Origin of the sequence: Leptospira gomenensis, from assembly GCF_004770155.1 — a bacterium.
Lineage (GTDB): Bacteria > Spirochaetota > Leptospiria > Leptospirales > Leptospiraceae > Leptospira > Leptospira gomenensis.
Genome location: NZ_RQFA01000073.1, coordinates 115,343 through 165,000 on the forward strand (window position 1 = coordinate 115,343; position 49,658 = coordinate 165,000).

43 protein-coding genes and 1 tRNA gene (2 of these 44 running past the window's edge) are annotated in these 49,658 nt (G+C 47.0%); 32 read left to right on the forward strand and 12 right to left on the reverse strand.

Features of this window, described 5'->3' with window-relative positions; all coding sequences use genetic code 11:
• The 6 genes from EHQ17_RS16820 to EHQ17_RS16845 form a co-directional block, all read left to right on the forward strand.
• Positions 1–1,371, forward strand: the 3' portion of a protein-coding gene (locus tag EHQ17_RS16820; RefSeq protein WP_135590312.1) for a PAS domain-containing sensor histidine kinase. It extends 1,317 nt beyond the left edge of the window; 1,371 of the gene's 2,688 nt are visible here — the last part of the coding sequence; the start codon falls outside the window, past its left edge; the stop codon is at positions 1,369–1,371.
• A 5-nt stretch (positions 1,372–1,376) separates the two neighbouring features.
• A complete protein-coding gene (locus EHQ17_RS16825) occupies positions 1,377–1,838 on the forward strand; it encodes a response regulator (protein ID WP_135590313.1) in 462 nt (153 codons plus the stop codon).
• Positions 1,828–3,372, forward strand: a complete 1,545-nt coding sequence (locus tag EHQ17_RS16830; RefSeq protein WP_135590314.1) for an ATP-binding protein — start codon at positions 1,828–1,830, stop codon at positions 3,370–3,372. Before EHQ17_RS16825 ends, EHQ17_RS16830 begins: the two co-directional genes overlap by 11 nt.
• Positions 3,373–3,383: 11 nt before the next feature.
• Positions 3,384–4,598, forward strand: a complete 1,215-nt coding sequence (locus EHQ17_RS16835) for an EAL domain-containing response regulator (protein ID WP_135590315.1) — start codon at positions 3,384–3,386, stop codon at positions 4,596–4,598.
• Positions 4,599–4,646: 48 nt separating this feature from the next.
• Positions 4,647–5,405, forward strand: a complete 759-nt coding sequence (locus EHQ17_RS16840) for a hypothetical protein (protein ID WP_135590316.1) — start codon at positions 4,647–4,649, stop codon at positions 5,403–5,405.
• 157 nt (positions 5,406–5,562) lie between these two features.
• A complete protein-coding gene (locus tag EHQ17_RS16845) occupies positions 5,563–5,961 on the forward strand; it encodes a MauE/DoxX family redox-associated membrane protein (protein WP_135590317.1) in 399 nt (132 codons plus the stop codon).
• Between the two features lie 354 nt (positions 5,962–6,315).
• Here EHQ17_RS16845 and EHQ17_RS16850 read toward each other — a convergent pair.
• Both EHQ17_RS16850 and EHQ17_RS16855 read right to left on the reverse strand, forming a co-directional pair.
• Positions 6,316–6,399: transfer RNA gene (locus EHQ17_RS16850), tRNA-Leu, on the reverse strand.
• 20 nt (positions 6,400–6,419) lie between these two features.
• Positions 6,420–6,824, reverse strand: coding sequence for a PaaI family thioesterase (locus EHQ17_RS16855; RefSeq protein WP_000648186.1), 405 nt, complete (start codon positions 6,822–6,824; stop codon positions 6,420–6,422).
• A 108-nt stretch (positions 6,825–6,932) separates the two neighbouring features.
• On the opposite strand from EHQ17_RS16855, the gene EHQ17_RS16860 reads away from it, so the two are divergent.
• Positions 6,933–9,212: a hypothetical protein gene (locus EHQ17_RS16860; protein WP_135590318.1), complete on the forward strand. Its 2,280-nt coding sequence runs from the start codon at positions 6,933–6,935 to the stop codon at positions 9,210–9,212.
• Between the two features lie 23 nt (positions 9,213–9,235).
• On the opposite strand, the gene EHQ17_RS16865 is transcribed toward EHQ17_RS16860, so the two are convergent.
• From EHQ17_RS16865 to EHQ17_RS16875, 3 genes are read right to left on the reverse strand one after another with little or no spacing between them, the layout of a single operon-like run.
• Entirely contained in the window at positions 9,236–10,312 is a 1,077-nt protein-coding gene (locus EHQ17_RS16865; RefSeq protein WP_135590319.1) for a DUF5777 family beta-barrel protein, read from the reverse strand.
• The gene (locus EHQ17_RS16870; RefSeq protein ID WP_135590320.1) at positions 10,309–10,884 is read right to left on the reverse strand and encodes a YceI family protein; all 576 of its coding nucleotides are present in this window, start codon (positions 10,882–10,884) and stop codon (positions 10,309–10,311) included. Before EHQ17_RS16870 ends, EHQ17_RS16865 begins: the two co-directional genes overlap by 4 nt.
• A complete protein-coding gene (locus tag EHQ17_RS16875) occupies positions 10,881–11,309 on the reverse strand; it encodes an LIC11213 family lipoprotein (RefSeq protein WP_135590321.1) in 429 nt (142 codons plus the stop codon). The genes EHQ17_RS16870 and EHQ17_RS16875 overlap by 4 nt, the downstream gene beginning before the upstream one ends.
• Positions 11,310–11,515: 206 nt before the next feature.
• On the opposite strand from EHQ17_RS16875, the gene EHQ17_RS16880 reads away from it, so the two are divergent.
• The 7 genes from EHQ17_RS16880 to EHQ17_RS16910 all read left to right on the forward strand — a co-directional run bounded on the left by EHQ17_RS16880 (position 11,516) and on the right by EHQ17_RS16910 (position 23,235).
• Positions 11,516–12,160, forward strand: a complete 645-nt coding sequence (locus EHQ17_RS16880; RefSeq protein ID WP_135590322.1) for a transglutaminase-like domain-containing protein — start codon at positions 11,516–11,518, stop codon at positions 12,158–12,160.
• A 444-nt stretch (positions 12,161–12,604) separates the two neighbouring features.
• Positions 12,605–14,329, forward strand: a complete 1,725-nt coding sequence (locus tag EHQ17_RS16885) for a methyl-accepting chemotaxis protein (protein WP_135590323.1) — start codon at positions 12,605–12,607, stop codon at positions 14,327–14,329.
• A gap of 142 nt (positions 14,330–14,471) precedes the next feature.
• On the forward strand, positions 14,472–15,356 hold the full coding sequence (locus EHQ17_RS16890; RefSeq protein ID WP_167881082.1) for a polysaccharide lyase family protein: 885 nt from the start codon (positions 14,472–14,474) through the stop codon (positions 15,354–15,356).
• 214 nt (positions 15,357–15,570) lie between these two features.
• Positions 15,571–16,152: a peroxiredoxin gene (locus EHQ17_RS16895; protein ID WP_135590325.1), complete on the forward strand. Its 582-nt coding sequence runs from the start codon at positions 15,571–15,573 to the stop codon at positions 16,150–16,152.
• A 470-nt stretch (positions 16,153–16,622) separates the two neighbouring features.
• Positions 16,623–18,038 (forward strand): Fe-S cluster assembly protein SufB, encoded by a 1,416-nt coding sequence (gene sufB / locus EHQ17_RS16900; RefSeq protein ID WP_135590326.1) that lies wholly within the window; start codon positions 16,623–16,625, stop codon positions 18,036–18,038.
• A gap of 205 nt (positions 18,039–18,243) precedes the next feature.
• A complete protein-coding gene (locus EHQ17_RS16905; RefSeq protein WP_135590327.1) occupies positions 18,244–22,215 on the forward strand; it encodes a PAS domain S-box protein in 3,972 nt (1,323 codons plus the stop codon).
• Between the two features lie 171 nt (positions 22,216–22,386).
• Positions 22,387–23,235 carry a tetratricopeptide repeat protein gene (locus EHQ17_RS16910; protein ID WP_135590328.1) on the forward strand — a complete coding sequence of 283 codons (849 nt, stop codon included), beginning with the start codon at positions 22,387–22,389 and terminating at the stop codon, positions 23,233–23,235.
• Here the strand turns inward: EHQ17_RS16910 and EHQ17_RS16915 are convergent.
• Positions 23,232–24,863 (reverse strand): DUF2079 domain-containing protein, encoded by a 1,632-nt coding sequence (locus tag EHQ17_RS16915; RefSeq protein WP_425460722.1) that lies wholly within the window; start codon positions 24,861–24,863, stop codon positions 23,232–23,234. The genes EHQ17_RS16910 and EHQ17_RS16915 overlap by 4 nt on opposite strands.
• 305 nt (positions 24,864–25,168) lie before the next feature.
• On the opposite strand from EHQ17_RS16915, the gene EHQ17_RS16920 reads away from it, so the two are divergent.
• From EHQ17_RS16920 to EHQ17_RS16940, 6 genes are all read left to right on the forward strand, one after another.
• The gene (locus tag EHQ17_RS16920; RefSeq protein ID WP_135590329.1) at positions 25,169–26,272 is read left to right on the forward strand and encodes a TMEM43 family protein; all 1,104 of its coding nucleotides are present in this window, start codon (positions 25,169–25,171) and stop codon (positions 26,270–26,272) included.
• 326 nt (positions 26,273–26,598) lie between these two features.
• Entirely contained in the window at positions 26,599–30,120 is a 3,522-nt protein-coding gene (locus EHQ17_RS16925; protein ID WP_135590330.1) for a hypothetical protein, read from the forward strand.
• Between the two features lie 24 nt (positions 30,121–30,144).
• Entirely contained in the window at positions 30,145–33,117 is a 2,973-nt protein-coding gene (locus EHQ17_RS16930) for an Ig-like domain-containing domain (RefSeq protein WP_135590331.1), read from the forward strand.
• 137 nt (positions 33,118–33,254) lie between these two features.
• Entirely contained in the window at positions 33,255–33,959 is a 705-nt protein-coding gene (locus EHQ17_RS16935) for a hypothetical protein (protein WP_135590332.1), read from the forward strand.
• Complete coding sequence (locus EHQ17_RS19855) at positions 33,956–34,093, forward strand: hypothetical protein (RefSeq protein WP_167881083.1); 138 nt, start codon at positions 33,956–33,958, stop codon at positions 34,091–34,093. Before EHQ17_RS16935 ends, EHQ17_RS19855 begins: the two co-directional genes overlap by 4 nt.
• Before the next feature lie 134 nt (positions 34,094–34,227).
• Positions 34,228–35,115 carry a hypothetical protein gene (locus EHQ17_RS16940; RefSeq protein ID WP_135590333.1) on the forward strand — a complete coding sequence of 296 codons (888 nt, stop codon included), beginning with the start codon at positions 34,228–34,230 and terminating at the stop codon, positions 35,113–35,115.
• A 118-nt stretch (positions 35,116–35,233) separates the two neighbouring features.
• Here EHQ17_RS16940 and EHQ17_RS16945 read toward each other — a convergent pair whose 3' ends face one another.
• The 3 genes from EHQ17_RS16945 to EHQ17_RS16955 all read right to left on the reverse strand — a co-directional run bounded on the left by EHQ17_RS16945 (position 35,234) and on the right by EHQ17_RS16955 (position 38,087).
• Entirely contained in the window at positions 35,234–35,674 is a 441-nt protein-coding gene (locus EHQ17_RS16945) for a DUF1761 domain-containing protein (RefSeq protein ID WP_135590334.1), read from the reverse strand.
• A gap of 194 nt (positions 35,675–35,868) precedes the next feature.
• Entirely contained in the window at positions 35,869–36,600 is a 732-nt protein-coding gene (locus EHQ17_RS16950; protein ID WP_135590335.1) for a FecR family protein, read from the reverse strand.
• Between the two features lie 14 nt (positions 36,601–36,614).
• Positions 36,615–38,087, reverse strand: coding sequence for a hypothetical protein (locus EHQ17_RS16955; protein ID WP_135590336.1), 1,473 nt, complete (start codon positions 38,085–38,087; stop codon positions 36,615–36,617).
• A gap of 229 nt (positions 38,088–38,316) precedes the next feature.
• On the opposite strand from EHQ17_RS16955, the gene EHQ17_RS16960 reads away from it, so the two are divergent.
• Positions 38,317–39,372, forward strand: coding sequence for a sensor histidine kinase (locus tag EHQ17_RS16960; RefSeq protein ID WP_135590337.1), 1,056 nt, complete (start codon positions 38,317–38,319; stop codon positions 39,370–39,372).
• A complete protein-coding gene (locus EHQ17_RS16965; protein ID WP_135590338.1) occupies positions 39,369–40,103 on the forward strand; it encodes a LytR/AlgR family response regulator transcription factor in 735 nt (244 codons plus the stop codon). Before EHQ17_RS16960 ends, EHQ17_RS16965 begins: the two co-directional genes overlap by 4 nt.
• A gap of 1 nt (position 40,104) precedes the next feature.
• Here EHQ17_RS16965 and corA read toward each other — a convergent pair whose 3' ends face one another.
• The 3 genes from corA to EHQ17_RS16980 all read right to left on the reverse strand — a co-directional run bounded on the left by corA (position 40,105) and on the right by EHQ17_RS16980 (position 43,271).
• Positions 40,105–41,124: a magnesium/cobalt transporter CorA gene (gene corA / locus EHQ17_RS16970; RefSeq protein ID WP_135590339.1), complete on the reverse strand. Its 1,020-nt coding sequence runs from the start codon at positions 41,122–41,124 to the stop codon at positions 40,105–40,107.
• A gap of 779 nt (positions 41,125–41,903) precedes the next feature.
• Positions 41,904–42,458, reverse strand: coding sequence for a TetR/AcrR family transcriptional regulator (locus EHQ17_RS16975; protein WP_135590340.1), 555 nt, complete (start codon positions 42,456–42,458; stop codon positions 41,904–41,906).
• Between the two features lie 9 nt (positions 42,459–42,467).
• Complete coding sequence (locus EHQ17_RS16980) at positions 42,468–43,271, reverse strand: HpcH/HpaI aldolase family protein (RefSeq protein WP_135590341.1); 804 nt, start codon at positions 43,269–43,271, stop codon at positions 42,468–42,470.
• An 86-nt stretch (positions 43,272–43,357) separates the two neighbouring features.
• Here EHQ17_RS16980 and lepB point away from each other — a divergent pair, with 86 nt between their 5' ends.
• From lepB to atpA, 10 genes are all read left to right on the forward strand, one after another.
• A complete protein-coding gene (lepB, locus tag EHQ17_RS16985; protein ID WP_135590342.1) occupies positions 43,358–44,359 on the forward strand; it encodes a signal peptidase I in 1,002 nt (333 codons plus the stop codon).
• 4 nt (positions 44,360–44,363) lie between these two features.
• A complete protein-coding gene (locus tag EHQ17_RS16990; RefSeq protein ID WP_135590343.1) occupies positions 44,364–44,621 on the forward strand; it encodes an AtpZ/AtpI family protein in 258 nt (85 codons plus the stop codon).
• A gap of 414 nt (positions 44,622–45,035) precedes the next feature.
• Positions 45,036–45,803: a TPR end-of-group domain-containing protein gene (locus EHQ17_RS16995; RefSeq protein ID WP_135590344.1), complete on the forward strand. Its 768-nt coding sequence runs from the start codon at positions 45,036–45,038 to the stop codon at positions 45,801–45,803.
• Positions 45,804–46,041: 238 nt separating this feature from the next.
• Positions 46,042–46,377: a hypothetical protein gene (locus tag EHQ17_RS17000; protein ID WP_135736215.1), complete on the forward strand. Its 336-nt coding sequence runs from the start codon at positions 46,042–46,044 to the stop codon at positions 46,375–46,377.
• A gap of 12 nt (positions 46,378–46,389) precedes the next feature.
• A complete protein-coding gene (locus tag EHQ17_RS17005) occupies positions 46,390–46,719 on the forward strand; it encodes a hypothetical protein (protein ID WP_135590345.1) in 330 nt (109 codons plus the stop codon).
• Positions 46,720–46,817: 98 nt separating this feature from the next.
• Entirely contained in the window at positions 46,818–47,990 is a 1,173-nt protein-coding gene (atpB, locus tag EHQ17_RS17010; RefSeq protein ID WP_135590346.1) for a F0F1 ATP synthase subunit A, read from the forward strand.
• A 40-nt stretch (positions 47,991–48,030) separates the two neighbouring features.
• Complete coding sequence (locus EHQ17_RS17015) at positions 48,031–48,330, forward strand: ATP synthase F0 subunit C (RefSeq protein WP_135590347.1); 300 nt, start codon at positions 48,031–48,033, stop codon at positions 48,328–48,330.
• 3 nt (positions 48,331–48,333) lie between these two features.
• Positions 48,334–48,855: a F0F1 ATP synthase subunit B gene (locus EHQ17_RS17020; RefSeq protein WP_135590348.1), complete on the forward strand. Its 522-nt coding sequence runs from the start codon at positions 48,334–48,336 to the stop codon at positions 48,853–48,855.
• 4 nt (positions 48,856–48,859) lie between these two features.
• Positions 48,860–49,420 carry an ATP synthase F1 subunit delta gene (atpH, locus tag EHQ17_RS17025; protein ID WP_135590349.1) on the forward strand — a complete coding sequence of 187 codons (561 nt, stop codon included), beginning with the start codon at positions 48,860–48,862 and terminating at the stop codon, positions 49,418–49,420.
• Positions 49,410–49,658, forward strand: the 5' portion of a protein-coding gene (gene atpA / locus EHQ17_RS17030) for a F0F1 ATP synthase subunit alpha (RefSeq protein WP_135590350.1). It continues 1,263 nt past the right edge of the window; only the first 249 of its 1,512 coding nucleotides appear in the window; the start codon lies at positions 49,410–49,412; the stop codon falls past the right edge of the window. Before atpH ends, atpA begins: the two co-directional genes overlap by 11 nt.

The window sequence follows — 49,658 nt, forward strand, 5'->3', positions numbered from 1 at the left end:
AGATTGGATTCTTTCGCCGTCCGTTTTCTTCCGGGTGAGGGGATGATCGGCCGTTCGTTCGATTCCGATCGGATCCTTTTTTTCAAGGACATCCGCGACGAGGATGAATTCAAACGGAAGGGAGCCGCTAAAAAGGCGGAAATCAGTTCTTGGATTTCGATCCCTTTCAAAACGGGACATGAAAGTTACGTTTTGGAATTCTGCACCCGCACGCAAATCGATTCAGGACATTATTATATTCAAATGTTTGAATTAATTGCGGATCAGGTGGAAAGCCTCTTTCGCAACAAGGAGAACGAAGACGAAAAAAATCAGTTTTTTAAATCCTCGGGAGATATGTTCCAGATTTCCAGATTGGACGGAACGGTTATCGAACGGAATTCCGCTTGGGAGACGGTCTTCGGTTATTCCGCGGATGAGCTGAAAGGTATGGATCTTTTGGATTTGGTTCATCCGGAAGACCGCGAGAAAATGTTGTTGGGTAGGGAAGGTTTTAAAAGAGAAAGAGCCAACGTTTCGGGTGTGTTGCGTTACGTAGCGAAAAACGGAGACGTGAAAAGTATTCTTTGGAAAGTCACTTTTTCTCCTGAATACGATCTTATCTACGCGACCGGAAAAGACATTACGGAAATTCAAAGAAACCAGGTTCAACTCGAAAATCTTACGCGCGAGTTGAAACGTTCGAACGCCGACCTAGAAGATTTCGCTTTCATCGCGTCGCACGATCTCCAAGAACCACTCCGTAAGATTATGGCTTTCGGAGATAGGTTGTTGAAAAAAACGTCCGCTTTGGATCCGGAATCCACGGATTATATTCAAAGGATGTCGGCGTCCGCGTTGAGGCTTTCCAATCTCATTGAAGGTCTTCTTTCTTATTCGCGGATCAAAAGTAGGTCCAAACCGTTTCAGTTCTGCGACCTTTCTAAAATTCTGAGAGAGACGATCGGAGATTTGGAAATTTATATCAAGGAAAGGAACGCAAAAGTGTTCGATGCGGAGATCGGTTTTGCCTGGTGTGATCCGGTTCAGATCGGTATGGTTTTTCAGAATTTGATCAAGAACGGAATCAAATTTAATAAAAACGAAGTTCCGGAAGTTGTAGTTCGATCCGTTCCGCATCCTACCGAGCCGAATCGGATTCGTATTACGTTTTTCGATAACGGAATCGGCTTTGACAAAAAACATGAAGAGAAGATATTTACGCTCTTTCAACGACTTCATTCCAGAGAAGATTACGAGGGTAACGGAATAGGTCTCGCGGTGTGTAAAAAGATCGTTGAACTTCACGGCGGTAGGATTTTTGCGGAAAGTGTTCCGGGAGTCAATTCAGTGTTTTACGTTGATATTCCGGGCTCCGTTACGGAGATTTAAATTTTATGAGCTTAGAGAACAAAAATCAAAATTCGATTCATATACTCGTAGCGGAGGACGATCCGGACGACAGGCTTTTGATGCGGGACGGTTTTCGCGAGAATAACCTGATCAATCCGCTGCATTTTGTCAAAGACGGGGAAGAGTTGATCGATTTTTTACTTAATAAAGGAGAATATTCTGATATTCTAAAATACCCTAAACCAGGCTTCATACTTTTGGATCTGAATATGCCTAAGATGGACGGTCGAGAAGTTCTCAGGACCTTAAAAGGAATTCCCGAGCTGAAAAAAATTCCAGTGATCGTTTTGACCACTTCCCGCGAGGAGGAGGATATGATCCAGACATACGATCTCGGGGCCAATTCCTTCATCCGAAAGCCGGTCGAATTTAGCGCATTTATCGATACGATTCGCACCCTCGGCGAATATTGGCTGGAAATCGTGGAGCTTCCCCTTGTCCGTTAATCGGCATTTTCCGGATTCGGTTTCGCTGCTTTTGGCGGAGGACGACGAGGAGGATTTTCTTCTCTTCCGGGAATATGCGGAAGATATTCCGTTTCCTAAATATACGATCACAAGAGCGAAGTCCGCTGAAGAAGCTCTTTCCGTCGTCTCAAAGGAGCCTTCCGGATTCGATATCTTCGTCATCGATCATTTTTTAGGCGCGTCCAACGGAACGGATTTGTTAAACGAATTGCGTTCCGCGATCGGACCAGTTTCGGCGGTTTTGTTTTCCGGTTTGTCCAGAGAGGAAATAGCAGATACCGCGACGTCGGCGGGTTTCACTGAATATCTGGAAAAAAACGGTTTGTCTTCCGCTTCGATTTCTAAGGCTCTTTTAAACGCGCAAAAAAAAGGCGCCGATTTCATTCTTCCCGAGCCGGAAAAAAGGACGAACGGGTTCGATCCTTTGGATTTTAGAATGGAGACGATCGGTAAGTTTTCCGGATCGATTGCACACGATTATAATAATATTCTAAATATCATCATCGCGAATCTGGATCTTATGGAGTTGCAGTGTAAGGATCATACCGATCTTCTGAACAGGATTCGCGCCGCCCAGAACGCCGTTTTACGCGCGGTAGATCTCAATAAAAAACTTTTGAATTTTTCAAGGAGGCAATCCCTACATCCCGAACTTTGTGATCCGAACGTCTTGATTTCCGAGTTTCTGAAGAATTCGAGGGAACATTTCCCGATCAACATCCACGTCGAATTCAATTCCTACGGAGAAGGGGATCTTTGTCTGCTTGACAAATCCGAGTTTTCAAACGCGTTCACGCAGTTGATGTCCAACGCGAAGGAAAGCCTCGCGGAGTCAGGTGGAGGAATTCTTATCGAGACTTCTTTTGTCGTATTAAATTCTAAATTTGGTATGCGAATCGGAGGTCTAAAGGACGGACCTTATTTCCTTTTGAGATTGAGCGATAACGGTATCGGCATCGAGCCGGGTGATCGGGAAAAAGTTTTCGAACCGTTTTATTCCACCAAACCAAAGGGTAAAAGTGCCGGCCTGGGGCTTCCTACGATTTACGGTTTCGTTCGTAGATCGGGAGGAAATATCTTTTTCGATTCTCGTCCGAAAATCGGGACCGATTTTTTCGTCTATCTCCCGATTCATAACGCAAAAACCGTTTTGCTGATTCCCGAATCGGTTTCCAGGCGCGCGATCTATTTCGGAGAGAAGTCCGCGACTGCGGATTGGTTGTCGCTTTATTTTCGTTCTGTCGGTTTTTCCTTCGAGTCTGTTTCAGATTTTTATCGTCTTCGTACTTTAGCGAATCGTTATTCTTCGGAAGATACGGTTTTTCTTTCGAACGTTTGGGAAAAAGGATTCGAAGAATGGCACGAGTTCGTTTCGGAACACGTTCGATCGAATCAAAATCGGGAAATTTTTTATTTTTCGCACTTGAACGACGGTTTAACTTCGGAAAATTCCCATATAATTGTCCGTCCCGTTTCAAAGAAATCACTTGAGAATCACTTTAAAGGAGTATAACTTTACTACTCATGAATTCGAGCGCATTACCTAATTTATTGATTCTCGACGACGAAGAGGAAATCGCGGGAATCCTGGGCGACCTCGCGAAACAATGCGGTTTCGAAGTCTCCATAACCCACAAAGCCGACGATTTTTTCGAAACGTTAGACGAATCCTTTCAATACATCATTCTGGATCTTATGATTCCCGGAGTGGACGGCGTGGACGTCCTTCGTATGTTGTCCGGAAAAAAATTGCCGGTTTCCGTAATTCTCATCAGCGGTGCGGACAGAAGAGTTTTGCACAGTGCGGAGTCGCTGGCCATTCAATACGGGCTAAAAATTTCCGGAGTTTTGGAAAAGCCCATCCGTATTAAAGAATATCAAAAAGTTCTAACGGGTTTGATTTCGGATAAAAAACAAGAAGCGTCCAATCCGGCGTTCGCAGGAAAACGGGCTTCGAAGGAATCCGATTCCGCGATTACGCCTGAGGAAATCGAACGGGCTATTCGAAACGACGAATTCCTTCTTTTTTATCAGCCTAAGATCAATTTCAAAACCGGCAAGGTGGCGGGTTTCGAATCCTTGGTTCGTTGGTCTCATCCAGATCGAGGTTTGGTTTTTCCGGATTCCTTTATCCCTACTTTGGAAGGTTTTCCCACGCTCATGGACGCGATGACGGAAAAACTGATTCTTCAGGCGCTCGGTCAATGTGCGGCTTGGAATCGTGAATTCCCCGGACTTGCGGTGGCGGTTAACGTTTCTCCTGTGAGTCTCAATAAGTTGATTCTTCCGGAGACGATTTCTAAGATGATCGAAAACTTCGGTTTAAAAAACGATCAACTCATCGTGGAAGTTACGGAAACTCAACTTTTGGAGAACATCACTTCCACTCTGGACATTCTTACCCGTATCCGTATCCGCGGAATCGGCCTTTCGGTGGACGACTTCGGCATCGGTTATTCCTCCTTAAAACAAATTCATCGTTATCCGTTTACGGAATTGAAGATCGATCGTTCCTTCGTCAGCGTCGCTCCTTTCGATACGGAAGCCTTGTTTATCTGCCAAGCGGCGATTGATCTCGGTCATAAACTCGGTATGACGGTGGTCGCGGAAGGGATCGAAACCTTGGAGGTGGCCGAGTTGATGAAGGCGGTGGGTTGTGACAAGGGGCAGGGTTACTTTTACAGCAAACCGATGCCCGCGGAAGCCGCGTATCAATTTCTTTCGTCTTTTAGAGGTTGAACGTTTTCTAGTTTACGCGCTCGATCCGGATTCGATTCTTCCGGTTATATGAAAAATCTTCTTCAAGATCCGGATTTTCCAGTTCTGATCCGAGCGTATCGTTCTTCGTTGGTTCGACGTTATTCTTCGTCCAACCTGGAACGTTATCCGGAATTTAATTCGATTCCGCGTTCTACGATCGACACTCTTCTCGATTATTTTTTAATTCTTCTTTATCCCGAATTCGAAGGTAGGGTCGTTTTGGACGGCGCCTTTCAATCCCTTTCCGGTTTCGTTCATAGTCCCGCGAAGGTGTTCGGTCTGATCGGTTCTCTGGGAGCCGCCGCGTTCAGTTTCGGTAAACATTTAGGCGCGGCGTTCAAGACAGGTTTCGCCGCGTTACACTCCTATCTTACGGCGCGTCGTTTCGAGACGTTGATGTTCGATTTCGCTAAGAAGGAGTTGGAGAAAGGAAACGACCCGGCGGATCCGAACGTTTTTCGTTCGATCATCGCGCAGGTTCCGAAAAAGGAAGCGGATCAGTTTAGGATCGATCTCGTCAAACTCTTCGAAACCTTATCCGATCGGGATCTGTTGGAGAAAATCGTGGTGATGATGCGCGCCATTGTGCGTAAAATGGAATCCAAACCAAAAACCTACACCAAGGAAGAAGTGGAAGGAATCCGTCTCGGTTTGTCCATTTTGGAAAAAGGGCGGGAGTTGTTCGAAGGGCTTTCCGAAAACGAGATGAAACTTATTTTGAAAGCGGTCGATCGGATAGAAACAGATTTTTTCGAGGACGCTTTGAAACGGAACGGAAAAATCTAATTCTTAGTCGCGTCCGTTCTTTAGAAATTACGAATATACTTTTCGTTTCGCCGGTCGGCCGGGCGAATTCGCTTTTTTGGATTCGTTTTTTTTAGCGGAATTATTCTTGCGGGCCTTTCCGAAACGGCTACAATATTCTGTCTTGTCGGAGGAACGTATGAAATCGAATCTTTTGGATTGGACCGTGCGAATCGTCGCGGTGTTGATTTTGATCCCCGCTTTCTACTTTAAGTTGTCCGGAGCCGATCGGTCGATTGCGACGTTTTCGGCTTTGGATGCGGAACCTTTCGGTCGTTACGCGGTCGGTTTTGCGGAATTGTTCGTCGTGGTTCTTCTTTTGATTCCTCGGACGAGCTGGTTGGGTGCGACGGCCGCCGTCGTGATTATGGTAGGAGCCGTAGGATCTCATATTTCCGTTTTGGGTTTTGCCGGAAATGCGGGTGTTTCGTTTGCGTCGGCGCTTGTAGTTTTGTTTTGTGCGATCGTGGAACTTTATGCGAGTCGTTCTCGAAACCCGGTTTTTACGAGAATTTTTTTGAATCGTGGTTCGGATTGAGGAGTTCCTACGGTCTGATTCCGGTTTAGCAAGAATGTTTCCGGATCTTGTGTGAGAGTTCCCACGCGGTTTGTCGGTCCAATCATCGATTTCTTGCGGCAGGGATCGATGCGGGGTCGCCCGCTGGGAAGAAAAAAGCGGATACGAAACAAAGCACGAGGCCAAGAACTACAGCCCAGAAATATAAGAGAACCAAGAGGAAGAGAAGGTGAATCGTTCGGGCGACCAGAGCGGAGAGCCCGGTCTGCCGATCTTCGGCGAGTTTTTCGTTTTCTGAGAAGTTTTCGGCAGAGCCGCCCGAAAAAATCCTCAAATAATTTTTTGTCGATGACGGGCGGAATTCCACTTCCAATTTGCCGATGGTCGGACTCGAACCGACACAGAGTTGCCTCCGGTGGATTTTGAATCCACTGCGTCTACCAGTTTCACCACATCGGCGGTTGATTGCGGAAGAAAGATCAGTCGTCTACTTCGATGTACTTTCCTTTTCCACGAGCTACGATTTTACCGATTTCGTTTTCGATTTCGGCGCGATTTTCGATCACTTTCTTGTTCTTTTTTACGAACCATCCACGTAAATGGAGCGGCTGATTCACAAAAGCAGGCTGCAGAAAACGAATCGTGAGTTCGCCCGTGGTTGTTTTGAAATTCATGGCTTCATTGATTTTCACCATGATTTCGTCTAAGATCGTAGATATAATCCCCGGGTGAATTACATCCGGTTGACCTTGAAACTTTTCCGGACAAGTGAAATCTCCGTATGCGGATTGCGTGTCCTCATCAAAGGTGATTTTCAATTGAAGTCCGTCCGGATTGTCTGGACTGGATCCAAAACTTAAGTTTGCCCGAACCGAAGCTTTCATAAGTCAGGAATATACTATACATACATGGCGTCAATTACAAAAAGAAGGCGGAACGGGTTCAAGATCCTTACCTGCGTTTGTCGATTTTAAGAACAGTAATCTCTCTTTATGACTACTCTCCTTTTATTTCTCTTCGGTCTTTTGTCCGCCGGCGCCGGCGCTTACACTCTTTTTAGGGAGAAGCCCGCGTCGAAGGATTCCGACTCATCTTCCGTTCCCGGAAAAGGAGGAATTCCAGGGAGCGACCCCGGTTCGGGGAAGGGAAGTTTTTCGCGGGAAGATCGAGGCAAGGAAATTCCCGTTTCTCCGGGTTCTCCCGTGGGAACTCCCCCTTCTTCGAGCGCGGGAGGGGAAGGAGGAGCTTCCGTCGGTGGCGGATACGGTGTTCCGACCGGGGAGCGAAGACCGGAGTCGAAGCTCGATTCTACAGATACAAAATCCCACAAAGATCAATTTCCCGGTCTTCGGAAAAAACCCAAACTCGATCTCAAGCATAAGGTTGACGATATCATTCGGACGAATTCTAAATTCGCCAATCATAGGCGTCCCTTGATCAACGCGGAAGCGCTGGTTGATAAGGAAAGTTACAACGGCGCATTAGAAATTTATAAAAGAACAAAGGCAAGGGTTCCGGATCAAGAGATTCAGGAGAAGATCCAAGAGAATATCGACCAAATCCAAGCTCATCTGGAAAACGACGAAGAGGAAGTTTATCGGCCGGAAAATTATGACGGACCTCCGATTCCTCTGGGTGATTTAGTTCGAGCGATCAAAGACATCAGCGAATCGTTAGGAGACACCATCTCGAAAGGTTTTGGGAATCCGATTTCCCTTCCAGGTTCGCCGTTTGATCCTGGAGCGATTCCCGGTCCTCCGACATCTTCGGGGAGTTTTCCCTCCGGTCCGGTTTCCTATCATGTTTTTAGTCCTGGTCCTGCTTTCCCTCCGGGGAGTATTCCTCCGACAGGGGCAGGCTCCGGCGCGGGTTCGGGGGGCGGCGGGGATGTCGGACCTGTCTCTTTTCTTCCCTCGTTCCCGGGTGCGGGAGGAGGGGCTTCCGGCGGGGGAGCAAGTGGAGCCGGTGGTGTAGGATCTCCTTCTTCCGATCCTTTCGGAGGGGACGGCTTTCCCAGTGATGATTTTTCCGGAGGAGATGCGGGAACTCCGTCTTCTCGCGGATCCGCCGGCGGCTTTTCCGGGGCGGGAACTCCCGGAAGCGCTTCCGGAGGTGGTGGCCCGCGCGGTGGGAGCCCTGGTCCCGGCGGAAGTGGCGGTGTAGGATCTCCTTTCGATGATGGATCGGGCGGCGTCGATGCGGGAACTCCCCCGCGGAACGATTTTCGAGAATACCTGGATCCGAACGCAATGGATCTTCCGGAAGATACGTTTTTTTCGGAAGAGTGGGACAAATTCAAAGACCTTCCTCTGGTCGATCGCAGAACCGGAGAAAGCCGTCGATCCGGAGGAGAGCGACGAGGTCAGGATCCCAATCGAAACGATCGTCGAAAAGGGGACGATCGCCGCAAAGAGGATCTCTTTCAACTCAGGGACGATTACCTCAAACAAAAGGAAGAACAGAAAAAACGGGAAAGAGCGGAGGCTCCTCCCGAACCGCAGCAGACCCTCGAACCGGCGGATATGGATTGGCCGGAAACTCCTCCGCGGGACGACTTGCCCCCTTTTCTGGCTCCGGTCGTTCCGAAAATCGAACTCGTACCGATCCGTCTTCCGGATCCTGAGGATAAAACCGTTCGTCCTGAAACGGAACCTCCCCCTCCCACCTCAGCGCCGTTAGGCGAACTCAAGCTGGAAACTGCGGCCCCGGCCGACGGGGCGACGAAGGACGTTACTCCGGTAGAACTTCCTAAAATAGGACTTCCTGATCCAGTCTATCAGAAAACCGACGAAGCCGTACCGGAAATTCCGCACCTGGCTTCGCCCGGAGCCGGAGAGGACGAAGCTCCCGAAATAGAGTTGGTCGAAGGGGGTTTGGAGCCGTTCGGAGAGGAACAAGAGGATTCGGGAGAAGAATCCGGCACAGGACCGAAGGAAGAGGAGCCCCGTATGATCCACGGGATCCTCGAACTCAAACCTCCGGAAGTGGACGACGCGCCCTTTTTGACATTGACGTACGACTTCGGAAAAATTCCTCACGCGTTTAAACTTTCGAAGAATTATAGTATTATGGAATACTCATACTATAAGTACAAACCGATGCTGGTCAAAGCGCAGGAATTCGCGCGCAGAAAAATGCTCAAAAACGCGCTCAACTATTACCGTGTGATCAAATCGCAGAACATTCCGCCCGAATTGAGAAAGATGATCAACCGCAACATCAAGGATATCACCGAATTTATGGAAAAATATCTGATGGCCAAGGGCGGTTGATCCGTCTTCCCGATTCCCCTTTTTTAGTATTTTGTAGAAAGATCCTTGCCGCTTTCCGGAGAACTTTCCAGGGAAAAATATCGATGGATGTTGAACCCGATCGTCCAATCCTTTTTGTCGTAGTCGTAGTCCGCACCACGCAATAACTGAGTGTGCGCTATCGTCCGACTGTTCGTGACGAAAAACTGAAACACGTGCCCTCCCGTCTCGAAATCCACTCCGAAACTCAAAGGAACGGACATGTATTCGACAGGTTTGGAAAGAAGGATATTGTTGATTACCGCATCGATCGTTCTTCCTCTTGCGATGAGGTCGTTTATCTCCGAGGAGGTGAATTCAGTTCCGTTGAGTTTTGTCTTTCTGTCCTCGGCTTCGTACGATTCCCCGATATAATCCCGTTTAGGCGAAAGGATCGTTCCGAAAGTGAAATCCAATCTCTTAAAGACGTGAATCCGGAACGAAACGTCCAAGCCGGCACGATCGTTAGAAAGACGGTCCTTTACAAAATTACGATGTACGAATATAGGAGACAGCTGCAAAGAGAACACGTCTCCGAAACGACGGGAAATCAAAAACGAAGCCAACATACTTTGACGATCCCGGTCGGTCAGTTCGTACGTGTTCCATTTTTTTTCCAATTCGGAATCCAAAACACCGGAACCCGTGGAGGGGCGAAGATAAGGACCGTAGAACCGTTTTTGTTCCTCCGTTTCCTGTCCGAAAACCCCGAAAAAACTCACCGTAACGGGAAAGGAGGAATCCTGGGTCAAAAGACGAACCTTGCCGCGGGCCTCGTATGTTTTCTGAAAGGAGGTTCTTGCGACTCCGACCGTGATCCGATCGGTGATTCCGTAATCCAAGGAAAGTTGCGTGTTGGCTCCGTTGTCCAAACCCAAAAAATCGTAGGAAGCGGCTTTGGCGTTTCCGAATCTGTGATTGATCCGAAAATCCAAACCTTGTTTTCCCACGTCTTCGGTGCTCGGCATATGAATCAAACTGCTTCCTAAAAATGCGGACTTTCTTTGTTCCTGCGCGGAAAGGCCGAAGACGTAAAAACACACGAATAGAAATACGACGATCGTTCTACACGACTTCTTCATTCTTTCCGAGTCCATAGGATCGAAGTTTCTATTTTGATCTTCTCGTTCAGTTTAAGAATTACGAGTTTCGGAATTTCTATTTTAAAATCGGTGAGAAGGATTTCGAAATCCGCGCGGACCAACAGATCCTTTTCCCGTTCCTCGAAACTTCCCTGAACTCGGAGATTCTTTTTGACGACGCCGTGTAACGTAAAATCTCCTTCCACTACGACCGTTTTGGAAGCTCGGTCGTAACGTACGATCGAACCGTGAAACGTCGCCGCGGGGAAACGATCCGTTTCCAGATAATTCTCGTGCATGTGCCCGTTCATCAGTTTGTTCGGAACGTTGAGGTCGTTTAGATCCGCGTTGACAAAGAATTTTTTGGTTTTTAGATCGGCTTTTCCTTCGGCTTTATGCAGGATTCCGCGGATCGTTTCCTGCGGAGCCTCGCTTAAAAAACGGATTTCTGCTTCTTTAACCGTCCATTCCTCCGCGTCTTTTTTTTGAGCGGAAAGATCCGCGGACGGAACCGTCCGCGTAAGAGAAACAAGAATTAGTAAAAAATAATATATAAATTTTCTAAAATTCAAGGATTGGCTCCTTTTTGGATCCAACAGAAAACAGCCTTGTTGATGTCGTTGTTGTTGAATACTCTCATCGAACCGGTGTTGATCTTCTGAAAGAGAAGGCTACTCTGCGGATTTCCGGCTACGACTCTGTTTAGAACCGCCGTATAAGAAGTGACGTCGAAACCGGCGTTCGCATTTCCCGGATTATGGCAATTGGAACAAGTTCCCGAAATCCCCGAAGCGCCTAACGTAGCAAAGGTGGGAGCCGGATCGGTGCAATCCGCGGCGGAAAGTTCCTTTAACGGAGTGGAACCTCCGAGAAGATAACCCAGGCTTTTCAGAGTTTCCTCTTCGTCCGAACTTTTTTTGTTCTGACAATCCTGAAACGAAACCGCGAAAAAAATCGCGAGTACGGCGACGAATACGAATTTTTGAACTGTTTGCATACTTTTCCTCGATATGTACCTTTCGGTGAATTTTACCTAAATCGAATTTACCAACTCCTGTAAAATCAAAAATAAACCGATTCCAATTCTTTGGTATCCGAACGAACTGCAACGAATCCGGAAGATTCACGTTTTTCAAAACAACAGGCGATCTCGGTGGACGAGGATTCCGCAGTTACGAATCTGTAACAAACCGGACTTCCGACATGTTACCCGAACTACAAACCACGTATTTTTTCGATCATCAATCCGAGGAGGTTCTTTCTTTCGTGCGTAGATTCACTTCGTCGGAAGGAACTCCTTTGGAAAATTTAAAAGCACTGTATTTGGGCGTTCGGGACGGGATCCGTTATAATCCGTACGATTTTACGGATCGGAAAGAGGCGTATCGTGCGAGCGCAATCGCCATCGGCAGACAAAATTATTGTATTCCTAAATCTCTTCTGTTCGCGGCCGGCGCGAGAACCTTGGGTTTTCCGTCTAAGATCGGTTTTGCGGACGTGGTCAATCATTTAGCGAGCGAACGTTTGGTGCGCTATTTGGGAACGTCCGTTTTTGCGTTCCACGGATATGCGGAAGTTTTGATCGACGGTGTTTGGATCAAAGCGACTCCGGTGTTCGATGCGGAGTTGTGTCTCCGGTTCGGGGTTCCACCTTTGGACTTCGACGGTTCCCAAGACAACGTATTTCATTCCTTCGATTCGAAAGGGCGGAAGTTTATGGAATACATCGCCTATCGCGGAGTATTCGACGACTTTCCGTTCGACTACGTGATCCGAGGAATCCAGGAGTATTATCCGAACGTGCAAGGTTTTTCAGGAGATCTGAGAAACGAAACCCCTCTCGTCTGAGCATTTCGGTTTAGTTTATTAAAGCGAACTGTATAGGCGGAGTTGTACGAGAGAGCAAAGAGTGCGAGATCCTCGTTCTCGTTTCGTCGGTTCTTCGAAAACAAATTCTAAGATGAGCGCTTCTTCACATTGTTTCCTCGGAAAGACTTTGTTTCCGTTCGTGTTCGTTTTCTTTTGGATCGTTCCATATTATAATCGTGATTCGTTTTTTATAGAATTTATCGTTTCTTAATTCCGGTTTTCCTTTAGAATCTATGTCATCGACGGAGGTTCATATCGGAATTCGAAACGAACCTCGATTCCGAACTTGATGCCTTTCGAATGAAAACGAGACAGAATTTGTTTATCATTCGAAAGCGTTCCGACTTGCTGAAAGGTTCATCATTTTGTTAAAAGACTTGACTGATTGCGAAAAAAAGTTACCGTTGAGTGCTTCAAAAATATATGAAACGTATCTACAGAATCATACAAAGGTTGGGAATTCGTAAGAAGCTGATGTTGCTTTTCGGTTCGGTGATCGTTCCGATCACCCTCTTGACCGCCTTGGCGTTGTCCAACGTCAAGGCTCGGATCAACGACATCGAGTCCATTTACCAGGATCGAGTTATTCCTTTAAAACAGCTGAAAAAAATCTCGGATCTTTATGCGATCTTTATCGTGGACTGCGTGCATAAAGTGAGAAGCGGTCAATTCACTCCAGAAGAAGGCGTTCAAAACTTGGATACGGCGACGCAGGGAATCGAGGCCGAGTGGAAGTCCTATTCCTCCACACGTCTCGTATCCGAAGAGGCGGAGATCATTCGACAATTGAATCCTCTCTTTCAGGCTTCCAACGAGGCCGTACAGGAGGCGAGGGATCTGATGCTTCGAAAAGATTACGAAGGGCTCGGAATTTTCGCGGAACGGAAATTGTATCCCCGGATCGATCCGGTGACTTCTAAGATCGAGGAGTTGATCCAGCTTCAATTGAAAATTACGGATTCGATTTATCTTCGTGCCGAAAAGGAATACAAAGCCGGCTGGTTCGTTTTTATTCTTCTTTCCGGGATCACGCTTACTTATATACTTTTCATTTCCATAATTTATTCGATCCGATTGGTGCGCGGTTTGAATTCGGTACGGGATTCCATCGTAAACGCGGACTTTTCGCATCCCATTTCGGTGGAAGAGGACGATCAGAAAAAGGACGAACTTTATCTTCTTCTGATTTCGTTCCGGAATTTCCAATCCAAACTCAAGACGATGCTCGAAACCATCCTGAATTTTTCCGAACATATCGTCGTTTCCTCCGAACAACTTTCCAAATCGGCGGATCACCTTTCTTCTAACGCACAATCGGAGTCGGCATCCATCGAGGAAATTTCCGCTTCGGTCGAGGAGATTTCCTCAGGGATGGAATACGTTAACCGAAACGCCGAATCGCAGTATTCCCTGATCTCGTCCTTCAGCGGAGAAATGCGCGAATTGGAAGGAATGATCAACACAGTCAGCGAAGCGGTTCAGATTTCACTCGAAAAAATTTCGGAGATGTATCGTAAGACCGATACCGGCAAAAAAACGATGGGAGATCTTTCCGAAAGTATGGGTAAGATCGAGGGAAGTTCCGTCGAAATGCAATCCATCACGGCGATCATCAAGGAAATTTCGGAAAAGGTTAACTTGTTGGCGCTCAACGCGGCGATCGAAGCGGCTAGGGCGGGCGAACATGGAAGAGGTTTTGCGGTCGTAGCGAGCGAGATTACGAGACTCGCGGAACAGACGGATTCGAGCGCCAAAACGATCGAGGAGTTGATCAAAACCAGCAACGCGGAAATCGAAACGGGCCGGGGAATCGTGGAAAATTCCGTTCGGGTCTACGCGGAAATTTTGGGTGGTTTGGAGCAGTTGAAGGATTCTTCCAATCAAATCGTGGCGACTATGGGCTTACAACAGGAGAAAAAAGAAACGATCCGTTCCGGCGTGGATCAAGTGGATTCCAAATCCGCGGAAATCAGGAACTCGGTTCAGGAACAGAAAATTGCGATCACCGAAACCGGTAGTGCGGTTTCCAATATTTCGGTCACGGTGCAGAATAGCGCGGCGAATTCGGAAGAAATCGCGGGAAGTGCGGTAAACCTTTTGCAGATCGCGAAAAATCTTCAAGAGACGGTCAGCTTTTTGAAGAGATGATTTTTGTTAAACGACATTATCGTTTCGAGATATAGTTTCTCGTTTTCGAGTTTGTCGTTACTTGAGTCTCGATTCGTTTCTCGTTTTTCCAAAAGAATACGGTTTATTCAAAAACGATCCCGCTCGGTTTGTTGGAATGGTTATGGGCTTTTGTTGGAAAAAAATTTCACTCCGAATCCTCCGACGGTTTGCGACGGCTTTTTTTTTGTCGGTTTCGTTTGCGGTTGTTAACTGCAAAACCGAAGATTCCCGGAGATTTACGGAAGATCTTTTGTTGTTCGGAGCCGCTTTCAATTCCGCTCAGTGTTCTCCTTCCGCCGACTCGGTTAGAACGGGACCCAAACGGAGCTTTGTTACTTCCTTCGAGTCCGTTTCCGATTTTTCGGACTTTTATATCGTTCCGCAGAATTACCACGGAAGTTGTTCCCACGATCTTTCTTCCGAACAGGTTCGGTCGGGGGCGAAGTCTCATAAAGGCTGGGTTTATTCTTCCTACGTTTCCGAAAATCCGTTTGTGAACAACAACCATCGCGGTTATCCGACCATTCAACTGGACAAGACTTCCGGCGGAAGATTTGTTACTCCCGTGCTGATTACGATGAACGTCTGGCTGGATATGAATCTTCGCGAAATGTCCCCCGAAAACGAGTGGTTCAGTTTTGCGACCATCACGGACGATTCCTCCGACGTTTGGAGCAGTCCGGTTCTTGTGAATTTGAGTTACGAAGGTTTTGTACATCTCATGCACGTTCCGTGGGCGGGCGGAAAACAAACCACGTTCCAAACAAGTACGCTTTTATTTCCAAAATCAGAATGGGTGGAATTGAAGATCTATCTGGATTTTTCCAATCCGGAAGGGGTCGTTCGGGTTTGGCAGAACGGAATCCTCGTTTCGGAAGCGAAGGTTTATTGTAGGAAAAATGCGATCTCCCAATTGCATTTCGGTTTATATGCGCCTCCTACGGTTTCTTCGGGAAGTATCTACAACGACGATTTGCGGATCGAGGAAGTGGACGGAACTCCGTAATACTATGATTTGTGGGAACTCCCCCGCAGAAGTTTCGTTTTCGAAACCGACTTTGCAGAAGCGGAACGTTTTTTTGTCTGAGGCCGGTCTTCCGACCTAATTTTTTAGAATTAAAAAAAAATTAGAATCATTCTAAAAAATATTTGCTTCCGAGGCTTCCGTGGATACCATGGAAGGGTCTAAGTTTCAAAACAATTCAACAAGGAGAAATAAAATGCCTCAGGTTACATCCCTCGCACCGGATTTTAAAGCGGAAGCAGTTCTTGGAAAAGAAATTAAGGAAATTAAACTTTCCGATTACAAAGGAAAGTGGGTGGTACTGTTTTTCTATCCTCTGGACTTTACCTTCGTTTGTCCTACTGAGATCATCGAATACGACAACAAACTTGCCGACTTTAAAAAACTCGGAGCGGAAGTGCTCGGGGTTTCGGTGGATTCCGCGTTCACGCACCTTGCTTGGAAAAACACACCGAAGAAGGAAGGCGGAATCGGGGACGTAAAGTATCCTCTGATCGCGGATTTGACGAAATCCATTTCGAGAGATTACAACGTTCTTACCGATGGCGGGGTGGCTCTGCGCGGAACCTTTATCATCGATCCTGCTGGAGTGATTCGGCAAGCTACGATCAACGATCTTCCCGTGGGACGTAATATCGACGAAGCGATCCGTTTGATCAAAGCGTTTCAATTCGTGGAAAAACACGGAGAAGTATGTCCTGCAAACTGGGACGAAGGAAAGAAAACGATGGTTGCGGATCCGCAAAAATCCAAAGACTATTTCTCCGCCGTGAACTAAATCACCGACTCGATCGATTTTTTTCCTGTCCGCAGACGCAAGTCTGCGGATTCTTGTAAATCGAGTATCCTTGTTCCTTAGGGAATGCCAACGTAGGTTGTGTTTTGATCCGAACTACACACCATTGTTTTGCAGAGAAACGTCTAATTCTACGGAAGTTCCTATGGGTCGGATTGGAAACTTAAGCAACGCTCCCTATGGGTCGGATTGGGAAACTTAAGCAACGCTCCCTATGGGTCGGATTGGGAAACTTAAGCAACGCTCCCTATGGGTCGGATTGGGAAACTTAAGCAACGCTCCCTATGGGTCGGATTGGGAAACTTAAGCAACGCTCCCTATGGGTCGGATTGGGAAACTTAAGCAACGCTCCCTATGGGTCGGATTGGGAAACTTAAGCAACGCTCCCTATGGGTCGCGATTGGGAAACTCAGCAAATCGCTCCCTATGGGTCGCGATTTAGGAGAAAAAAGATGGAACAAGTTATACAAACGGAATCTACCATCGAAGATCGTTATTATCGCGCCGATAATTTTCCGAAAGGACTTACGCGTAAAGTCGTCGAATCCATTTCTCATATCAAAAACGAGCCGGGCTGGCTGACGGAATTCCGACTCAAAGCCTTCGAAATCTACGAACAAAAACCGATGCCTACTTGGGGATTTTTTCCCAACTTCAACGTGGACATCGACTCTTATACTCATTATATCGGTTCCAATCAAACGAAGAAAAAATCCTGGGACGAGGTCGATCCGGAAGTTTTAAAGTCCTTCGAACGACTCGGAATCCCCGAACACGAACGCAAGTATCTCGCGGGAATCGAAGCGATGAACGATTCCGAAACCGTCTATGCAAACGTGAAAAAGGAACTCACGGAACTCGGGATTCTTTTCTGTGATATCGATACGGCCATCCGCGAATTTCCGGACATCGTTCGCAAATATCTCGGAACGGTCGTGAGCGTCGGAGACAATAAATTCTCCGCTCTCAATAGCTGCGTTTTCTCGGGAGGTTCCTTCGCCTACGTTCCCAAAGGAGTTAAAACTCCGATGCCTCTTCAGGCTTACTTCAAAGTAACCGCCGCGTCCTCCGGTCAATACGAAAGAACATTACTGATCGCTGATGAAGGAGCGGAGATCGAATACTCGGAAGGTTGTTCGTCCGTGCAGGACAAAGGCACGAACTTCCACACAGCCGTAGTCGAACTGATCGCCCACAAAAACGCGAAGATCTTTTACACGACCATCCAGAACTGGAAGAAGAACATGTACAACTGGACCGTCAAACGCGGGTTATGTTATGAACGCGGACATATTACCTGGACCGACGTGAATATCGGAGCCAATACGATCAAATATCCGGGAATTGTCCTGCAAGGAGATCATTCCACCGGAGACATTCTTTCCCTCGCGTTCGCGGGAGGAGGGCAGATCCAGGACACGGGCGCCAGGATCATCCACGTAGGCAAAAACACCCGGAGTAATATATTAGCAAAAGGTGTTTCTCTCGACGGTGGAATCAATTCCTACAGAGGGCTTGTCAAGTTTACCGGCGGTTCCGAAAATTCGTACTCTCACGTGAAGTGCGACGGTTTGATGATGGACAATCGTTCCCAATCACACGCGTATCCCTACAACGACGTCTCCGGTCAAAACGGAACCTTAAATTACGAAGCCACCGTTTCCCGTATCGACGAGGATCAATTGTTTTATCTTCAATCCAGGGGGCTTTCCGAAGACGACGCGAAACTTCTGATCATCAACGGATTCTGCGAAGGGGTCACCAAACACCTCAACGTGGAATACTCGGTGGAGATGACAAGACTCATCCGTATGATCCTAGAAGACGGACACGTGATCCAGGAAAACAACACCTCCGTAGTCGTTTGATCCGCCGTAATCGTGTCGGATCATCGACGGTGACTTCCTTCTCCACAGACCATTCCGCCTTGGCGTTCGGTTTCGAAGTTCGTCGGATCGATGTCGTACGATCGAGAGTCGGTTCGCAAAAAGATAATTCCCGTCAAAAGGATCCGTTTCCGTTTGGACCGGAGCGATTTTACACGTCTTTTATTGCAAGTAACCGTTTTTATCCATGACTCCGTTCGATCCGCAGATTCTCGATTCCGAATTCTTTCGAAGGATTTTCGAAACCAGCGGAGAAGGAATCGTCGTCGCGTATCCGGACGGAACTTTGTGGGAAACCAATCCTTCCTTTCGAACCCTCACCGGCTATTCCGTGACGGAATCGGACCGACTCCGTTTTTGGGATTTCCTTCCCGAGATTTGGTCCGAAATCCGCTCCTCCGTCTGGGAAACGGATCCGCTTCCCGAAGTGTTCCGCCGAGAAACGGAAACGGAATGGGTTCGTAAAGACGGCTCCAAAGTTTTTCTTTCCGTTCAGGTGCATCTCGTCCGGAACGATTCCCGAAAACCCGCCGCGTTCTGGGCCTTATTCCGTGACGTTTCCGAACGCAAACGCGCCGATCATATTCAAAAAAAGTTATATGATGAAGTCAAGGAAGGTTGGGAAGCGTTGAGGAGGATTTTTCTTCTCAATCCTTTTCCTATGGCGATCACCGAAATCGAGACCGGAAAACTTCTCGAAGCCAACCGTAAGTTCGCCGAACAGATTGAATACGATCTCGAAAGTCTGATCGGTAAAACGACTCTCGAACTCGGTGTTTGGTTTTCTCCTGAAATTCGGGAGACCGCTGTTTCGATCCTGAAACGGGACGGGTTTGTGGACGGAATCGAAATTCCATTCCGAACGACGAAAGGCAAGGAATTCTGGGGACTTTTTTCCGCGCAGCCCATCGAATACAAGGGGAAAACCGCCCTTCTTACGATTACCGTTCCCATGACCGACCGAATCAAAATGGAACGGGAAAAACAAAGGCTTTTGGACGAGGTAAAAGACAAAGAGGAAATTCTAAATCAGATTTTTAGAATGAACCCTTCCGCGATTACATTATCAAAATCTAATGGAACGTATCTAGACGTGAACGACCTTTTCCTGGAATATCTGGGTAAGACGAGGGAGGAGGTGATCGGCAAAACGCCCTCCGAACTCGGGGTTTATTACGACTCCGAAGACCGGAATCGGATTTTGGAAGCGCTCGGGAACGAAGGTATCGTGCGGAATCTGGAAGTGAAGATGCGAACCGCGGACGGTAAGGTTTCGACGATTCTTTTTTCGGCGAGAATGATCGAGTCCTTCGGCGAAAAAAAAATCCTCGCGATCGGTCACGATATTTCCGAGATCAAGGCTTCCGCTGAAGATACGGCCCGCCTCTCGAAGGAGTTGGAACACAATCAGGATTTATTCCGGAAGGTTTTCCAGTTGATCCCTTCCTCTCTCGTCGTCACCGATTTGGAGACGCGTAAGATCGTGGACGTCAACGAACGTTTCCTCGAACTCATTCAACTCGATCGCGAAGACGTGATCGGCAAAACCACACCCGAGATTCACGTCTGGGACAAGGCGGCCAATTTTAGAAGCCAAGTTTACGAGGCACTCTCCAAAACGGACGAAGTGAAAAACCTGGAATCGGTTTTTATGGCTTCGGACGGAACCACGATTCCCGTTTTGTATTACGCGAGGATCGTGGAATTGAACGGTAGAAAACGAGTGATCTCTCTCGCTACCGATATCACGGAAAAGAAAAAAGGAGAAGAGGAACGAAGACGCCTCGACGAGGAACTTAGACTGAGTAAGGATCTTTTCGAGAAGTTGTTCCAACTTACACCCGCCGCCGTTTCGCTTTCCGATCTGGAAACCGGAATCTATCGTCAAGTCAATCAGTCGTATTGCGATCTGATCGGTTATTCCAGAGAACAAATCATAGGTAAGTCTTCGACGGAATTGGGAATCTGGAAAACCCCTTTCGATCGCGCGAGACTGATAAAGGAATTGGAGGAGAAAGGTTGGACCGGAGGAATCGAAGCCACCATCCGAAGTTCGGACGGTACTTCGAAACACGTTCTCTCCGGAAACAGAGTATTCCCGTTGGAAGGAAGGCTTATGTTACTCGCCCTATTGATCGACGTTACTGATAAAAAAAAGATGGAAGCCGAGCGAGACGAATACTTGGCGCGTATGCGGGAAAGTAAGGATTTGTTCGAGATGATCTTCGAGATGAATCCCGACACGATCACTCTGAGCGATATGGAAAACGGGAAATATCTCAACGTAAACGAACACTTCTCCGAAATGTTACAATATTCTAAAGAAGAAACTATAGGCAAAACCGCGGCCGAGTTGCGAATTTGGAACGACCCGAACGATAAAGAGAAAGTGTTGGATACTTTACAAAAGGAAGGTTTACTCCGCGATCTTGAGGTTCAATTCAGAAAGAAGGACGGATCCCTAGTGGACACGTTATTCTCCGCGCGTTTGGTGAACATAGGAAATTCTCCGGGAGCGATCGCGATCACGAGAGACGTCACTCTTTTGAAAAACGCCTCCCGAGAAAGAGAGGAACAATCCAAACGAATCACGATATACGCGCAAGCGTTGATGGCTATGGCGACCGATTCCGAGTTCGCATCCGGTAACACGGAAGCCGGAGCGCAAAAGATAGTAGTGATGGCTTCGGAAATTCTGGATTGCGACCGGGCTTCGATTTGGATTTTCGATAAGGAGAATCCGGAGTTTTGTCACAGTATCGCGGGATGGGATCGTAGAATTCAAAAACAACTTCCGACCGATACCATCGACCTCGGAAACTATCCGGAATATTTCAACGCGATTCGTAAGGATCGATTCGTGGACGCGACGGAGGTCGCAGAGGATCCGAGGACGAAAAAATTCGCGGAAGATCGAGGCGCCGACGAAGGAGTTCGTTCTTTGTTGGACGCGCCTTTTTTTCTCCGAGGAAAAATCCGCGGATTTTTGCGCGCCGAACATTGTAACGGATCGAAACGATGGAAAGGATACGAAAAACAATTCATCGTCACGGTCGCGGAACAGGTTACCCAACTTCTTTTGAACGCGGAACGCAAAGAAGCCAAAGAGGAATTGGAAAAGGCGGTTGAGGAGCGAACCTCCGAGTTGGCCTCCGCTCTCGCAAATCTTCATAAGACGCAGGACCAGTTGATTCTTTCCGAAAAGATGGCGGCCTTGGGACAATTGGTCGCCGGTATCGCACACGAAATCAACAATCCGTTAGGCGCCATTTCCGCTCTCAGCGGGGAATTGCGGGCTTATATAGATTCCTCCTCGGAACGTCTGGAAAAATTAGGAGAAACGCTGTCGCTCGTGAATGCGGAGTTCGTGAAAAATCTTTCCCGGTTGATCCGCAAAGGGATCACAACGAACGACAACAATCTTTCTCGGCAAAATAGACGTTCCGCGCTTTCGGAGATTAAGAATCGTCTGTCCGCGTTAGGTTATCCGAACGCGCACGATCTCGCGGATCAACTCGTGGACAACGGGCTTTTGTCCGCATTGGACGAATTCGAGGAGTTATTCTCCGATTCGAAACATTATCCTTTGCTAAAGTTCGCTCTCGAAGAGATTCAAACTTATAAGAACATAGTTTTTATCCGACTTGCCGTCGATCGTACCTCTAAGATCGTATACGCTCTGAAAAATTACGCGCATATCGATACCGGTGAATCGGAAGGAAAGATCGAAACCGATCTTGCGGAAAACATCGAAACCGTTTTGACTATCTACCACAATAAAATCAAAGCGGGTGTGGATCTCGATCTGAATTTCGAGTTTCGTCCTTTGATCAAAGCCTACCCGGACGATCTCGTTCAAGTATGGACCAATCTGATTTATAACGCTCTGCAAGCGATGCGTTTTAAGGGGAAAATACGGATATCGACGAACGATTTGGGGGAAGAGGTTCTCGTTTCGATCGAGGATGACGGACCGGGAGTTCCCGAAAAACTAAAGGATAAGATTTTCGATCCGTTTTTTACTACCAAAGGACCGGGAGAAGGAAGCGGTTTAGGTTTGGATATTTCCAGACGGATCGTAAAAAAACACGACGGAAGGATCGAATTGGAATCGGCTCCCGGAAAAACGGTCTTCCGCGTTTACCTTCCAAAGAATTAATTCAACTTTTTGAATATATTTTTATCACGCAGATTCGAACCAACTTTTCCGGCGTATCCTGCATAAATTTCGTGTCCCTTTCGGGGTTCGTGTTAAAGGAAAGCGCGGAAAGTCGATTGGAATTCTTCAATAAAATGTTGAATTCCTATAAAAATTAATTTCCATTGCCTGATGGAAAATAAAATTCTAGGTTGGTTTTTGTTTTTAGGCTTTGCGATTTTTATTTCCGGGTTCTTCGTCTCTAAACCGGCTTCCGAGTCCGATAACTCCGCAAGTCCCTCCTTGATCTCCGGTTTCGTTTCGTTTTTAGGTGAACTCAAAACTTCGATGGAATCGTCTCAATCCTCCTCGGTTTCCACTACGAATCAGGAAGATTCCCGAGAGATTTTCAGCCGAGCCTATCAGGCGTATGAAAAAGGCGATTATCAGGAGGCGATCGAAACTTATTCGCGTTATATAGACGCGGTTTCGAACGATCCGGCCGCACATTACAACCGCGCTTTGGCGTATTACAATTCGAGTCGTTACCAAGAGGCTTTGACGGACTTAGATCGGGCGATCGAGCTGGATCCGAATAACGTAGATTATTATTTTTATAAGGCCTATTCGCTTGAATATTTGGACGATTGTGCGGAGGCCATCGCCGCCTTTCAGAAATATTTGGAACAAAAGGATGGAGACGTTTCCTTTTACGGACACAAGGCTCGCTGCGAAAATCAGGAAAAAAATTTCGAGCAGGGATTGAAAGACGCACTAAAGGCGCAGGCGTTGGATAAGAACGACGCCTATTCCCTTTTCGAAATCGCGTTCGCCCAATACGCTCTGGGGCGGTATTCCGATTCGGCGGATAGTTATACGAAGCTCTTGAAGATTCAACCTAAAAACCAAATAGCGCTCCGCAACCGCGGATTGTCGCTGATAATGACCAAAAAAACGGCCGCCGCGTGTAGGGATTTCAGAAAATCCGCTCAACTCGGATACGAGGAAGCAAAGGAAAGTATAAAAGAATATTGTAATTAACGTATGCTCTTTTCGCAGGACTTGTTCGCTTTATTCTCTGAACAATATAATACGAAATCCTCGGTGTCGGCGACGAGTTTTACCGCTCCCGATTGCAAATCTGGTTTCAGCCGATCGAGTATTTTTTCCGAGGAAACGTAGGGAGAGTTATACTTTCTATCGAAGACGATCCATTTCTTCCAACTTCTATCCTCCCTAATCGGAAACGTTTCGTTGTTTCCTGGAAGGAAGGGCGATACGTGAAATCCGGCCGAAACTTCATCGCCCGAGGGAATCAACCGCAATAGACTTTCCAGTTGCGAAACTTTATCCGGACGGACGGAAAGGCGGATCGGGTACGCGGAGTCCAACGAGTTCCGATACGAAGATAAAACGAACGCGCAAACGATCAAAACGGTCCGTTTGGTTTCTTTGTCGCGTAAAAAAAGGAAAGGTTTTTCCTTTCCAGAAACGAATCGTTCGATCGTTTGTGCACCCGTTTTTACGAACAGTAGTAGAAACGGCACGAGCGGATACACGTAGTAACTGTATAAGTCCCGCACCCAGGGATGAATAGACATTCGAAAAACGGAATATAGCCCTAAAAAAGGAAGAATTACCCAGCTTCCGGTCCAGTTCCAAAAACCCAGTTCTAAGCTGAGGTCACGGATCCCTTTCCAATATCGGGCCCTGTTTTCGGGATTTTGTACGTATTGAAAAACCCCTTGTATCGGCCGTTCGAAGGTAGTTCCCCAGTAATCGCTCCAGTTTCTTTCGGCGGTATTTCCCGCCAAATATCTCAAAGCAGGATGTAACAGAATAAAATAAAATACGCATATAATAAAAATGTAAAACCATTCTCGTTTTCTTTCCCGATCGTAAACGACCGCTCCCAGAGAAAGGGCCGCCATATAAACGGAAAGATCCTCCTTGATTCCCAGATAAATCGCGAGACCGGTAGTCCAAAGTAAAAAACTTCTTTTTCTAATTCCCAAATAAAGGATCAAAACGGCGACGGGGATAAGGATTTCAAAATGTAGGGAATGGGAAAGTCTGTAAAAACTCGACGAACCCGCCCAAAGTAAGGTTCCGGAAAGCGAAAGATCCTCCGACAGTCCGCTGTCACGAAGGAAACAATAAAGGAGAGGAAGTGTAAAAGAGGCGTAAAAAAACGAGGCGACCGCATAACTCGTGTTTGGCGGGAAAACAAGCGAAAACGGCGCCAAAAGTAGAGCCGAAGGAGTCATGTGATGCGATAAAAAATTCGCGTTCTCTCCCGCGCCGTAATATTGAGTTAGGAAAAAATCTCCGGAAAACGAAGCGCGTAACATTCTTTCCTGCGCGGTATAATCCAAGTCTCCGAGCAAAAATGAATTCAACGCGGTCTTCGAATAAAGGATTCCCTCCCCAAAGATAAAACAGGACCAATAAACGAGGAAGAAGTAGGATAGGACTCGTGCGTTTTTTAGAAATTTCCCGGGAAACTTTTTTTCGACCAGTAGTCTGAGCGGGTATCCGACTAACAGAAGAACTACGATCCAGGGAAGTCGTTCGTTTCCGGGAAGAATCAGAAACTGAATCGGAAGAAAAAGTATAAAGAACGGTAGCAGACCTGCGGTCTTCATCCCTGCCAAGATGTGGCGTTTCATCGGGAATTCCTCCTAAAATTTTCGAGGGTTTTGCGATTTTTTTTTACGTGAAATCCGCCGGGATCGCGCAAACAAATCGGAAAATGCGGATTTTTCCGATCTAAGTCCCGTCTCAGACACGAAACGGTGGGCTCCGGGCGGTTTATTTCCGCCGTCGTTCCTGGGAAACGAAAGAATCCGGGCAACGAACGACCGGTTTCCTTTCGGGAATAAGGTAAAAAATTATTTACAACTTCCGCGATTCTCGGAGACTTTCCCGGCTATTTATAAATCGAAGAATTTTTATAACGAGCAAGGAGTAATCGATGGCCTTTGAAAGCCCGGACGGAATGTCCTCAACGGAGAGTGTGGGTTTCCTTTCCCAGATGGGAAATTCATTCAAAAGTATTCTTACGGGAGTTGTTTTACTTCCCGTTTCGTTCATCATTATCTACAACGTGGAGACTTGCGAGCAGGCGAGCGCCGCTTTGAAAAACGCGGTTCCGGCGGGACAAGCAAAAGAAGGACAACCCTCGTATATTACGGGAACCTTAAAAGCGAGCCCTCTGGCGGGAACTTTCGTAAAAAGCGGACCTTACATTTCCTATTCGGTCAGTTCCGAAGTGTATGCCTGGGACGAAGAAGTAAAAACCGAAGGTTCGGGAAGTAATAAAAAAGAAGTAAGAAATTGTATCCTTGAATGGACGTCTTCTCCAAAAAATCCTTCCAACTTTAAACTCTCCGGATGTCGTACAAAAGCCTTTCATAGGAAATCGGTGAACGACCAATCCGAAGCAGCTAACGGCGGTTCGGTGACTGCCGAAGGAAAAACCTATTCGGTGGATTTGGGCGAAGTCGATTTCACTTCCCAGGTCGCCTCTCGGGACGCGAACGAAGACGAGGTTTTGACGAACGGTTTCGTTTATGGAGAAGGTTACCTTTTCAGCTCCAAGGCTTGCGCTGATCAGGAAAAAGAAGGTTGTGAACGGGTGAAGGTTTCCGTTACTCCGATTCCAGAAGGAGAAATGACTTTCATCGGTGACGTCAAAGGCAACAAAGTAGGTAAATTCACTTCTTCCGAGGGAAATAAATTCTTGAGCGCGAGCGTGGGAGGTTTTGCCGAAACGATGGCCGATATAAAATCGGATGACAATACGATGAAATGGATCGGCAGGTTTATCGGTTTTATCGCGATGTTCTCCAGCTTTACTCTGATGGCCGGTCCTCTCACTTCGCTTTTGAGTTTTATTCCGTTTCTCGGAGATTTGGGAGGAGGTTTGATCCGTATCGTTTTGGGAGTTGTCGCTTTCGTGATTACCGCAATTACGATTCTTTTGATCAAATTCTGGTATATCTGGCTTCTTCTACTTTTGGGGGGAATCGGATACGCCATTTATAAAAAGAGATCGGCGACTCCAAGCGGAGCGTAACAACTCGACCAGATATTCTTTTCACTTTTTTTGCAAGGTCGGCCCTTTTTCGAAGGGCGATCTTGCAAAATTTCCAATCTCAAAAATAAGCATTCCGACTTTCGCAAACCGCGGCAGCGCTTCTTTTCTTTAGATAATATAACACTCGTTTTATAATATGAAAACATGCCCATTTTCCTTGTAGCGGCCGATATAAAAATTGAACGCTTGCTATAAAAAAATATTTGCCTATAAATTCGAAATAACGAGAATTTAGCAAATATACAAAGCCTCGTAACGATCGTTACAGGCTCTTCTCCTGGGAAATCGACGAAGGGGATTTAGGGATGATTTTGAAAATAGAAGATCTGCGAAAACGGAAGTTGACCCTTCTCGGTTTGCGAAAACCGGTGAGGAGTGTTTGTACTTTATGGATTTTGCATATTCTTTTTTCGGTTTTTCTCGCTTGTAAACCTTCCTCACCCAAATACGACACGAAGATTTTTTTCGACAACATTGACTCATACGACGGACTTTCTCTTTTTACGATTTTGAACGGTTACCCCGTCCTAAAAAGTTTTTTCACCAGTCTGGATCCTGTGGATTTCAACAAGGCCCTCGGCGACAATCTCGCGAAGGCGACCCGGGAGGACAACCTCGGCACCTTGCGCGCCTCTCAATCCGCTTTGCTGGCCAGTCGAGTTCATATCCAAACGTTGAGCTGGGATTTTGCCGGTTTGATCGATAAGATGGAAAACGTCAATCCCGGTGCTTATAACGCGGTTCAGCCGCTTTTCGAAAAGATACGGACTTATCCGAAACGGGTTGTAAGAAATTTGGTTCCAATTTCGGCTAACGCGCTTCGTCAAGAATATATTTCCAAAACAAATGATCAGGTTACACAATCCATTTTCGATTTCGCCTCCGATTTGAAAAGCGCCGATACGTTGGAACTTCTCACCGAGATCGAAGACGTCGGTTACAAAGCCTTGGTCGCGAACGCGAATGTAAGGTCGGGCGTGGAAAGTATTTTAAACGGTTTTTTCGATCCGGTTCTTATCGCGGATCGCTCTCTTAAGGACGGTTTTATCTCCATTCTCTACGACTCGGGAGAGATGATGTTCAAACGAGCCGGATTCAACGATTTTAAAACGCCGAATACCGCAATGAAAGAACTCGTCTTCAATCTGGATAAATATTTCACCCTGGGCGGCGCGCAACATAACGCCGATTATAGCGACGTTCAACATCCCGCCGAATTGAAGTCCTTTCTGATGGAATCGTTTTTGATCCTTCGAAGTCTTTTGAATTCGGGGACGTTGACTGTCGCGCCGGTTAATCTTCTGGAAAAAACCGCGGAGAATCTTTATCTCCTCGGTTTTGCGGGCTCCCCGAAGAACGTAGGGGCTTCCCTTAAGGAACTCGTTCGGATCGACGTGAACGGAAAGGATCGTGCGTACGACGGTACGAGTCGGTCCATGTCGGCCCTCGAAACGTTATTCGTCGTTTTGACGATCGCGGACAACTACGGTTATACGTGGGATACTGCCAACACTTCCAACGACTGGATCCTCGGCGCCACGGGAGGGGAGTTGACCGTCGGCGACGCGATTCATTCCCTCAAATCCGTTATGGGTTCTCCTGATTCATTCAATTTTAAGAATATTACGAATTTAAGTAAGAACAGCGGTAAGGTCTATCGTTCGAATCCGCAGACGTCTCTGATGGAAACACATGCTTTCGATTTAAACTCGCGAGTGTTGTCGCTTTTGGAGGATAACGCGAGAGGGATCACGGCTCCCGTTTCCGATCCGAACGCCGCGAATTTCGACAGGGTTTACAACAAAACCCTTCCTTGGGCGCTCCACTGGGTCAAACGGGTGACATACGGAGGTTACGGCCCTTATTACAATAAAAATCGTAGGGACGGTGCGGGAAATTTTCTTTCCCCGGACGGGACGATCACCCGCAACAACGATCTTTCCGAAACGTTATTCCAACCGACTTGGCAAACCAGAAAATACGAGATACAACTCAATCTCCCGGCGCCTAATAATACTAAATACGTCGGCCTTCGAGGGAACGTTCAAAACGCAGCTAACGTTCCTAACACGCATTATACGATCACCGAAATTCCCAAAACCGACGAACAACGGGCAGTGGACAGCGACGAGGAAGCGTTCTACAAAAATCTGCAATGGCTTTTGTACGAAAAACGTTTCGTCGCGATTTTGCCGGTCCGCGCAAAACTTTCCGCTACGGTCGCTTTCGAAGAAGCCCTGTTTATCACGGCGATAGGAAACGGTTTGGTGGGAATGCTCAATCTTAAACCGAACTGCAATCCCAATTCCTGCGCACAGGACAACGGTCGATGGTCCATCGACAATTCGAATTACGTGAAGGCTTACGCCGCCGCGGGTGCCGATCTCGCATATCTTTCGAACATTCCCGGAGATTCGGTGATGCTCTTGGAAGGCTGGGGTTTCGGAGCGGACGGCCAACAGGCCTTTCAGGTTACGTTCGTTTATCCCGCGTTATGGTCCTTGATCGTTCCCAGTCCCGATCTGATCTACGGGATGCTGCCGCCGGTGATTTCGCTTAACGTTCCCGTTTTGGAGCGGCTCGGTTTCAGCACGTCCTCCAAAGTAATTCCCGAACAGGTTAACTCCTACTGGGATAAACGAAACACTTTGACTCCTCTTGTCGTCGCTTTGGCGAAGGCGATGGACGATCAGGTTTCCGCTCAACAGACTCCCGCATTCAAAAATCCTTATGTTCTTTTGACGAATTTGGCGGAATTGTTGTCGAGGCCGCTCGTCTTTTTCGGGCCGGACTCGACTGCGACCAGCCCCGCCAACCCGACGCCGCCTAACATTACGCAGGTGAGAACCATAGGTATGGCGGACGGCTTCCGAAATCCGATCGCTTCGACGATAGAATATTATCCTATGACCGCTTCCGGTGCGCAGGAATATAGGACTTTGGTCAGCGTCCTTTCCGAAAACACGCGACGATACCAGGACGGGGTGTTGAATCTGATCGGTAAAACGGAACTTCTGACCGGTTTGGTGAAATTTTTCGGCCGACTCGGAGAGCCGGCGAACGCGAACGTAAAGTCAAAAGTTTTCGGCGGAATAAAACTCGTGTTAGGCGAAGTTAGGATTTCCGCGGAAAATCCGACCGGATCGCAGTTCAATATCGAGGCGAAATTCGCGACGTGGAGGGACGAGGTCGCCAACTACCCGACGTTAAACGGGACGAACATATTCGATCCGCGTTGGAACGGCGTGGACGACGTGGTGGAACTTTTTCGCGATTATCTTTCCAGAAATTCGGGTTGGTCCGTCGTGGCCAGTTTGGATTTTTTATTCGACTTACTTTTGGATCTTTCTCCGAGTCCTTACGAAGTAAAACGACTTCTCGACCTCGTTTCCTCCTTTTTTTACAATCCGGACAATACGAGATCCTATACGATCACGAACATTCTCACCCAAAGCCTTCCACCCGTTTTGGAAGCCATGGCTCCGTACGGTAAGTCGTTGTACGGAACCGGATATTATCTCGCCACATCCGACGGAGGGTTCTTGTCCTATCTTGAGAACCGTATGTGTATGAATCCCGCGTTCAACGTTAAGGATCTTTTTTCCGATACGAAAAATTTTCTGAGATCGGACATCATTCAAAACAGAGGCGAGAACAATCATTCGTTCCTGTTTTCCGCCGGGATTCTGGTCCGACAAATCGCGGACGTGTATCAGTCGGGTAGAAAATTCTCGCCCGTAGGTTTTTACATGTACGACAATTGGAATACGGATCAACCTGCGTCCACGCTTTGGGATGATATGAACTTTTTGTTTTCGGTGCAATGAACTGGAAGGGATAAGGTGAAAGATATGAATCAGAGATATAAAGTCTTTGCGGGAATCCTGGCGGTTTCGATTTTTTTCGGAGCTTGTTCCTCCGATAAAAAAGACGGCTCCCCCCTTAATAGCGTCCTTTCCCTTTTCGGAATAGCGACCGAGACTTCGGTTTCGACTAACGTGGTCGCTCCTTACACGGAAACGGACACGCCGGTCAGTCTTCCCGCGGATTTCGGCCAAGCCGCTCCCGAGGCGATTCTATTTATCTCTTCTACGAGCGACGTGGACCGGTATAAAAGTATCGAAATCAGATTCTCCCAACCGATGAACAAGGCTTCTGTGGAAGCTGATTTTCTTTTGGCCCCGAGCGCCGGAACCCTTCCCGGTCCGGGCAAAGGAGGAACCTTCTACTGGGCCTCCAGCTCGCGTTTGGTTTTTGATCCGTATCGCGAATTCAAAACGAACGAACAATATACGTTCTCCCTTACGAACTCTTCCAAAACGGTGGACGGTCAGGATCTTACGAGTTATACGCAGAGTTTTACCACAGAGCCGGATTATTCGATGACGAACAAAATCAACACGACGAATACGTTAGGCGGAACAGGAGATATCACTTTTAATAAGGCGACCAACCCCGTGTTGACCCTAACTTCAACGTTCAACCAACCGGTAAACGGAACCAACTCGATCCAATCCGTCGTGCTCAAACATATGGGGGAAACGAGTTCCAGCGGAATCGATATCTGCTCCTCCCCTTGCGACATGACCGCGCCGATCACCACAAATCTCTCCGCTTCCGCCATTCCTCCCTTTATAGGCGGGAACGTTTACTTTTACGAAATCACGACCACAACCGGCAAAACCTTTAAGAGGTTTGCAACATTCAATTACGGTAATGTAAATTCTTCGCCTAACAATCCTATCGTAAACGGAGGATCGCTCATTCTGGATCAGGCTCAAGCGATGCCTTTTTTGTCCAAGGTATTGGAGCGTTTTACCGCGGGAAATTTCAAGGTGAACTCGAAGACGTTTAATCAGTTTGCGGATGCTCCGAAAACCTCGGCGAGGAGAAGCGGTTTCTGTATCGACTACAACGGGATCGGTTCCTTCTCCATGCCGCAGTACATCCGCAATTACGGGGATGCCGCCAGCGGTTTCGGAGACGGTTACTGCGGCGGAGCAGGCGACAATCCGGGCGGTTTCACGGAGGAAGGTTGTGCTACCGTCGTTTTCGTGACGGACTGTACCGATTTCGATATAGACGTTTATATCGTCGGGATCAACGTTTATACGAATGTCGCCGGTTTTCCCGGACTTAAAAACATAGGCGTTACGATGACGGCTAACGCGACGGGAGAACTCGGATTCAACTTCAAAGGAAAAACTCTCGCGGTGGATATGTTGATGGTCGCGAAGAGCAGAGGATCGTTGTTTCTCGTGATCGGGTCCGGCAACAGATTCGTATTTTCCACGACCGCATACTTGAATTATAACGACTCTCCTCCGTCGGATCGTTCCACGACCGGAAAAGCCAGTCTTACCGTTGACGGAAACGGAGACGCTTCGCTTAACATTTTTACCCCGATCACTAATTTAGCGAATTTTAATACTACTGAATGGTCGAATAATCTGACCGTTAAGGATAGGACGGGGCGGGTGAATTCCGTTTATCTGGAAGCGACGACGAGCGGTATCGCGGATTGGTTGTCCGGAACCACGGAAAGCGCCGCCAACGGTATGGTGCCTACGCTTACTCCTCTGATCACTCGTTCGATGCTCAGGAACTTTATCGAGGACGTGGCTCCTTCCGTTTTGAATTCGATCATCGGATCCTTGAAAAATCCGGGTGTGAACATCGCCTTACCTTCGTATCTTCCCGCTCCTCTCGCGAATTTCGCTTTGAACGTAAAGATACAGTTGGGAGCCGATTCGCAAGTGCGCGTCACCGGAGCCAATAAAGGTTTGGTTGGTTCGATCGATTTGGGAATTTCCGCGGCGAACCCGATCGGTTCTCCTAGAACGCATCAACTCGCGAACGGCTTTGTCGTAACCAAACCGGCGGGAGCGATGAGTAATACGTTTCAATTTTCGAAGAGCAGCGCCAATCCTGGGCTTTTACTTTCTCTTACCGCGGATAGTATCACACAAGCGGCGTATCATCTGTGGAAGAACAGAGCGTTGGATCTCAGCATCGATAAGAATTTCATCGATACGATCAAACAATACGCGGGAAGCGATCCGCTTTTTCAGTTGACCGAATCCTTGATCAAGGTTTCTCCGATCGTGAATATTCTCGCTCCCGGTAGATCTTCTTTGATTGGAATCGATCCAGTGACGAATTCGATCGTTCCGGCAATCAACGGAACCGACGACATAATCATACAAGTAAGTCCGATCCACGCGCCCAACGGAACCTTAAAGCCCGTTACAGGAACCGCCAAACCGAAGTTAGAGGTCAACTTCACCGATATTCAACTTTCGATCTTAGGCAAACGGGCGGACAATTCCACGTATTTGATCAGCACCGCGAGGGCGAGTTTGAAAGGAGTCGCCGATTTCGATTTCGTTACCTTTTCCAATCCTACGAATAACCCCGCTTATGCGAACTTGAACGCGTTGCAGATAAAAATATCCAACGGTTCCTCGCTTTCGTACACGTTGGATATTCTGGAAGGATCTTCCGGAGTCGGTGCGCCGAATCCTTTCGGATTGGATCCTAAGGGAATCTTATCCGTAGTGGATCCTTTGGTGCCATCGTTGATCGTTCCTCTCGTCAATAACATATTGAAGGAAGTTCCTCTTCCCGCCAGCATCGCATTGCCCGCGCTAACACATCCGGTCAACGGAACTTCTTGCGGAATCATTACCAAAACGACACATTCCTATCTTTATACGCTTCCCAGCTCGGATTCGGAGGCGTATCCGTACGTTTTCGGAGGGCTTCGTATGACCGTCGGCGGACCGGCCGAAGCCGATCCGGGTGTTCTGGTTACTTGTCCGTAGACGTATTTAGTCGATATGCGGTTAAACGGGCCAGCGTTTAAAATAATATCTTAATTTTGTCATATTTGGAAATATTTTATTGATTTGTATTTTTTCCGATGTAAAATCTGCGAAATCCAATTTCGAGAGGAGTTCATATGAACGATTTACGATCGGAGTTTTCCGAAAAACAAAAAATCGAATTGGAAAAACGTTTAGAGCTGAAAAATCTTTTCATCGATAAGATTTTTCTAGGACTCATCCTGACGGTTCTCGGAGGGTTGGGCGAAGTATATCTGGAAAAAATCAGGGAAGCGGATGCCGCAAATCAGAAGTGGTTGGAATATCACTATGAACTGATCAAAACGAACAAAAACCAATATTACGATTTAGACGCGGAATTGCAGGGAATTTTAAATTTGAATCGCCGATCGAATCCTGGTGAAAGAAAAATTAAACTTTCTGAATATAAGAAAAAAATAGATTCGTTCACGATTTCCGTAAATCAAAACCCGCTGACTGGAAGAGAGGAAGAAAAAACGATCCAGGCGATTCTAATCCTGCACAATCGTTATTATTTAGATCTTGCGATGGAATACGTCGATTATTGCAACGACGAAAACGTCGATCCCGATCTTCAGGGCCGATGTACCGCGCTTCGTTTGTTGCCGGGGGTTCTCGCCGATAACTTCAAAGCCGCCATAAAGAAGAGCGTAAAAATTAAAGAGGATCGAGACGGTTCCGAATTCAAGATCAGAGGGATCGACTACTTGATTTTCGCCGATCAAGAAAAAATTTCCGATTACGTTGAAACGACCGTCTCCGACTTTGCCGATTATCTAAAAAAAAGGAAACAAATATGAAACCGAAGATCCTGTATTTCGTAGTTGTACTCGTGTCCGTTTTGTTAAGCGAAACCTTATTTTCGCACGCGACCCAGTGTCATCCCTCCTGTGTTTGCGGATGTGTAGCCGCAGGATGTAAGCCGTGCGGTTGAAGAGGGCGTTTTTACGTATTTCGATTGCGATCATTACTTTTTTTTTCTCCGTATTCGTTTTCGGAAACGAAACAGAAATTCAGAAGAACCCGTCTCAGGGATCGGAGCCGGACCTTGAAACCCGCATCTATCGAATGATCGGAGAAGTATACCGACTCAACGATACCTCCGGCGCCAAGTTTTCGGAAGCAGCGTTGAAAAAACAAATCGTACTTTCCGCCAACGACGAAGTGTGTTTGGCGAGAATGGATTTCACGGGGGAAACGAGTCGTCTTGAATATCACGGAAAATTGGCCGCGTTAGACGACAACGCCTTGCGTCTGATCGTTTGGCACGAATACGCCCACGTATTCAATCGCAACAACGACTTGTTGGATCCGATGGCGATGGAGGATTTCGCGGACGATCAATCGATCAATTGGTTATTGAACTCCGATGTCTGGAAAATTTCCGGCGAAACAGAATTGCAAAAAGAATTGGATTTTATTTGGAGAATTTCCGGCGACATCGGTGAACGTTGTGTTTTGCCTAAATACAGAAAGGCTGCGATGTTGACGACTTGGAGGACGAATTCGGATCTCAAATCGGATTCGATGATGATCGTAAAAAAGATACGCGATCATTCGGCGATTCGACCCGGATATTTGGGTTACGTCGATTACGTACAAAAGTTGCCTCGAACCAAATTCGTTACCCACGTCGCTCAGTTCTCGAAACGCGGAGCCCAACTGGTCGAAAATACTTACTTTGCGGATTCCAAGAATAATCTCTTTTATTTCTGGAAAGGTGCGGTCGTCCAAGTGGGAAGGATCCTGCTCAAGGACGCGAAGCCGTTTAAGATCGTAGTTTTACAGAATTTACAGAACGTAACGTTCTCTTTGGTGCAAATATCCGGTCCGAACGGAAGCGTCCGATACGATATACAAAGTATCAACGGAACCGATGTCGGTTTATTGATTCCTCTCAAAGACAGGGAAACGTCCCGAACGAAATTTTTAGACTATGCTGCTTCGTTCCGGTGATATTAATAGTTTAATATATTATGAAATATGAATTCGATTAGAAAGTATGAACCGCCGCCTACCACCGATTGTTTCGGAGGAATTCAGCGGGGTTCGTTCTGGGTATAGTGTAACGTTTTTATCTCCAATAGGAAACGATCATCGATACCACTTGGAGAGAAACGAAATTGTAAGCCGCGTTGATTCCGAACAGTTTCCAAGTCTTTTTCTCGAAGGCCACGTTGTTTAAGAGAAGCGGAACGTAAAAGCCGATCCAAGTGTAAAATCCGGAAAAAAATCCGTATATCCAAGCCGGACGATCTTCGCCTACGTGCCACACGGACGCCCTCCATATATTGGTGGTATAGGAAAGAACGTAGGCAGTCAAAAAGGAACCGATCACCATCAATCCCATCGAGATGAACATTTCTTTCCGTTCCGGTTGGAAATCCTCTTTATAACCCATTTCATTAGCCCAGGCTTTTCCAAAAAGCGGACCGTACCATAAGAAACCGATGACGAAGTTTGCCACCACACCCGAGAGTATGGCCAGGTAGTTGGCGTGAATTTCCGGCTGCATAATTGACTCCTATTTAGTGAGAGAACTTTTGATAACCATACGACGGATCCGTGTCAAGCGATTCTAAAACCAGATATTCAAGGATCGTTACAAAACTCTTCTACGGTCGAGAACGAAGGGCATGTGAATGGCCTACGAAAAAAGCCCGGCTAAAAAACCGGGTTTCGTTCGAGACGTGTGCCTAAGTTAAGAAATTATTGCTTACCGTATGTCTCGTCTTTGAGAACGTCGTTAGGCGGAGTCCAACCCTCGGGTGTGTGGCAAGAAAGACAGTTTTTCAAGGAGACGTTCTTTTTTAATCTCGCCTCGAATCCGGAAAGGGATTTCAACTTTTTGATGACTCCCTCGTATTCCACTTTTTTCATTTCCGGATCCTTTCCAGAAATCATGGTTCCTTTTCCTTTTTCCTGAAGCACTTCTTTGCCTTCGGAATCGGATACCGCGACCTTTCCTTCGCAAGTGCAAAAAGATGCGTCTTTGGTTTTAGGATCGAATAGGACGGAGAAGGAAGTTCCTCTTACGCCTGCGGTAGAAGTCGCGGTCGCAACGTTGAATTGTCTTCCCTTTAATCCGACTATCTTAAACCAAGCGAAACCCTGATTCACCTCCACCTTTCCGTCCTTGGTTTCTCCGTGTAGGCTCGCGAGTTTGACTTTACTGTTTTGCTGAATTTTGAATTCGGAACCCTTATACAAAACGGTCAATCTGGAGCCGTTTCCGGTCGAGATCGTGTCTCCTTCGTCCACGAAGTCGTTCGCCTTTAAGTTTTCCCAGGCGGTTTTTCCCGCTTTTTGAACATGAGCTTTTCCTAATAAGAATCCTACCTTTGCATCCCCGGTCTTCGATTCCTGACTCAGGAGTACGATCGAACTTCCCGTCATCACGAGGGAAACGAGTATCGATACTATCTTCATCCTTTGGTTCATAATAATCTCCTAATTTAAAACTCTATTGTAGTCTTCAGAATGATCTGTCTATCCAGCGAAGAAAAGGAAACGATTCCCGGTCCTCCGACGTTAAACTGATTCATGTATTCCTTTTCCGTTCTTTCGTTTCCGTTTAGGTCTATATAAACGTTCTGTGCGATGCCGTTCGAATCGTAGTTTTTGTTTTCCACGTATCCCAGTGCCATTTTGAATTGTGGTATCACTATCCATTCCATAAAGACGCTGATTCTCCGGAACGAACTTTTACTCGAATAACCGCCGTTAGCCGTTTCTGGAAATGTGCTCCGGATCGGAGCGGGAATCGTTTCGTTCGAAATCGGCACACCCATTCCCGGGATGAACTCGTTTTGTTGAGTTTCGGTGGTTCCTACGATCCCGTTGCTTCCGGTGCCGCGTTCGATTCTACCGAGAAGGCTGAAATCTCCGATTCCCGCCGAAAACCACGCGTAGGCCCCTCTTCCGAAACGGTCCTTTCCATAAGCGAGTGGAGCCGAGACCGGTTGGAAACGGTCGCGCAATTCGGATCCGTACTGTCTTTTAAAGAAGGCGCCCAACCCGAAATTCCATTTGACGGTTCCGTTCCAGATGAAGTTGACCTCGGAGCCGGCCGTGTCGGATTGTAGGGAACGATTGCTTTTGTAGAGGCTCGTGTTCGGATTTAGATCGTTCGGTAAACAGTTTACCTTGCCTTCGAAACATTCGTTTTTTTTGGCTCCGAAAGCGTTTTCACTTCTATAAAAAAGGTGGAATCCGCCTTTCGCTTTTTCGCCTAACTCCGGTTCGACGGATAATCTCGAAGAGACGTCCATTCCCGCCGAATTGGTGTTTTGCGATTCCTTATATCCTTCGCCGTTGCTTGCCATAAGTTGCGCGCTTAGGATCGACCATTTTCCGGTGGCGCTGAGACCTATATCCGCGGGTTGCGGGGAAAATCCGAGCGCTTCGAGCGGGCCTCGGTCTATGTATCTCCATTTCCAGTAGTTACTCCATTGAGTATACGTATGCGGAAGTTCCTGCATTCCGAAGTTGAGGGTATAATTTCCGTACGAGGTTTCCCACGTTTTTTTAATACTAGCGCGGCGAATGCTGACGACGTAGGGATTCTGTTTCGTTCCTCCGTCCACTCGTGTATCCGCTGTTAGCTGAACGTTTCTGACCAATTCACCCCAAAGTTCGGTTTGAATCCCGGTTTCTTGAAACGTTTTAGAGATCATCAATAGGGTCCAGGGAGTGGAAAACCCCACCCGATCGTTGGGATTGAGATAGGGGTTGGCGCCGGTATTGGCCGTCCCCGTCGAATCGTTGTTCAACTTTTCACCGTAAGACGGGGAAATCACCCCTCGTATGTCCAGACCGTAGTATGCGTCGGGCTCGTCTTTCTTAGTAGTAACGATGGATTCAGCGTTCATGGTTTGGGCCAGAAATAAGGACAATAACGAAATGAATAATGTATTACTAGTTTTCATGTTTCCCCTGAACAGTTATTAGCGGGGAAAAAGTTATTTCCGTCAATTTTTTCTGCAAATTCCTCTCGCTTCTTTCCTCTTAAAAAAAAAGATCCAAGGCAATCCTTTTCCGTAAAAAGGAGCCTCTTAGGAAACAAACGTCCGTTTTTGGGGAATTAAAGCGACAAATCCTGAATGACGGATTTTAAAATACGAGTTCAATAGACATTATAAGTAGGTAAAATAGATCATGAATTCCGGTCGCCGCATCCGTTGGTTTAAACTATTCTTCTGGTTCTCCATCAATACAGTGATCGGAACGATGAATGCGTTGTTGATCGCCCATAATTCGAATTCCCCTTTTTGGAAAGTATTTCTCGCCACGCAGATCACGACTCATTCCGTTTGTGGAATCGTGGAGATGACCGTCGAATCTCTCAACTCCACGGGACAAAAACACGGTTTTATAAAGTCGGGTTTTATCCTTTTTTTGGCTTCGATTTTTGCCGCGATCGTCGGAGTCGCCGCCGGCGGGATTCTGCACGCGATCGCGCTTACGGGGGATTCTCCCGAACGACAGCACGGGGGTTCTTATAATATTCTGCTGAGTTCCTTGATCCTCGCCCTTTTTATCTCGGTGTTGGAGAAGTCGATGCAGATTCTGATCGAAAAGAAAAAAGAATCGGAGATCGCGCTTAAGGACCTTCATTACGCCGCTTTACAATCGCGGATGGATCCTCATTATCTATTCAATACTTTGAATACGATTCACGCGCTTTTGGAGACGGATCCTTCGGGCGCAGACAGGGCTTTACTACTTTTGTCCGATTCCTACCGCTTTTTAACGGAACGTCACTCCGAACGTCTCGTTTCGTTCCGCGAAGAATGGGAGTTTACGAAGAATTATCTCGAACTTCAGAAGATCCGCTTCGCCGACTTCATGGAGTTGAAGATGGAGAGTAGGGGGGATTTTTCCGGGATTTCGATTCCTCCCCTCTCCATTCAACCGTTGGTGGAAAATAGTTTTAAACATTCGGTGGGTTCGGAAAACGTTCTTAGGAAGATCAAGGTTAGCGCGGAAATCGTAAATCGAAAAATTAGGATCTGCGTGGAGGACAACGGAACCATCTCTACGATGAGAAGGGAATATTCTGGAATCAACGGCGCAGGTTTCGGCTTGCAGGCGATTCGGAGCACTCTCAGAAATATCCAGGCGAGATTGGATTATAATTTCGGGGACGCTATGTTGAAGTTGGAGGAAGGTGAATCGGGAGGGACCACGGTCCTTTTGGAATATTCTATATGATGGATTTAACATATTCAGTTTTAATCATAGAAGACGAAGTCCCCGCGCGCGAGCTTTTGCGTAAATATCTGGGCGATTGGCCCAGCTTCAAGATCGAGGCGGTCGCGGGAAACGGAAGGCAGGCCCTGGAAATCCTGGATCGGAAAAGTTTCGATCTCGTTTTTCTGGACGTAAATCTTCCCGAAAAAACGGGGATCCAGGTTTTGGAAGAAAAGGGAAAACCCGCTCCCGCCTTGGTTTTCACCACCGCATATCGAGATCATGCGTTACGCGCCTTTGAGGCCGGGGCTTTGGATTATCTTTTGAAACCGTATTCCAGGGAGCGTTTTCGAGAAGCGATGACGAGGGTCGAGGAATTTCTCTCAGTTCGTAAAAAGGGAAAAAACGGAGAAGCGTTCTTATTTTTTCGTGAGTCGGGTATTCTTCATAGGATTTCTCTTTCTAAACTCTTATATCTGACCGCTAACGGTAAAAAGTGTATTCTTCATAGTACCGAAAAGGATCACGAAACTCCTAAACTTCTCGGAGATATGGAAGCCGAACTACCCGCGGACCGTTTCGTGCGGATTCATAAAAAGTATATTCTAAATTTGGAATATATTTCGGGGATGAAGTCGAATGCCGGCGGCGGATACGAGGTCTTTTTGAACGACGACGACGAGACGGTTTTGCCCGTCGGTAGGGAATACGTTTCCAACTTGAAGGGTCGTTTTAGGGAAGGGGCGATCTGACTTAATCCTTGAACCAATGTTTTTTTCGGAACCAGTAGATCATTCCCGGAGGAATCAGGGACGCTATCGTGATCGTGGTCAAAAGGAAGGGTAGACTATCATACGGTATGGCGGTAAAGTTCATTCCGAAAAATCCGGTTAGGAACGTAAGCGGCATGAAAATCAAACTGATCAAGGTCAGACGTTTGACCACGTCGTTGGTCCTCTGAGAGATCACGGAAAAATACGCGTCCATCGTGTTCCCCAATAGATCACGGTCCATGTCGATCGTTTCGTACAATCGATTGAGGTGATCGTATACGTCCCTGAAATACAATTGGATCTTGGGGCTTAGATAATTTCCGTCCCTTCGTATGAGTATGTTTACGATTTCTCTTTGTGGAGACAACGTCCTTCTCATTCTCGTAAGGTTTCGTTTTAGATATAGGATCCCTGCGATCGTTTGTTGACTGTCTTGGTTGACGAGGATTTGAGTTTCCGTTTTTACGATCTCCTCGCTCATCTTATCCAGGATCGGGAAGTTGGAATCGACCGTGTGATCGAACAGAAGATAAAGTATTTGATCCGTTCCGCGAGAAAGCGGATTTCCCTGTGTCATACAACGTGCCCTTAGTTGCTCGATCAAGGGTTCCTCTTTTTGATGAACTGTTACGATGAATTTTTCGTTATAGAATAGGTGGATTTCGTTACTTCTTAGGATCTTTTTTTCGACGTCGTAGTTGAATCGATGTAAGACGATAAAGATATAGGATCCGTATTCGTCGAGTTTCGGTCTTTGGTTTTTGTTGATACAATCTTCGATGGCTAAGGGATGGAAATTACATTCTCGGGCAAGAAAGTCCAAGTCTTCTCCGTCGGTGGAATCGAGGTCGATCCAGACCAGTCCTTTGGAACAGAGCCATTCCAGTTCGGGAACACCGGGAGGTTTTTCTTCGATTTTGACGAAGTTTTGACAGGCGGCGGCTACAGATTTCTCCCGATCGTTTTCCGGAAAAATTTCCGTATATAGAATTCTTTTCAATCGATGCTCCGATCGTTGAAACTACGCGGGAAAGATTCTCTGGCAAGAAGTTTACCGATGAATCTTAGGCGGCTCCCGATGAATTTTGTCGGAGTCAATCGTTTTTGATCGACGGTTCGTAGGAATTCCTATCATGGAACGAGATCTGCGCGCCGCTCACACACCGCCGTGCTTTGTCGGTGAAACTTTCGTGGGAACTCACACGCCGCCGTGCTTTGTCGTTGAAACTTTCGTGGGAACTCACACGCTGCTGTGCTTTGTCGGTGAAACTTTCGTGGGAACTCACACGTCCGCTGTGTTTTGTCGTTGAAACTTTCGTGGGAACTCACACGCCGCTGTGTTTTGTCGGTAAAACTTTCGTGGGAACTCACACACCGCTGTGCTTTGTCGGACGGATCAGCCTTGTTTCGGGTCGCTCTTCTTGTCTTCGCCAAGAGTCAACGGCGACGCTCCGCTGCCTTTTGACTAACTCGCTCCCTACGGGTCGCTCTTCTTGTCTTCGCCAAGAGTCAACGGCGACGCTCCGCTGCCTTTTGACTAACTCGCTCCCTACGGGTCGCTCTTCTTGTCTTCGCCAAGAGTCAACGGCGACGCTCCGCTGCCTTTTGACTAACTCGCTCCCTACGGGTCGCTCTTCTTGTCTTCGCCAAGAGTCAACGGCGACGCTCCGCTGCCTTTTGACTAACTCGCTCCCTACGGGTCGCTCTTCTTGTCTTCGCCAAGAGTCAACGGCGACGCTCCGCTGCCTTTTGACTAACTCGCTCCCTACGGGTCGCTCGTTATGTATTTTTCAGAGTATAAACGAGGAAGTTTTTGAAGTCGTCCAGGGTGAATTCCTTTTTGTTCGTCAGGTAGTTGATCATATAACCGATCGTAGTCGAGGCGAGGTTTTTGATTTCGAATTCACCGTAGTTCGGTTTGATCACCCGGATCGTCTTTTTAGAAGTTTCAAAAAAGATCATATTCACCAAATGGATGTTTCTTCGTTTGAGCCTATGGATTTTAGGTTGGAGCATCAGATTCCAATAAAGGCGAAGGTAATCCTCGTTCTCCTTTACCAGAGAAATAATACTTTCGGAAACCAAGGTAATGAGGTCTTCGCGACTTCCCGGATTGGCCACTACTTCGTCGGGAATATAACGCTTTAGAATTTTATCATGTGATTCTATGATTCCCTCTAAAATGGATTCCTTAGAATCGAAATACCGATAGGCTAAACCGAGCGATAAACCCGCCTTAGACGCGATCTGACGCATCGTGGTCCCGTGATATCCCTGTTCCGAAAAAAGTTTGAGGGAAGTTTTAAGGATTAAATCCCTAGTGTCTTTCGCCATTCGTATCGATCAACGGATCGAATAGAGGACCTTTCTCGCTCCGATTCTCTCCCGATTGGTTTCGATCCTATTCTTATAAGAGAAGGCCTTTTCGGGTTTTAAAACGGAGAATAGATCGTAGAGTTCGATCTCGAAAAAGAGCATCGCCTCCGCCACTTCTTCCGGATTTTTTTTCATAGAATCGGCAACGTGAACGACTACGTGCCTCGAATTGATCAGATCGGGAGTGATCGATTCCGCGATTTTCCTAAAATTCGATTTTGTGATCGTTCCTCCGACCGAGGTGCGTTTTCCCCTTTCTCGGGAAAGATGAATGATATTTTTCGTCACCCGCATCACCTCGTCGTCGTCCGGAATCATTCCCATAGAAGAAGAAAGATCCGATCTTGCCGCTGTAACTTGGTCCAAATCCTCAAAAGGCCGTGAATCGGCGATTTCGATCAGATTTTTATAACCGGTGATCGTTTCCAAATTGATGGATTTGGAAATTTTTCCGTAGTGGACCGGGGTAAGCATACTTTTTAGAGTTTGGATAAAATTCTTCAGAGCGTAAGAAGATTCGATCATAGGGGCGCAGATCCCTTCGATTTCCTCTTTGACGAGCATTCGGATGTCCGTTCTCGCTTCCGGGCCTCCGATTTTGACCGTAACCGGAACGATGTCCTTTGCGGCCAAATGAAGAATCCGGATTTCATCCGCATCCATATCCTCCGTTTCGGTTCCGCCTTTCAATCCGCAAATCGGGTACTGGTCGGTCAGGGAAACGAGGGTTCTTCTGAGTTCGATTAGTTTACGGTCTATTTGCTCTTTCACCCTAGTAGTATCGACGGATTTGGAAAAAGCGATAGAAATTTTAAGGCTGGATTGACAGGGAATCGAAGATTCTTTTTGCTTTCCCTATGAATGTCGAACCCGAGGTAAAAACGAAGGATATTTCTTTTCGAGAGGAATCTCCCGTCAGCTCTACTTTATCCTTTCTTTTGATCGTAGTCCTGGTCTTTGCCTTTAAGTCTTCGGTTTTGGACGCGAATAACATTCCTTCCGGCTCGATGATTCCGACCTTAAAAATCGGGGACTTTCTTTTCGTTAATAAAATGCGTTATTCGATCCGGATGCCGTTTACCGAAGCGGAATTGTTCCGTATCGACGATCCGAAACGCGGTGATATCGTCACTTTTGCCCCGCCTCTTCGCGCGTTGAGCTTGGGCGACAGCAGAGACGGATTTTTCGCCAAACGATACGTAAAACGAGTCATTGGTTTACCGGGAGACACGATTCGAATCACTTCGAAATATATTTCCACCAAAAAAGGTCCCGTCAATTACTCCGTCATCGAGTACAAAGAAAAGGGATCGGCCTCATTTCAGAATTATTCCCCCGTGGAAGCGGAGGAAGGGGATCTACTCTCCGATTTGGACAATGTGTATGCTCCGACGCGGACTCTGTTCCGGGAAAAGAAACCCGGCTTCGAACATTCCGTTTTGGAAGGTTACGAGGAGGATCGCAAACGTATGGACGGTTACGAATGTAACTTTTCCATCGGGTGTGAAATTCCCGAAAACCAATATATGGTCGTCGGGGACAACCGCGATGATTCCCACGATTCCCGGGCTTGGGGTTTCGTCAAACGAGAGGATATTCTCGGGAAAGCGTTGGTCATCTATTTTTCGATCAACTGGAAGGACAACGTTTGCGAATACAAAAGTGGAAAAGAACTGGCTGAAAAAGGTCCGGACTTAGCCGAAAAATATCAGGGCGAAGAACTTGTGAAAAACTGTCATCCGACGGAGATCGGTTTTATTCGTGAGGAATCGAGGTTGGGTTGGCTGGAACGGACGGTCCGTTATCGGATTTGGAGAATGGAAATTCGCTGGAATCGGATCGGAACCGTTTTACGATAAATTTATGTCGGAGAAACGAATCGAACCGGAAGATTCCTCCGGATTTCAGAAAGATACGAAGCCGAAACCGAAGGAAGTTTCTCCGTGGGAATATGCAGGTTTAGGAATCGAGTTCGCAGTCATCGTGGTTGGGTCGGTATATTTGGGAAACTTTGTGGATGAAAAATTCCATTCCTCCCCGTTCGGGCTTTTGGTTTCTTGCCTTCTCGGGTTTTCCTACGGAATTTATTATATCATTTATCGTACGACTCTAAAACGCTGATCGACTTCTTTGAGGAGTTTTGTGTAGGAACTCATACTTGGTTGGCGAGACTTCGGTAGATACGTTTTGATCGGTTCGAACTTCCTCGTTTTCGGCCGGTGAGCGATCTTCGTGTGGGAACTCATACACGTCCGTGCGGTAAAACTTTCGTGGGAACTCACACGACTGTGTCTACGGAAGTGATCCAGACCCAGGCGATCGTTGCCGGTATGCCGAAGGTTGTAGAACTCTTGTCGAATATTCCGAAAGACGTGGGAACTCTCACACAGAAACGTATCCCAGAAGTTTCTCCGATCCGGGACAAAAAGAATGAACTAATGTTCAAAAGTGCCAAGGATCGTACGGAATCGATTTCTTCGATAAAAAAAAGGGAAAATATCGGAGTGAAACTTGTAGTAAGGATGCGATTCTTCCATGAAAAACCAAACGCTACGAATGTTTCCTACGCTTCTGCTTGGAATTTTATTTTTCTTTCATTGTTCCTTTCTACAAACGAGGGAACGGGCTGTAGAAGCATGGAGACAATCCGTTTCTCAAATAGAACGTTCCGGTGAATCTGGTTCTGCAAAACGAATCGAAGCGGAGCGAAATTTTCATTCCCAATTGGAATCGAACCGGAATTTGTCCGATGAAATCCAGGATTATCTGCGTACATTGATTCTTGTAGAGAGTTCCCGAAAGTTCAATTTTTACGTCGGTAAACAGAACTGGGAAAAAGCGGCTCTGATTGCCGAGTTGTTCGACTCATCCACAAACTATTTCGGAATTGGAGATGCGGTCGTGGAAGGCATCAAGACGGGAGTTTCCTATTCTGCTCGTGAATATTTTGCGGCGGATTTGATCGCTTACACGACACAATCCAAAGACACCCGTTTTTTACCTTTGATCGAACGTATGGTTCCGAATCCGATTAGCGATGCTCGTCTTGCGTTCAATCTTTCCTGTTTACACGCGTTGCACGGAAATAAAAAAGAAATGCTTCAGTATATGAAGATCGCGATCTTTTTGGGAAAGCCCACGGTCGATTTTGAAACCGATCAGGACTTTCATGGTTTTCGAAGTGATCCGGATTTTATTAGGACTCTTCTTTGGGGAGGCCCTGCTTTGGATCCGGCTCTGATTCCTCCAGCGACGGAAGTTCCGCGAGGGAACTCCCATCCAGGCTCGGTTCCGACACGATAACGGCGCGGCTGCGAGGTTCGATTTTTTTCGTCCTTGTTGCGCTCGAGGGAAGAGAATTCGAATCCGGAATGCGGGAACTCATACGAATTCGAAACGCGGTGGGAAACGGTCTTCTTTGATACTTTTGCGAAACCGTGGGAACTCTTACGCAGAGGACCCGACTTTCGGAGAACGAAATTCACCGATTCCTCTCCCTAAATCTTCGGCGTGGGAACTCACACACGTCCGTGCTTTGTCGGTGAAACTTTCGTGGGAACTCGCACACGTCCGTGCTTTGTCGGTAAAACTTTCGTGGGAACTCACACACGTCTGTGCTTTGACGGTGAAACTTTCGTGGGAACTCGCACACGTCCGTGCTTTGACGGTAAAACTTTCGTGGGAACTCACACGCGTCCGTGCTTTGTCGGTAAAACTTTCGTGGGAACTCACACAAAAATCCCGCTCTTCTTCAAAATCCGGACAAGAATTCCAAAATTTGAATTTTCGAATTCCCGGGAATCGAAGTTTCCTGCAAATCGTCGTAAAAAAAACGAACGCGCTTCGTAAGCCAAAAATCAAAACGGAAGCGGCGTAGGAACTCCACCCAGTGAGCATAAAAAAATATCTTTCCGGATTGGCCGTGCTGATCGTCGTGTTGGTCGGAATCGCAACCAACTATTACCCGGAAAGAAATTTCTTTCCGGGCGGAATCAGCGGGCTTCTATTGGTCGTACCGTTTTATCTTCTCAAGATCGGAGTGGTTCGAAAATTTCCCCAAAACGGAGTGAATTTTCAAATGGCCATAATTACCCTTTCGTTTATCGTAAATGGAATCGCACTTTGGAGCGCAGTTTCACAGAACGATAGTTCTGATTTTATAATTGGTTTTTTGATTGCCCATTTCAGCCATATTCTAATAGTTGTATTCGCGAGCTGAATCTTCCGGAATCGCACAAAAACAAAAGAAATCCGGAATATCCGCCAATTCTGTGCAAGCGGTTCGTAGTTCGACGATCTGCTTATTGACTCGAAAAAATGTATCTAAACCAGACTTCTTCTATGACAAAAAAGTTCATCTTCTTTGCGCTCTTAGTCGTAATTCTTCCGTTCCAAGTTTTCGCATCGGAAGAAGGTTCGCACGAGGCCTTCGATTTAAACGAGGTCATCGTTCATCACTTGATGGATAACGCGGAGTTTCCGTTTAACATCGGCGGCGTAAAAATCTACGAAGGGGAGCCAGGTTTTGCGTCCACTTCCACCGTCATTTCATCGCACGAACGGGAAATCTCGTGTGGAGAACGTCCTTGTTACGATCCTTCGACATCCGTGATTTTTACCGATCACGAAACCGGAAAGCGGTTTCACTACGTGGGCGGTTTCGATATGCACGTCACAAAACGGGTCACGATGATGTGGATCGTAGCCTTACTTCTTTTTCTCATATTTATACCTGCTGCAAAACTCATCGCAAAAGATCCTCTTCGTGTTCAGTCTCGTTTTGCGAATACGGTGGAAGTATTCGTCAACTTTCTTCGGAAAGACATTGTGGACGAGAGCATGCACGGACACGGTCACGGCTACTATCATTACATATTCTCGCTGTTTTTCTTTATCCTATTTTGTAACTTGATGGGACTCGTGCCTTCGGTAGGAGAATTGATCGTTGTCGGAAAAGACTTCGCACTTCTCGCGGGAGCAAAACTTGGAATTTATACCGCAGTTCCGGAAACTCTGGTTCATCACGCGGCGCATTCTTCCCATGAAGTTCCCTGGGTCGCCAAGGTTTGGAGCGGAATCACGGTCACCGGAGACATTTCCGTAACGATGACTCTTGCGCTCCTTACCATGGTTTTGATCTATACCGCGGGCTTTATCTACCAAGGACCGAAGTTTATCTGGCACTCGGTTCCCAACGGGGTTCCTCTGCCTCTTTATCTGATCATGTGGCCTTTGGAATTTATCGTTTCGCCGATGGCGAAAACATTCGCACTTACGGTGCGTCTTTTGGCGAACATGACCGCCGGACACGTCATCATTCTCGCATTGATGGGCTTTATCTTTCAATTTCAATCTTGGGGAATCGTTCCCGTTTCGGTGATCGGTTCGGGACTCATCTACGTCTTGGAAATCTTCGTGGCTTTCCTACAGGCGTATATTTTCGTTTTGCTCACTTCCTTATTCGTAGGATTGAGCATGCACAGGCATTGATTGTAGAATATTGCAGCAAACACAGGAGGCAATTAGCAATATGGAATTTGGATTAGGATATATCGGAGTAGGAATCGCTGCGGGAGTCGCAATTCTCGGAGCAGCGCTCGGGATCGGTAGAATCGGCGGATCCGCAACGGAAGGAATTTCAAGACAACCGGAAGCAGGCGGTAAAATTCAAACCGCGATGATCATCGCCGCGGCCCTGATCGAAGGTGCGGCACTGTTCGCTCTCGTAATCGCTTTCCAAGCTGCGGGAACTTTGAACGAAGGCGTAAAAGCAGTAGTCGCTCATCAGACGAAAGCTGCCGCTGCGGCAACCGAAGAAAAAGGAAAGTAAAACTTGGTACTCTTAGCTGCTAAGGGATTAAGCCTCCTAGATGTGAACCCGGGTCTGGTAGTCTGGACTCTGGTTACGTTTCTGGTCGTAGTCTTAGTTCTGAAAAAGTTTGCCTGGGATGTGATTCTGAAGGCGCTCGACGAAAGAGCCGAAACCGTTCAGAACGACATCAAAAAGGCCTCAGAACTCCGTTCGGAAGCGGAAGCTCTCCTAAAGGATTACGAAGCTAGGTTGAACTCCGCGAAGGATGAAGCGAACGCGATCGTAGCCGAAGCCAAATCCGATGCTTTGAAATTGAAGAACAAACTTCTCGAAGAAACGAATTCGGAAGTGAAGGCTCAGAAAGATCAGGCAGTAAAAGAGATCGAGCTCGCTAAAGCGAAGGCGCTGGAACAGCTGCAGACACAACTCGTCGATATGACGATCACCGTCGCCGGTAAGGTTCTGGAAAAACAGCTGAAGAGCGAAGACTACAAAACCTTTATCGAAACCGAACTAGATAAACTGGGAAAACTGAGCGCATAAACCAATGAACGATTCCGGTGTTTCCAAAACATACGCTTCCGCACTTTTAGGAGCAACCGCTGCTCCGGAAGAAGTGGAACAAGAACTCGGCGATTTAGTTCAGCTCCTTTTCCGAGAAGAAAAGGTCAGAAACTTTTTTCTTTCTCCTACGGTAACCGTAGAAGAAAAAGAGAACGTTCTGGGAAAAAATCTCCGCGGGAAAATTTCGGACATTACCCTAAACTTTCTCGGAGTACTTTTGAATCGGGGAAGGATCATTCATCTTCCCGAAATTCAAAAACAATTCACCGTTGAGCTGGATAAAAAGAAAGGAAGGGTTCGCGCGAAAGTAAGAAGTTATCCTTCTTTAGAACCCGCTCAAGCGGCCAAACTCGGATCCATCCTTTCCGATAAATTCAAGTCGGAATTCATTCTGGAAGTTTCGGAAGATAAATCTCTTCTGGGCGGATTCGTCGTACAATTCAACGACTTAAAAATCGAAAAGTCAATCGCTTCCCAGCTGGGGGAAATCAAGAAGTCCATGCTGGAAAAGAAATTACCGGTTGGAGCCATCTATGAAAATTAAGACAGACGAAATTACGTCCGTTCTCAAGCAGGAAATTTTAAATTATAAGAAAGATCTGGGCGTTGAAGAAGTCGGCACGGTCCTCGAGATCGGAGACGGAATCGCCCGGGTATTCGGACTCAAAAACGTGATGTCCGGAGAGATGGTGGAATTCCAAAACGGAGTTTTCGGTCAAGCGTTCAACCTGGAAGACAACTCCGTGGGTGTGGTCGTTTACGGAAACTACCTGGACATCCAG

What these genes read in the sequence shown, in the direction of transcription:
- EHQ17_RS16825 (WP_135590313.1), top strand. Translation starts at nt 1,377, where the DNA reads ATGAGCTTAGAGAACAAAAATCAAAATTCGATTCATATACTCGTAGCG.
- EHQ17_RS16835 (WP_135590315.1), top strand. Translation starts at nt 3,384, where the DNA reads ATGAATTCGAGCGCATTACCTAATTTATTGATTCTCGACGACGAAGAG.
- EHQ17_RS16840 (WP_135590316.1), top strand. Translation starts at nt 4,647, where the DNA reads ATGAAAAATCTTCTTCAAGATCCGGATTTTCCAGTTCTGATCCGAGCG.
- EHQ17_RS16845 (WP_135590317.1), top strand. Translation starts at nt 5,563, where the DNA reads ATGAAATCGAATCTTTTGGATTGGACCGTGCGAATCGTCGCGGTGTTG.
- EHQ17_RS16855 (WP_000648186.1), bottom strand. Translation starts at nt 6,824, where the DNA reads ATGAAAGCTTCGGTTCGGGCAAACTTAAGTTTTGGATCCAGTCCAGAC.
- EHQ17_RS16860 (WP_135590318.1), top strand. Translation starts at nt 6,933, where the DNA reads ATGACTACTCTCCTTTTATTTCTCTTCGGTCTTTTGTCCGCCGGCGCC.
- EHQ17_RS16865 (WP_135590319.1), bottom strand. Translation starts at nt 10,312, where the DNA reads ATGAAGAAGTCGTGTAGAACGATCGTCGTATTTCTATTCGTGTGTTTT.
- EHQ17_RS16875 (WP_135590321.1), bottom strand. Translation starts at nt 11,309, where the DNA reads ATGCAAACAGTTCAAAAATTCGTATTCGTCGCCGTACTCGCGATTTTT.
- EHQ17_RS16880 (WP_135590322.1), top strand. Translation starts at nt 11,516, where the DNA reads ATGTTACCCGAACTACAAACCACGTATTTTTTCGATCATCAATCCGAG.
- EHQ17_RS16885 (WP_135590323.1), top strand. Translation starts at nt 12,605, where the DNA reads ATGAAACGTATCTACAGAATCATACAAAGGTTGGGAATTCGTAAGAAG.
- EHQ17_RS16890 (WP_167881082.1), top strand. Translation starts at nt 14,472, where the DNA reads ATGGGCTTTTGTTGGAAAAAAATTTCACTCCGAATCCTCCGACGGTTT.
- EHQ17_RS16895 (WP_135590325.1), top strand. Translation starts at nt 15,571, where the DNA reads ATGCCTCAGGTTACATCCCTCGCACCGGATTTTAAAGCGGAAGCAGTT.
- sufB (WP_135590326.1), top strand. Translation starts at nt 16,623, where the DNA reads ATGGAACAAGTTATACAAACGGAATCTACCATCGAAGATCGTTATTAT.
- EHQ17_RS16905 (WP_135590327.1), top strand. Translation starts at nt 18,244, where the DNA reads ATGACTCCGTTCGATCCGCAGATTCTCGATTCCGAATTCTTTCGAAGG.
- EHQ17_RS16910 (WP_135590328.1), top strand. Translation starts at nt 22,387, where the DNA reads ATGGAAAATAAAATTCTAGGTTGGTTTTTGTTTTTAGGCTTTGCGATT.
- EHQ17_RS16915 (WP_425460722.1), bottom strand. Translation starts at nt 24,863, where the DNA reads ATGAAACGCCACATCTTGGCAGGGATGAAGACCGCAGGTCTGCTACCG.
- EHQ17_RS16920 (WP_135590329.1), top strand. Translation starts at nt 25,169, where the DNA reads ATGGCCTTTGAAAGCCCGGACGGAATGTCCTCAACGGAGAGTGTGGGT.
- EHQ17_RS16925 (WP_135590330.1), top strand. Translation starts at nt 26,599, where the DNA reads ATGATTTTGAAAATAGAAGATCTGCGAAAACGGAAGTTGACCCTTCTC.
- EHQ17_RS16930 (WP_135590331.1), top strand. Translation starts at nt 30,145, where the DNA reads ATGAATCAGAGATATAAAGTCTTTGCGGGAATCCTGGCGGTTTCGATT.
- EHQ17_RS16935 (WP_135590332.1), top strand. Translation starts at nt 33,255, where the DNA reads ATGAACGATTTACGATCGGAGTTTTCCGAAAAACAAAAAATCGAATTG.
- EHQ17_RS19855 (WP_167881083.1), top strand. Translation starts at nt 33,956, where the DNA reads ATGAAACCGAAGATCCTGTATTTCGTAGTTGTACTCGTGTCCGTTTTG.
- EHQ17_RS16940 (WP_135590333.1), top strand. Translation starts at nt 34,228, where the DNA reads ATGATCGGAGAAGTATACCGACTCAACGATACCTCCGGCGCCAAGTTT.
- EHQ17_RS16945 (WP_135590334.1), bottom strand. Translation starts at nt 35,674, where the DNA reads ATGCAGCCGGAAATTCACGCCAACTACCTGGCCATACTCTCGGGTGTG.
- EHQ17_RS16950 (WP_135590335.1), bottom strand. Translation starts at nt 36,600, where the DNA reads ATGAACCAAAGGATGAAGATAGTATCGATACTCGTTTCCCTCGTGATG.
- EHQ17_RS16955 (WP_135590336.1), bottom strand. Translation starts at nt 38,087, where the DNA reads ATGAAAACTAGTAATACATTATTCATTTCGTTATTGTCCTTATTTCTG.
- EHQ17_RS16960 (WP_135590337.1), top strand. Translation starts at nt 38,317, where the DNA reads ATGAATTCCGGTCGCCGCATCCGTTGGTTTAAACTATTCTTCTGGTTC.
- EHQ17_RS16965 (WP_135590338.1), top strand. Translation starts at nt 39,369, where the DNA reads ATGATGGATTTAACATATTCAGTTTTAATCATAGAAGACGAAGTCCCC.
- EHQ17_RS16975 (WP_135590340.1), bottom strand. Translation starts at nt 42,458, where the DNA reads ATGGCGAAAGACACTAGGGATTTAATCCTTAAAACTTCCCTCAAACTT.
- lepB (WP_135590342.1), top strand. Translation starts at nt 43,358, where the DNA reads ATGAATGTCGAACCCGAGGTAAAAACGAAGGATATTTCTTTTCGAGAG.
- EHQ17_RS16990 (WP_135590343.1), top strand. Translation starts at nt 44,364, where the DNA reads ATGTCGGAGAAACGAATCGAACCGGAAGATTCCTCCGGATTTCAGAAA.
- EHQ17_RS16995 (WP_135590344.1), top strand. Translation starts at nt 45,036, where the DNA reads ATGAAAAACCAAACGCTACGAATGTTTCCTACGCTTCTGCTTGGAATT.
- atpB (WP_135590346.1), top strand. Translation starts at nt 46,818, where the DNA reads ATGTATCTAAACCAGACTTCTTCTATGACAAAAAAGTTCATCTTCTTT.
- EHQ17_RS17015 (WP_135590347.1), top strand. Translation starts at nt 48,031, where the DNA reads ATGGAATTTGGATTAGGATATATCGGAGTAGGAATCGCTGCGGGAGTC.
- atpH (WP_135590349.1), top strand. Translation starts at nt 48,860, where the DNA reads ATGAACGATTCCGGTGTTTCCAAAACATACGCTTCCGCACTTTTAGGA.